Here is a 57,671-nt window from a genome sequence, read left to right on the forward strand (position 1 = left end):
CTAAAATAGAAATGGAGGCAGGCATGGAAAGCTAATTTGTGTAAACCTATTTTAGTACTTAACTTTAAAGTGTAAATCAACCCCAGTATTAACAACCAATAGTGTAAACTTTTTTCAGGACGGGTCAATAAAAGGGGTGTCCCATTCCGTCCCGTTTTTTTGCAAGTGGGACACTCCCTATTTTTTTTATAAGAGTTTAATAGTAAGTTAGTTATTGTGGTTTACAAAAAGTTTAACTTTAATTATAATTAACAATCAGTTATTTATAAAGTATTGATTAACAGTAATTTACCAATCCGTCTCGCGTAGTGTCATAAATAGTGGGACACCCGGTAATACACCGGGATTTGAATTAGTTGTTCTGGGGTTCTAATCCTGTAAATCCTGATTAAGCAATTACTCTACCATTGGCAACAAAATTGTAAATGTGCTTCCTTTGCCCTCAACACTTTCAACGGTTATTTGCCCGCTGTGGCTTTCAACAATGTCTTTTACAATACTTAGGCCTATCCCTGTAGATTGTTCGCCTTTTAGCCCGGTACGGCCTGCACCGCTAAAACGCTCAAAGAGGTTAGGCAGCATATCCTTAGGTATACCCAGGCCGTGGTCTTTAACCTTAATAACAATGTTGTTCTTTAAGCGGCTCAAAGCAAGTTCTACGGCATAGTTCTCTTTAGAGAACTTGAGCGCGTTACTGATGAGGTTATCTATCACCCTCGGGAACTTTTCAAGGCTTATCTGCGCGTAAATATCTTTAACATCGCTGGTAAATACTACGTTGCTGCTAATATTCTGTATTTTCCAGGTGTTTACAATGTTTTGCAGGCACTTGTTCATTTCAACCCGGGTAGTTTCAAACGAGTTTAGGTTCTCGTTACGGGCGGCATCCAGCAGGTCGTCAATAATGGTGCGGGCCTTTACGCACGACTGTCGCATCATGGTAAGGCTATCCTGTGTGTCCTCATCAATATCCTCCAGTTCCATCATCATGGCTAATGATTCTACGGCGGCAATGGGGTTGCGCAGATCGTGCGCTACGGTGCCTAAAACCTGGTTTTTAAACTGGTTGGCCTTGCTTATCTCTTCGTTCTTCTGGCGAATCTCAACTATCTGCCCGTAATAGCTGGCTTTGTAGCTAAAAAAATATCTGGAGGTTAAATAAAAACCCGCGAGCAAAATGGCCGAGATCATTTGGTTATAGGTCATTTCGGTAGCACTCACCTGCGCGTGAAAAAGCATCATGGTGAAAAGCATTTCTATTCCTAAAAGCAGCACGATGGTTTCGTAATACTCAAACACAAACAGCACACTTACGATACTCAGCGCTATAAGGTACAAGGTCAACGCGTTACTGGGGTCACTTGTGGAGATAAAGCTGGAGTACATACCACAGCAAATGATATACAGCGCGAAGATAAAAACAAACAGTGCCATGCCTGTGGTTGCATGTTTGGTACGGCGCATGTTAAGTATCAGCAAATGGCTTAAAAGATAAAAGAAAGGCGTTACAACAATAAATACCCAGTTGATCAGGTTAAACTCGGGGAAATTCTGCGCCTTGGTTAAACTCTCGGGGAAAACGTGGTATAGTATCCTAATAATGATAGCCAGCGTTAAGAAAATAAAGCTGGCGGTACGCACGCTCTGCAAATTCTGATAAGTATAATATGTACGGTAGGCACCGCTATACTTAGGAGCTAATTTGGTAAAAAAGTGCGTTTCCAAATGTTAGTGATTTAGGGGTTCACCAAAAATAAAAAAAATGCGACAAATGGTGTGTATTTTTATAAACCGCATTGCCAAAATGTCCGTTCAAAATAACATCAGATGCCATTAATTCATATAAATAGAAGTGGCAATTGTTTTGAGTAAGCTTACGAGTAAACTTAATTACCATGAATTTTAACAACTTTACCATAAAAGCCCAGGAAGCCGTACAAAAGGCTTCCGAAATTGCTACAGGCAACCAGCAACAAGCTATAGAGCCTGCGCATTTATTAAAAGGCCTGTTATTGGTTGACGAGAACGTTATAACCTACCTGTTAAAAAAACTAAACGTTAACCTAAACCGCCTTAACGAAACGCTCGACAGCCAGATAGCGTCGTACCCAAAAGTGAGCGGGAGTGATGTGTATTTGTCGTCGGCCGTAAATTCTGCCCTGCAAAAAGCAAATGGTTACCTTAAAGAATTTAAGGACGAGTTTGTATCTGTAGAACATATATTATTAGGTATTTTAAGCGGCAGCGATAAAACCGCCGGTGCTTTAAAGGATGCAGGCGTAAATGAAAAGGACCTAAAAAAGGCTATCACAAGTTTGCGCGGCGATAATAAAGTTACCGACCAAAACGCCGAGGCAACTTATAATGCTCTGAATAAATATGCCCGTAACTTAAACGATTATGCCGAAAGCGGAAAACTTGACCCGGTTATTGGCCGCGACGAAGAGATTCGCCGTGTGATACAGATATTAAGCCGCCGTACTAAAAACAACCCGATACTGGTTGGTGAGCCCGGTGTAGGTAAAACCGCTATTGCAGAAGGTATCGCTTTCCGTATCATTAAAGGCGATGTGCCCGAAAGCTTAAAAACCAAAACGGTTTATTCGCTGGATATGGGTGCCTTAATAGCCGGCGCCAAATACAAAGGCGAGTTTGAAGAACGCTTAAAAGCCGTCATCAAAGAAGTTATCCAGAGCGATGGCGAGATAGTATTGTTTATTGATGAGATCCACACCCTTGTAGGTGCAGGCGGCGGAGAGGGCGCTATGGATGCCGCTAACATCCTTAAACCGGCCCTTGCCCGTGGCGAACTGCGCTCGATAGGTGCAACCACGCTTAACGAGTACCAGAAGTATGTAGAAAAAGATAAAGCGTTGGAACGCCGTTTCCAAAAGGTAATGGTTGATGAACCTGATACTGCCGATGCTATTTCTATTTTGCGTGGGTTGAAGGAGCGTTACGAAGCCCACCACAAAGTGCGCATTAAAGATGAGGCTATCATTGCCGCTGTAGAAATGTCGCAACGCTATATCTCCGACAGGTTCTTGCCAGATAAAGCTATTGACCTGATGGATGAAGCAGCTTCTAAACTACGTTTGGAAATGGACTCGGTGCCGGAGGCTGTAGACGAGTTGGAGCGCCGCATAATGCAGCTTGAAATTGAGCGCGAAGCTATTAAACGAGAAAAGGATGACCACAAGGTAAAAGAGTTGAGCGAAGAAATTGCCAACCTGTCTGCAGATCGCGATTCGTTACGTGCCAAATGGCAGGGCGAAAAAGATATTGTTGACGGCATTAACCAGAAGGTTGAGCAGATTGAAAACTACAAGCTGGAAGCCGAGCAGGCCGAACGTGCAGGAGATTATGGTAAGGTGGCTGAATTGCGCTACGGAACCATTGTACAGGCACAACAGGAAGTTGACAAACTAAAAGCCGCACTTGCCGAAAATCAGGATGATAACCGTATGCTGAAAGAGGAGGTTACTGCCGATGACATTGCCGGAGTTGTAAGCCGCTGGACCGGCATCCCGGTAAGTAAAATGATACAGAGCGAGCGCGAGAAATTGCTTAACCTCGAAGCTGAGCTACACAAACGTGTGGCAGGGCAGGAGGAAGCTATAGAAGCCATCAGCGACGCTATCCGCCGTAGTCGCGCGGGCTTGCAGGACAAACGTAAGCCGATTGGTTCGTTCATATTTTTGGGTACTACAGGCGTCGGTAAAACCGAGCTTGCCAAAGCCCTTGCCGAATACCTGTTCAATGATGAGAATTCATTGGTACGTATAGATATGAGCGAGTACCAGGAACGGCACTCGGTTTCGAGGTTGATAGGCGCGCCTCCGGGCTATGTAGGTTACGACGAAGGCGGCCAGTTAACCGAAGCCGTACGCCGCAAACCTTATAGTGTGGTATTGCTGGATGAGATTGAAAAAGCGCATCCGGATGTATTTAACATTCTGTTGCAGGTGCTTGATGATGGCCATTTAACTGATAATAAAGGCCGGGTGGTGAACTTTAAGAACACCATTATTATCATGACGTCTAACATCGGGTCAAACATTATTCAGGAAAACTTTCAGGAGTTGGAAGATAATAACCGGGAGGAAGTTATCGCCAAAACCAAAAACGAATTGTTTAACCTGTTAAGGCAAACCATCCGTCCCGAGTTTTTGAACAGGATAGACGAGATCATCATGTTTACCCCACTAAGCAGGGACGAGATCACAGATATTGTAAAACTACAGTTTAAGCAGGTGCAACAAACTTTGGCAGAAATGGGCGTTACCATTGATGCTACAGAAGAAGCTTTAGACTGGCTGGCCCAACTGGGTTACGACCCTCAATTTGGTGCCCGTCCGCTGAAAAGGGTTATTCAAAAGAAAATACTGAACGAGTTATCCAAACAGATCCTGGCCGGGAAGGTGGATCGTGATAGCAAGATAAAGCTGGATATGTTTGATAACAACTTTGTGTTTATGAATGCGGGTGAGTGATTTGTTGATTAAGTGATGCATTCATACAAAAGGGCTACCTTAGGGCAGCCCTTTTGTCGTTTTGTAGATCTATGTCAAATTAAACTAAAATCATTCAATTCCTAATGGAATTAAAACAACGTTTAGCCTTTATGGTTATTCAGGTTGTAAACTAAATCACAGCAAATAAAACGCTACTACCATGAAAAATTTTGAAACTTTAGTGGATGCCACTAACGACCTTACAAAAAGAGGATACACCGCAAACTTAAGCCTTGAAGGCGATACCATAGACGATAAATCGCAGGATATACACATGACTGCCGATGACTTTGAAATAGACGAATTTTACCGTTTCGAGGGGCAAAGTAACCCGTCGGATATGTCGATAGTTTACGGTATCAGCTCACCAAAATATAACCTGAAGGGTATTCTGATAAACGCTTACGGTACCTATGCGGATGATAGTTCATCGGCTATTGCTGCCAAACTACACCACCACCAAGTAAGCGATAACTTACGCGGCGGAGACAGACCGACGGAGTAATTCAAAAGTTTAAAGTCAAAATTCAAAACCGCGATTGGCGACAGGTCTGATTTTTGAATTTTGACTTTTTAATTTTTACTTCTATCGCTGCAAGTAATTTCTTTCCCCTTGATTGTATGGCCGGGCCGCCATCGCGCATCATAAATTGCACCTGGTTAGTCAGTTCGTCTTTTATCCAATCGTACCGGTTGTGCAGATTAAACAGCACATCTGCTGCAAACACCTTTACAGCCACCTTTACTTTTGGATCTATTATCCAGTCGAAACATTTTTCCACTACATATTCCATATCAATTGCTGCAAGGCTGTTGCGGACGGCCAGGGGTGCATTTGGCATGGTCAAATGAAACAAGATGCGGGCATAATGTCTTTTACAACTTTCATTTTTAACTCCGGGAATTCGTTTTATAAAATACTCCAGATTATTGATATATAATTCCGGGTTGCCTGTCATCAGGGTATCCAGTAGCCAGGCCGCACGGAAACCTATTTTCTTATCGTTATGGAATGTAAGGTCTAAAACCTCATTGATGTTGTAATTTTCATCGCGCAGCTTTTTAGCCAACCTTTCAATAAAGCCTTTAGTGCGGTCGGCATTTAGTTCTTTAATAAGGTTATCGGTAACGGGCATGTATTGTAAAATTATAAAACTTTATGTTGCCATGCCTGCTTTTATTACAAATCAGGTTTGTTATGGCAGTAAAACATAAGGTTAAGCGGAACTCTAAAAAGTGGTCGGCAAAGGTTACTGAAACAAGCGACGCGCTTGACCTGAAGCAGGAAGTATTTAAATCTAAAAACTCCGAAAAGATAGCGGAATCGTTAAAGCATTCGGCAGACGAAAGTCACAGGCGTAAAGGCTCACCTTTCCAGAGCGCTATGTCTATGCTTAATTTTTATATTAACCGTGCAGGTAAAAATCTCACTAAAACGCAAAAGAAACCGTTAGAGCGCGCCAAGAATAAACTGCGCAAACTTTATGGGCGTCCATTAAAATAAACAGGCACATAGAGTGTTGTCTGTCGTACTAATAGGCCACTTTGCTATTGTGTGTTTACATAAATTTGAAAACTTTACACCAATTGTACACCATGGCATAGTAAAAATTATACATTTGCTTACCATTAATTAATCGTTATTACATGATTAAATTCAATCGATTTACACTTGACAATGGCCTGCGGGTTATTGTTCACGAAGATAGTACTACCCCAATGGCGGTTTTAAACATCCTATATGATGTTGGCGCACGCGACGAAAACCCCGAACAAACCGGCTTCGCGCATTTATTTGAGCACCTGATGTTCGGTGGCTCTGTAAACATCCCCAATTATGATGGCCCGTTACAAAGGGTAGGGGGCGAAAATAACGCTTTTACCAGCAACGATATTACCAATTACTACATCACCCTGCCATCGGCCAATTTGGAGACCGCTTTTTGGCTGGAGAGCGACCGCATGCTAAGCCTTGCCTTTAGCGAGAAAAGCCTTGAGGTGCAGCGCAATGTGGTGATAGAAGAATTTAAGCAGCGTTACCTTAACCAGCCTTATGGCGATGTTTGGTTAAAGCTGAGGCCAATGGTTTATAAAAGCCACCCGTACCAATGGGCAACCATAGGCAAAACCATTAAACATATTGAGGATGCTAAAATAGAGGATGTAAAAGCTTTTTTTAAAAAGCACTACAACCCGCAGAATGCCATAATGGTAGTAGGTGGCAATGTGAAAACCGATGAGATAAAAGCCATGGCCGAAAAATGGTTTGGCCCAATCCCCGCCGGCGAAAAGTATGTACGTAGCCTGCCGCAGGAGCAGCCACAGCACGAAGAGCGCCGCGAAACGGTAACCGGAAAAGTACCGCTCAACGATGTGTACATTGCCTTCCAGATGGAGGGGCGTACCCACGAAAGTTATTATGCTGTCGAGCTCATGTCTGATATCCTGTCGAGGGGTAATTCGTCCCGCTTGCATCGCAGCCTTATAAAAGATAAACAATTATTTAGCGAGGTACATGCCTACATAACCGGCAGCCTTGACAAGGGTATGTTTGTACTGGAAGGTAAACCGCTTGAACACGTGAGTATTGAACAGGCGGAAGCTGCGCTTTGGGCCGAAGTTGAACGTTTAAAAAACGAAGAAGTGCCGGCCGATGAATTGACCAAAGTGAAGAATAAAACGGAAAGCACGATGGTGTTCTCTGAAATGTCGCTTTTAGATAAAGCCATGAACCTTGCTTTTTATGAACTGATGGGTGATGCCGATAATTTTAACCACGAGCGTGAAAAGTTTTTAGCGGTGACCGCAGAACAGATAAAAGCTTATGCTAATCACATCTTCCGCAAAGAAAACTCATCGACGCTGGTCTACCTGGCAGAAAAATCGGATGTGCCGGAATCAGAACTGACAGCATTAGAGAACTAAAAAGATTTTTTAATGGAATCATTCTGAAAATGAATGACCCTATGCCCCAATCGCTTAATGATGCAACTTGATAGAAAAACACCCCCTCAGTTTAATGGGGTAGAAAATATAACCCTAATACGCCCCAAAGCTACAGAGCTTGATAATGGCGCTAAGATCTTCACCTTCAACTCCGGCGACCTTGACCTGGTTAGGATAGAATGGATCTTCAATAACCTGCGTTTTAATCCTGCCAAACCTTTGTTAAATGTGGCGGTTAACACCATGCTTACCGAAGGAACAAGCACCCTAACCGCCGCGCAGATAGCCGATAAGATAGATTTTTACGGCGCATTTTTGCAGGTTGATTTTAGTTATGACCATTCGCAGGTAACGCTTTATACGCTTACCAAGCATCTAAACTCTACGTTGCCGGTAATTAAGGACATCCTAACGGATTCTATCTTCCCGGAGAAGGAATTACAAACGTTTGTACGTAACCAGCAGCAAAAATTACAGGTAAGCCTGCAAAAGAATGATTTTGTTGCCCGCCGCGAATTTAATAAGGCCCTTTACGGAGAAACTATTTATGGCCTGGCCGCACAACCTGAGGACTTTCAGTCGCTAAAAAGGGAGGATCTGGTAGCGCAGTTTCATGAGATGTATCAGCCTGCCAATTGCAATATTATTATAGCCGGCAAGGCCGACCCGCAGATACTGGAAGCTGTTACCAAAACCTTTGAAGGCGCGTGGGGCGAAGTAACCGTTCCGGCCGATACTGCACAGCCTGAGTTGCAGCCATCGGCACAGCGTTTTATTTACAAAGAAAAGGCAGACGCCCTGCAATCGGCCATTCGTATAGGTACGCCGTTTGTGAACCGCACCCATCCGGATTTCCCTGCATTGCAGGTTTTGAATACCGTGTTAGGCGGATATTTTGGCTCGAGGCTAATGGCAAACATCCGCGAGGATAAGGGCTATACTTATGGTATTGGCTCAGGCATGTCATCGTTCAAACAAACAGGTTCGTTCTTCATAGCATCAGAAGTAGGCGCCGACGTTTGTAAAGCCGCGGTTTCTGAGATAGAGAAGGAAGTGAATCTTTTAAAGACCGACCTGATCCCTGAAGAAGAGCTTTCCCTCGTGCGCAACTTTATGCTCGGCTCGCTTTTAGGCAGCCTGGAAAATGTACTCTCACATGCCGATAAATTTAAAAACCTCTATTTTGCCGGCCTCGATTATGACTATTACGACCGCTACACGCAAACTGTAAAAAATATCACCGCCCAAGAACTAAAAACGCTTGCCAATAAGTATTTCGACTTTGAAAACTTTTATAAGGTGATTGTAGGAAAATATTAACGTGATTTGATAATGGGATAATTTGAAGATTTGAAAATGATACATCCAAAAGTCATTTTCAAATCATTCTCATTTTCAAATATTCAAATTCAATAAATTTTATTAGCTTTGCCCGGCAAATAATAACTCCAAATAATTATTTGCTATGCAGTTAGACCCATCCAAATTTGTCGCCGAAGGATTAACTTACGACGATGTATTATTACTCCCCGCTTATTCAGAAGTACTACCACGCGAAGTTAACACGAGCACTTTTTTAACAAAAAAGATCCGTTTAAACGTTCCTATCATTTCGGCCGCTATGGATACCGTAACCGAAGCAGGCCTGGCTATTGCCATTGCCCAGGCAGGTGGTATTGGTATGCTGCACAAAAACATGACCATTCAGCAACAGGCCGATGAGGTGCGTAAAGTAAAACGCTCTGAAAGCGGTATGATCCAGGAGCCGGTTACTTTATCAGAAGATGCTGTATTATCCGACGCCGTGAACATCATGCGCGAAAACAGCATTGGCGGCATTCCGGTTGTAGATGCCGATGGCAAACTGAAAGGTATCATCACCAACCGCGACCTGCGTTTCCAGAAAGACCTTACAGTAGCGGTTAGCGACATTATGACAAAAACAAACCTGATTGTTGCCCCTGAAGGTACAACCCTGCAGGATGCAGCCGCTATATTACAGGATAACAAGATTGAGAAACTACCCGTTGTAAATAAGGATGGTAAACTGGTAGGATTGATCACTTATAAAGACATACAGAAGGTAAAAAACTTCCCCAACGCTTGTAAAGACGAATTTGGTCGCCTGCGTGTTGGAGCCGCCGTTGGTGTTGCTGCCGATAATATAGACCGTGTTACCGCCCTGGTAAAAGCCGGTGTGGATGTTATTACAGTTGATACAGCCCACGGCCACTCTAAAGGGGTTATAGATATGGTGAAAGCCGTTAAACAACTTTACCCAGATCTGCAGGTTATTGCCGGTAACATAGCCACCGGTGATGCAGCCAAAGCCCTTGCCGAAGCAGGTGCCGATGCGGTTAAAGTGGGAATCGGGCCGGGTTCAATTTGTACCACACGTATCATAGCAGGTGTGGGCGTCCCTCAACTTTACGCTGTTTACGAATGTGCCAAAGCGCTTGAAGGAACAGGCATCCCGGTTATTGCGGATGGTGGAATTAAACAAACCGGTGATATGGTTAAGGCCATTGCGGCAGGTGCAAGCTCTATTATGGCAGGCTCGTTGTTTGCAGGCGTAGAGGAATCGCCGGGCGAAACCATTATTTACGAAGGCCGTAAATTTAAATCGTACCGCGGCATGGGTTCTATCGAGGCTATGGCTAAAGGTTCTAAAGACCGTTACTTCCAGGACGAGACTGACGTGGTAACCAAACTGGTGCCTGAGGGTATTGTTGGCCGCGTGCCATTTAAAGGTAACATGGCCGAGGTGGTTTACCAATACATTGGCGGTTTACGTGCCGGTATGCACTACTGCGGTGCCGCAACAATAGAGGACTTGCAAAAGGCCAAATTTGTACGCATCACCGCAGCCGGTATGCGCGAAAGCCATCCGCACGATATCACGATAACAAAAGAAGCACCTAACTATACACGTTAATTAATTAGTGATTGAGCGAATGATTGAATTAGTGATTTTTCTTATTGTTTAAATCACTAAATCAATAATTCAATAAATATGAAATCCATCTGCGTATTCTGTGGTGCCAACTTTAACGGCGACCCTGTATTAAAACAAGCCATTGAACTACTGGCCGATGTAATGGTAAACAAGAACATTAAACTTATTTACGGCGGAGGCAAGGTAGGCATAATGGGTTTACTGGCCGACGCGGTAATGGCGAGGGGAGGCGAAGTTATAGGCGTTATCCCGCAGTTTTTAATGGATAAAGAGGTTGGCCATACCGGCATTACAAAGCTACATGTGGTAGAGAACATGCACCAGCGTAAGCAACTGATGAATGATCTTTGCGACGGCATCATCATGCTTCCGGGTGGTTTTGGTACGCTCGAAGAGTTTTTTGAAGTGCTTACCTGGCTGCAGTTAGGTTTGCACAACCACCCGGTAGGTATCCTGAACATCGGCGGCTTTTACGATAATCTTTTAGCGCAGATGGATGTAATGGTTGAGCAGCGCTATCTTAAACCTGCTAACCGTAAACTGGTTATTACCTCAACCGATCCCATTGAGCTTATCGACCTGATGGAAAACCTCGACATTAAGCCCGATGAGGTTTGGTTTAGAGACAAAAATTTAACATAGCTAAAAGGCCTTATGGTGTTAGCGCAATTTATTATGCATGCATAATAAATTGCGCTAACGTAGGTTATTTCTAATTTATTTCCCTAAAATTACATAACCTATTATAAACCACATATGGATCTGGAATTCAATAAAAATGAGGATGTTAACAAACAGCTTGTTTACGAATTTAACACAAGGCTCAAAAAGATATACCTGGGCGGAGGCGAAAAGGCCGCTGCAAAACAAAAAGAAAAAGGCAAAATGCTTGCCCGCGAACGCGTTGCCTACCTTATAGATGATGACAAGCCCTGGCTGGAAATAGGCGCTTTTACAGCCGATGGCATGTATGCCGAGCATGGCGGCTGCCCGAGCGGCGGTGTGGTGTGCGGCATTGGTTATGTATGCGGCAGGCAATGTGTAATTGTAGCTAATGATGCTACGGTTAAGGCCGGTGCATGGTTCCCCATAACGGCCAAGAAAAACCTGCGTGCCCAGGAAATAGCCATGGAAAACCGCCTGCCTATTATCTATTTGGTAGATTCGGCAGGAGTGTACCTGCCTTTGCAGGATGAGATCTTTCCTGATAAAGAACACTTTGGACGCATCTTTAGAAACAATGCGCAGATGAGCAGCATGGGTATCATCCAGATAGCTGCTATCATGGGCTCATGTGTAGCAGGCGGGGCGTATTTACCCATCATGAGCGACGAGGCCATGATTGTAGAGGGTACAGGCTCTGTTTTCCTGGCGGGATCATACCTCGTAAAATCGGCCATTGGCGAGGATGTTGATAATGAAACCCTTGGGGGCGCTACCACGCAAAGCGAAATTTCGGGCGTAACAGACTATAAGCACCCAAATGATAAGGCCTGCCTTGATTCTATCCGCAACATCATGAATAAGGTGGGCGATTATAACAAGGCAGGTTTTGACCGAATCAAACCATCAGCACCAAAATTAAACGAAAAAGATATTTACGGCATCCTGCCTGATAACCGCGAGAAGGCATACGATATGTACGAGATCATCAAGCGGCTGGTAGATGATTCGGAATTTGAGGAGTATAAGGCCGGCTACGGGCAGTCGATAATTTGTGGCCTTGCCCGAATAGATGGCTGGGCAGTTGGCATTGTGGCTAACCAGCGCAAGGTTATCAAATCTAAAAAAGGGGAGATGCAGTTTGGCGGGGTAATCTATTCCGATTCGGCCGATAAGGCAACCCGGTTTATCATGAATTGTAATCAGAAAAAGATCCCGCTGGTTTTCCTGCAGGATGTTACCGGTTTTATGGTTGGCAGCAGGAGCGAGCACGGCGGCATTATAAAAGACGGCGCGAAAATGGTGAACGCTGTAGCCAACTCGGTAGTGCCAAAGTTTACCATTGTGATAGGTAACTCTTACGGCGCAGGTAATTACGCCATGTGTGGCAAGGCTTACGATCCGCGGTTGATCTACGCATGGCCATCAGCAAAGATCGCGGTGATGGGTGGCGCGCAGGCAGCAAAAGTATTGGTGCAAATGCAGGCGGCAGGGCTTAAAGCAAAAGGCGAAGAGGTAGATGACATAAAAGAAGCCGAATTCCTGAAACAAACCACCGACCGTTACAACGCCCAAACCACGCCATACTATGCCGCCGCGAGGCTTTGGGTAGATGGTATCATCGACCCGCTGGAAACCCGCAAAGTGATCTCCATCGGCATCGAAGCCGCTAACCACGCGCCCATAGAAAAGGCTTTTAATGTAGGGATAATACAAACGTAGGTATCCAATGTGTCATTGCGAGGAGCGATAGCGACGCGGCAATCTCGTTGCATACTTATTGGAGAGGCACAGCTACGAGATTGCCGCGCTATCGCTCGCAATGACATGGTTTTTTAAAAGTTTTTTCTATCTTCCAAAATGAAAAAACTCTTTCTGCCACTTGTCCTTTTTTCTGCCCTCACAGCATCCGCCCAAACCGTTAAACAAATTCATCAGCGGGCAATACTGGTAGATACACATAACGATGCTTTATCTAATCAGCTTATTACCAAGGTTGATCTGGGTAAGCTGCAAATTACCGGTAATTTCGACCTGCCAAGAGCTAAAAAAGCTGGGCTGGATGTACAGGTGTTTTCCGTTTGGTGCGGAGATCAATACGGTAACGGCACAGCTTATAAGTATGCTAATCGCGAAATAGATTCTCTAGACGCGCTTATTAAACGCTACCCTCAAAAAATTAAATTAGTGCGTACCGCTGCCGATCTGCAAAAAGCAGTAAAGCAAAATAAGCTTGCCGCTATGATAGGGGTGGAAGGGGGCCACATGATAGAAGACAGGCTCGATTATATCGACAGCTTGTACAGGCGGGGAATGGCCTATTTAACGCTCACCTGGAATAACAGCACCTCATGGTCAACATCCGCCCGCGATGAAACATTACACAGCGATTCGCTGCCGCATAAAGGCTTAACCGATTTTGGTAAACAGGTTGTGCAACGCTTAAACAAATTAGGCGTAATGATAGATCTTTCGCACCCAGGTGAGCAAACTTTTAACGATGTTATGGCACTTACTACCAAGCCCGTCATCGCTTCGCACAGCTGCGTTTATGCCCTTAACCCGCACCGCCGTAACTTAAAAGATTATCAGCTAAAAGCTATTGCTAAAAACGGCGGGGTTGTTTTCCTTAATTTTTATAGTGGTTTTATCGACAGCACGTATAACGATAAGCATGAAGCGTACCTGCTTAAGCATAAATCTGAATTAGATTCGCTTATCAAAATTTATAATGATTACGACTTGGCCAGCATTCGCCTGAATGTTATTAACAAAGAAGAATCTGACCAGTTTAGGCCGCCTTTAAGCATGCTTGTTAAGCATATCGATTACATGGTGAAGCTGATAGGTGCCGACCACGTAGGTATAGGCTCTGATTTTGATGGTGCCGAATCGTACCCACAGGGGTTAGACAGTGTTTTAGATTACCCCAAAATAACCGCCGAATTGGTCAAGTTACACTACAGCGAAAAGGATATTGATAAGATCTTAGGCGGTAATTTTATACGCGTGTTAAGGGCTAATGTTGGTAAATAGTCATGAAGGTATGGCAGTATGTTGACTATTACCTATTGGCACACTCATGTATAAATCTTAAATTCGCATCACATTAAAAGAAACAAATGTCACAAGATATTGAACACGTAAAATGCCTTATTATAGGTTCGGGCCCGGCGGGATATACCGCGGCGATTTATGCTTCGCGTGCCGACCTTCACCCTGTAATGTACACAGGCATGCTTGCCGGTGGGCAGCTTACCCAAACTACTGATGTGGAGAACTTCCCGGGCTACCCGAATGGTATTATGGGGCCGGAAATGATGGAAGATTTTCGTAAGCAAGCCGAGCGCCTGGGTACCGATATCCGTTTTGGTTACGTAAGTTCGGTTGACTTTAGCTCTTTACCGCACAAGGTTACGGTTGACGAAAGCAAAACCATATTGGCCGATACCGTTATTATTTCTACCGGCGCGTCTGCAAAATGGTTGGGCTTAGAGAGTGAGCAAAAATACAGCGGTTTTGGCGTATCTGCCTGTGCCGTATGCGATGGCTTCTTTTTTAAAGGGCAGGATGTTGCTATTGTTGGTGCCGGCGATACCGCTGCCGAAGAAGCAACCTACCTGGCTAAGTTAGCCCGTAAAGTTTATATGATCGTTCGCCGCGACGAGTTCCGTGCCTCAAAAGCCATGGTTCACCGTGTGCTGAACACCCCAAACATAGAAGTGCTTTATAATACCGAAACCATTGAGATACTTGGTGACGGCCAAAGCGTTAACGCGGTTAAAGTTTGCAATAACGTTACTAATGAAGATCGTACACTGGATGTTACCGGTTTCTTTGTAGCCATAGGCCACAAACCAAACACCGATATCTTCCGCGGAACCATCAATATGGACGAGACCGGGTACATCATTACCCGCCCCGGCTCAACAGAAACCAATGTAGAAGGTGTATTTTGCTGTGGCGACGCGCAAGACCATATTTACCGCCAGGCAGTTACCGCCGCCGGTACAGGTTGTATGGCTGCTATAGATGCCGAGCGTTACCTTGCTGCAAAAGAACATGTTGTAACGGCGTAAGTTCAAAGGCCTTACTAAAATATTTTAAGAAGCCATATTCCTGATAAGAATATGGCTTCTTTGTTTCTATTTGTGTAATTTTTAAGTGATTGTAGCATATTATTTTTAATTAATGCTAAATTACGGGCTCATTATTTACCTGTTTAGTTTACCTTATGAAGAAAAGTATATCTGCAGCAATGCTTGCTCTTTTATTGGCATCGGCTGTTTCAGTTAATGCCCAAAACGCCGATATAACCAAACCACTGGATATGAACCCTTATGCAGGTATCATCCCCGCCCCGGTATCTGTTAAGAAAACACCCGGCGAATTTATATTGAGCCAGGAAACCGTTATCCAGGCTGATAGCCCAAGCAATAAGGCCGTACAATTTTTCTCTAAATTTTTGGCCGATAATATGGCCTATAATAAACAGGTGGGTTTGCGTAACGCCCGTGTTAGTACAACGTCTATATATTTAACATCAACCAATACCGAAGGCCTGCCTGCCGAAGGTTACCGTTTAACCATCACACCACAACAAGTTACTGTTGCAGGTAAGGGTGCCGGTTTATTTTATGGCATCCAAACGTTAATGCAGCTTATGCCGTTAGAGAGGTCGGCCACCGCGAAACTACCAGCCGTTACTATTGAGGATTATCCCCGTTTTGGTTACAGGGGGCTAATGCTTGATGTTTGTCGCCATTTTTATTCGGTAGAATTTGTGAAGCGGTATATAGACCTGATGGCCGCCTATAAACTTAATACGTTCCACTGGCATTTAACTGATGACCAGGGATGGCGCATTGAGATCAAAAAATACCCAAGGCTTACTACCGTAGGCAGCCGCCGCGCGCAAAGCGTTATAGGTAACTTTAAAGACCGCACTCCGCTGCAATATGATGGCGTGCCGGTTTCAGGCTTTTACACTCAGGACCAGATTCGCGATGTAATTAAATACGCTGCCGACAGGTATATTACCATTGTGCCTGAGATTGAAATGCCCGGCCATGCCTTAGCTGCCTTAACTGCATACCCTGAACTAAGCTGCGACCCAAGCCAAACTTATACAGTTGCCGAAAAATGGGGCGTATTCAACAATATCTTTTGCCCGTCAGAAAAAACATTCGGCTTTTTGCAGGATGTTTTGACAGAGGTAATAGACCTGTTCCCGAGCAAATACATCCACATTGGCGGTGATGAAGCGCCGAAGGAGGTATGGAAAAAAACTAAATTTTGCCAGGACCTTATTAAACGTTTAAAGCTTAAAGATGAGCACGGTTTGCAAAGCTACTTCATTCAACGTATGGAAAAATTTGTGAACAGCAAAGGCCGCAGCATTATAGGTTGGGACGAGATATTGGAAGGCGGTTTGGCGCCAAACGCCACTGTAATGAGCTGGAGGGGTGAAGAGGGTGGTATTGAAGCGGCAAAACAACACCATGATGTGATTATGACCCCAAGCAGCCAGGCACTGTATTTTGACCATGCCCAGGGCAAAATAAACCAGGAACCTGTTGGCATTGGTGGCAGCGCGCCTATCCAAAAAACTTATGCTTATAACCCAACCCCGGCGGCTTTAACACCCGATCAGCAAAAGTATATTAAAGGCGTACAGGCAAACCTTTGGACTGAGTACATCACCACCGAAAATAAGGTTGAATACATGATCATGCCAAGGCTGATGGCGCTATCTGAAGTGGCATGGACACCAATGGCCAACAAAAATTACAAAGATTTTTCAGAAACCCGTTTGCCCGAACATTTGGCCTGGTTAGATAAAAACGGATATAATTACCGTGTACCCCCGGCTATTGGCAATACAGATACGGTGATGATTGCATCTACCATGACGGTTAATCTTAAATCGCCGGTAAAGGGTGCCAAAATATATTACACTATTGATGGTTACACCCCACGCGAAACAGAATTGCTCTACACTGCTCCAATGACCTACCCTGTGCCATTGAACGAGTACCGCGATCTGAAAACTATTGTGGTAACGCCATCCGGCAAACGCAGTGTTATTACCGCAGCAAAGGTAATTAATAAAGCGCCGTTACCGGCCGTTCAGTACACCGGCAATACGCCCGGCTTAAAATACCAGGCATCGGCAGGCACTTATGTAAATACTACTCAAATTAACCCTGCCGCGGTTATTGATACCGGCATAGCAAAAAGTTTTAGCACCGCGTTAAGCGCTTTCAAAAAAGCGTTCAACAAATATGGCGTGGTATTTAATGGTTACTTTAAGGCCGATGTTGATGGTAATTATAGTTTCTCTACAGCATCATCAAATGGCTCGGTTTTATTGATAGATGATGTGCCAATTGTAGACAACGACGGGCGCACCGGCCCGGTTGAGCAGCAAGGCGCTATTCCTTTGCAGAAAGGATATCATAAAATTACCATTAAATATGTAGACGCAAACTCGTCCGGAAGTGGACTAAGGGTTTACATGACCATCCCTGGCAAACCTAAAGGAGAGGTATCGCCGGACATGATGTTTAATTAATTGCTATATTCACGCATGAATTTTAGGAATTGTTTATTCATGGCGGCGGTTTCCCTAATGATCGCGTCATGTGGCAACGAGGAAAAAAAGCCCGCTACAGCAACCAACGCTGTGGCAAAGCCCGCTGTTATGGCGCCCTTTAGGTTCCATAAAGCTATAGAGGTATCGCCGGGGCAAACGTATGATGTGGTTAGCTGGGGCAGGGGATCGAGCCAGGTAGGTTCGTTTGCCATACTGCATTCCGATTCGGCAGGGATGAAATATACCACTACCACCGGGGACCTGGATGGCACTATAACCGATGTTTATAACGCTGATATGGACACCGACGGTAACCCGGAAATACTGATCCAATCGAAGGGCAAAGATACGGTTAACTACGCCAAGATTTACGCCTTTGAGTTTAATAACAATAATGCCGATAAGCTCGATTTTCCAAAATTAACCCGTTCGCAAAAGAAGGGTTACCGTGGTAACGATAATTTTTATATTAAAGATGGCAAGCTGATCCGCGAGTTCCCGATATATGATGGAAACGACTCTACAGCTAAACCAACAGGCGCCAAACGCCAATTAGAATATGGCCTCAGCAGAAATAACTTTACAGTTACGCAGCTAAGCAAAGATTCTACCGATACCAAACCGGAACCTGTTGTTAAACAAGCCGAGCCCGAGAGAAAGCAAACGGTGAGCAAGAGCAAAAAGCGCAGGCAAACCGAAACAAAACATAAACGCCGCAGGCGCAGATAATAACAAAAACGTTTAGTAACAGGTGGTTTAGATTAATTACTAAATCACCTGTTTTATTTTAAGTCAGTATGATATTAGAAGAGTTTTTACACCGCCTGAAAGTTGAATACCATACTTTGGACAAACTTACGCAGGAAACATATTACCAGCGCCTGTCCTCATTATTTGTAGTAATGGAGCTGGACGGTGATAATCTGAACGAGGAGCATGACCTCGGCATAGGCCCAATCCTCGACAGGATGAACGACATTAACGAGGAGGAACTTCAACAGAATATGTCGCAAGAGGATTTACAAGCCCTTATATTGAAGATGAAGGCGGGGTTGGCTATTTTGATCAATAAGATTGAGGAATAGGTAGGCCAGCCATTGCCATCATGTCTTTGGCATTGAAAATGGCATGTGTCCCAATGTCATTGTTGAAGTAAAACCAGGCCTCTTTAATCTTTTTATTTGCTTTTACTTTGTCAATAACCCCCTGCAGATATTCTTTTGAATAAAGTGATTGATAAAGTTGCTCCATGCCATGGAAGCGATAGTAAACCACCGGGGTGTTTTGAATAACCTCATACGGCAGGGAAGGGTGGCTCATACCGCAAAAGGTGATGTTATGATTTTCCAGCGTTTTAATAATATCATCCTGCCACCAGCTTACATGCCGTGGTTCCAGCACATTGTTAAAGGCTGGGTTCAGGGCTTTTAATATCTTCCCCAATTTTTCTTCTGTATAATTGTAACTGGGGGGCATTTGAAAAAGCACCGGGCCAAGCTTATCGCGCAAACCATCGATAATGGTGCTATAAAAGCTGTTTAATAGTTCAGTTGTATCATTAAACTTTTTAAAATGCGTAATAGCCCTCGGTGCCTTTACCGCGAACCTAAAATTAGCCGGGCTTTTATCATACCATGTTTGCAGGAAAGACAGCTGCGGGAAACGATAAAAAGTAACGTTAAGTTCGAGCGTGCTAAAATGCTTGCAGTAAAAATCGAACCATTTGGTCATGGCAAGCTTTTCTGGATAAAAAGTACCCCGCCAATGTTTGTAATGAAAGCCCGAACATCCAATGTGCCAATCCATAAAATAATAATAATCGCAACAGCTAATTGTTTGCATAAAAAAGGCCTTAACTAACGTTAAAGCCTTTAGATGTGTAAGTATGATGTTTTATAAGCCATCAAAAACATAAGGCTTTTTAACAAGCGGTTTACGTGGCATCATATCTTTTTCGATACTTGTTTGGTACACAAATGACGCAATAATGATAGCAGCCTGTTTTAGGTCGTCTATCTGCAGGTGGTCGTAATTATCCTGGTTGCTGTGGTGGGTCTTGGTTTCGTAGTCTATAGGGTCTTGTATGAACTGAAAGCCGGGGATGCCAGCCCAGTCGAACGATAAATGATCTGTGGAGCCGGTGTTTTTATCGCTTACCGTTTTAGCGCCAAGGTCGGCAAATGGCTCAAGCCATTTCTGGAAAATTGGCATCACCGCTTTGTTACTTTGGGTAAATATCCCGCGGATCTTACCCGTGCCATTGTCGAGATTATAGTAGGCCGAAACCTTCGATTGCTCAGGCTTTAACTTATAATCAGTGCCCATAAAATGATTTTTGACGTAATTGTACGAGCCATAAATGCCCTGCTCTTCGCCATCCCACAAAGCAATACGGATAGTGCGTTTCGGTTTAAGGCCTAAAGAATCTATAAGTCTCATCGCCTCCATCATTACAATACAACCTGCCGCGTTATCAGTAGCGCCCGTGGCAGATTGCCACGAATCGAGGTGCCCGCCAAGCATTACAAGCTGTGATTTTAATTTAGGATCGGTTCCCGGGATCTCGCCAACAACGTTATAACCTTTAATATCATCGGTGTATGTTTTAGCCTTTATATTTAGGGCAAGCTCTACCTTTTGGCCACTTTGTACAAGGCGTTTAATTTTCTGCCCGTCCTCATACGCCATGCTTACTCCCGGAATGGCGGCCGGTGCGTTAAGTTTAAACTCCGAGTATCCCTGCACAAACACGGTTCCGTTATTATTTCTGGCCGATCCGCTTATAAGCGCCAATGCCCCTGAGCTTTTCAGCAGTACATCTACACGGTTAATTATCTTATAATAACCTTTTGCCTGGTTCATTTGGTCGGCAGTAACCATATACATGTCCTTCATGTTTGCCAGTTCTTCGTCTGTTAAGCGATTGGCCAAAGGTTTAAAATTATTGTCTTTACTCTGGCCGCTGCTCCCGGCTATCAGGATGAATTTGTTTTTAAAATCACCAAGGTGCTGCGCAATATAGGTGGTATCCATTGCCTGTGCGGGTGTAATTATGGTTACCTCTCCCTGCTGCACGCCATTAGTACTTGCGCTCCATGGGGTAGGATAGGCCATTACGGGCTGCACATATGGGGTTTTCATGATGATGCTAAAATCCTGCAGCTCCCATTGTTTTCCAAAATCGCCCCAGGGTTCAAGTTTGGCGTTTGCCAATCCCCACTTGGTCATGGTTTCTGCCGCCCAGTTGGCGGCGCGTTTATAACCCGGCGAACCGGTGAGCCTCGGGCCGGATACATCAGTTAAGTAATGCGCTATCTTAGGTATTTGCGAGCTGTTCATCTCGGCATGGCGGATGCGGCCAAAAACAGCGGTATCCGGCGATTGCGCGAATGCCGGAACACTGCCGAGCAAGCCCGCAGCTAAGGTTAATTTTAGTGTTAAGTGTTTCATTGTTAATGTTTAAAGTTGTAGCCTAAATTACGGGATAATATTTTAGGGCGCAAATTTGCCTGCCGCATAATTAACTCACCCGATCATCGCTTCGCTCGACCACCCTCTCTCCGTAAGCGGAAAGAGGGAACGGATTTTTTCACCCTTTTTGCGCAGAAGAGAGGGGCGACCAGCGCAGCGGTGTCGGGGTGAGTAAAATTACGACGAGATGAATGTCCACATCCATTTTATAATTATCCCTACCCGCTTCTGCCCAATAATTTGCACATTTGTGTAATGCACTTTTTATATCCTGGTTTTTTATTTGCATTGCTAACGCTGGCCATCCCGGTAGTTATTCATCTGTTTAATTTCAGGCGGTACAAAAAGGTATTATTTAGCAATGTGCAGTTCTTAAAAGAGGTGCAGGAGCAGCAGGCCAGCCGCCGTAATTTAAAAGAGCGTTTAATACTGGCTTCAAGATTATTGGCGCTGTTGTTTTTAGTGCTGGCATTCGCCCGGCCCTATATTCCGGGTAAAGACGAAGCAAACACGGGTAAGCAACAGGTTGTGAGTGTTTTTGTAGATAACTCATACTCCATGCAAACCCTTAGCCGGGAAGGGAGCCTGCTTGACGAGGCCAAACAAAAAGCAAAGCAAATAGCGGCCGCTTATAACATTAACGACCGTTTCCAGTTACTCACCCAGGATTTTGAAGGTAAACACCAGCGCCTGCTTACCCGCAGCGAGTTTAACGACGCTGTAGATGCCTTAAAGATAAGCCCACAAAGCAGGCAGCTTAACCAGGTATTGGCAAGGCAAAAAAGCTTGCTTGATATGCAAGCTGGTGCTTCAAAGGCGGTATATTTCTTGTCGGATTTTCAAAAAAACATTGAGGGCAAGTCCCCTGTTGCGGATACCGGTTTCCCGGTTAACCTGGTGCAGTTAAAAGCCAATCCGCTGCCCAACGTGGCGGTCGATTCGGTTTGGATGCTGAATGCCACACACCGCCCGGGCGAAAGCGAGAAGCTGGTAGTTAGGCTGCGTAACTACGCGGATAAAGCAGCTGAAAAAATCCCGCTGAAACTCATCATAAACGGTGTGCAAAAAGCCATAGGCAGTTTTACGATTAAAGAGCGATCGGCGCAAACAGATACGCTGTCTTTTTCGGGATTACAAGCCGGTTGGCAGCGCGGCGAGATCCAATTGCAGGATAACCCCGTTACCTTCGATAATACATTTTACTTTACTTTTAACATAGACAAGCAGTTGCCTGTATTGCTCATAAACGGAGGTGCGCCAAATAAATACTTAAGCGCAGTTTTTGCAGCTGACGCATTTTTTGCCCCAAAGCAGGTGCCCGATGGCAATGTAGATTACGCCGGTTTAAGTGCTTATCCTATAATTGTGTTAAGCGATGTTGAAACGGTATCGGCCGGGTTAGCACAGCAATTAAAAACCTATGTAAACAAGGGCGGCACGCTGATGGTATTCCCATCCGTAGGTGCAGATCTTAATAGTTATAAAGCTTTTTTGCAGCCAATTGGTGCGGCTTACCCAACCGACCTTGTAGAAATACCTACCAGGGTAACAAGTATAAATCTGCAAAGCCAGATCTTTAAAAGCATTTTTGAATCCTCACCACAAAATCCCGACCTGCCTGTTGTATATAAATATTATGCGCTGGATAATGGCACACGCCCGGGCGAATTCCTGATGAAGTTAAAAGACGGCTCTACCATGTGGCAGGGCTCTGCATTGGGCAGGGGTAAGCTGTATGTTGCAGCCTTAGCGTTAGATGAAAGTTACAGCAACCTGCCCGTGCACGCGCTGTTTGTTCCGGTGATGTTCAGGATAGCTTTATTAAGCGGGCACGACCAGCCGCTCTTTTACACAGCGGGTAATAATGAGTCTATTGAAACCGTGCCGCTGCAATCAACTGAAAAGCAATTGGTAAAGCTTGTTAAAGATAAGCAAACCATTATTCCCGAAGTAAAACAACAGGAGGGGAGTACCATGCTATATCTGCCCGACCAATTGACCGAAACGGGGATTTATGGCCTGAAGAAACAGGACAGCACCGCGGCTGTTTTGGCCTTTAACGATAACCGCAGCGAAAGCGACCTGAGTTATTTAACACCCGAGGAATTGGAAAAACTATTCGCTGAGAACGCCGCTTTGCTAAACGCGAATAAGTTAAATGCAGATTTGCTTACAGGAGCTGCAAATTCGGGCCTTCAATTATGGAAACTTTGTATAATTTTGGCGCTGATATTTCTGGCTGCCGAAACATTATTTATACGGTACTATAAAACCGGTAAAACAACTATAACGCCGGCGCCTGATATCAACTAACCCATCATAAAACAGCGCAAATGAATTTGCTAATCAAATCCGCCACTGTTGTAGACCCCGCTTCGCCCTTTCATAACAAGGTTGCCGATATTTTGATCGAAAAAGGAATCATTACCCAGATTGCTAAATCAATAGATAGTGATGTAAAATCTGTTGATGCAAAGGGCTATTACGTATCTCCCGGTTTCCTTGACCTGAACTGTAACGTAGGCGAGCTTGGTTTAGAGGTAAAAGAAGACCTGCAAACAGGTACAGCAGCAGCAGCAGCAGGCGGTTTTACAGGTATAGCTCTAATGCCAAACACACAGCCGCCTGTACATTCAAAAGCCGAGGTAGAGTACCTGCTTAACCGTGCGAAAGGTAACCTGGTGGATATATATCCGCTGGGAGCGATCTCGCACAAACGCGATGGCAAGGATATGGCCGAGATGTTTGATATGTATAAAAGCGGCGCAAAAGCCTTTACAGATGGTAACCGCCCCGTGCAGGACGCCGGCCTGATGGAACGCGCCCTGCTTTATGTACAAAACTTTGGAGCCAAGGTTATCTCTTATCCCGAAGACACTTCAATAGCCGGGAAGGCAAAGGTGAATGAAGGAGTAGTAAGCACCATGCTGGGCATGAAAGGCATCCCTGCGCTTGCTGAAGAACTGATGATAGCCCGCGACCTTTACCTGGCGGAGGACACTAATTCCGAAATTCATTTTACCACCATATCTACAGAGCATGCTGTAGAACTCATCCGCGAAGCAAAACGCAAGGGTGTTAAGGTCACCTGTGATGTAGCAGCGCATAATCTTGTGCTTACCGATGAAGCCTTAATGGGCTTCGACAGCCTTTATAAAGTAAAGCCACCACTACGCACCCAAAAGGATGTTGACGCGCTTATAGCCGGCTTAAAAGACGGCACAATTGACGCCATTGTAAGCCAGCACACCCCGCACGAAATAGAGTTTAAAGATGTGGAGTTTGAGGTTGCCGAATACGGCATCATTGGACTGCAAACGGCATTCTCGCTGGCTTTACAGGCAGGATTAACTGCAGAACAGATAGTGCAAAAATTATCCGTTAATCCACGTAAAATATTAAACATTGATGTACCAACCCTTACCGAGGGAGCTGTAGCGAACCTGGTTGTATTTGCAACTGATGGTGAATGGGAATACAACCGTGCAGTAAACCGTTCAAAAAGTTACAATTCGCCGTTTTTAAGCACGAACTTAAAAGGTAAAGTATTGTTATCCTGTAATAACAACCAAATCTCTAAAAACTAAAATAACAAACCATGACCGACCCAAAAGTAAGCTCAGCAATTACAGGCGCTTTAGAGGCTTTTACACAATATGGTGGCTTTGATGCCGCCGCCCTTTCCGCGAAATTTGAGGCGGTGTTTTCATCAGACGATGATTTTTTAACCAAAGTTGACCAGCTTGACGCTGTATTTGACGACGAACCGCAATTAGAGGAACTTCGCGAGGTTTTCTTTGATCTTTTAATGATCAACTTTTTTAGCGAGGATGTTAAAAAACTGGAAGACGATTACCTGGAAACCCCTGAGTGGGAAGATATTGAAGAACAAACGCTCGACCGTGGTACCGAACTTTTAAACCTGCTGTTATACCTGAACGAGTGTGAAGATGAAGGCATTGAACCTGAACTGGAAGATTACCTGAAAGAGTTTTTGTTGGTAGACGAGGACGAGTTTCAGGACGAGTACCGTATTTACGAGCCGGTTATAGCCCACCAGATACTTATTGAAAGCCCGGTAAGCGAAGTGGCCAAGGTAGCTAATTCCATCGCCGAAGATTCGGAAGTTAAAGAGCTGTTTTACCCGATGATCTGCTTTTTCCAAAACCCGGAAGCAATCGATGAAGATAAAGCTACTATTGCAGATAATGCTGTAAATAAACCATTTGATATGGCAGTTGTAGAAATTTTGTATAGCTTTAAATAAATTAAACTAATAATATTAAACCTTTATCCAGTTAATTATGGAAACTAAAGCTCCAAACCCTACATCCATTGCCACCAAATGGGCACTATTTTATGTGTTGGTATCAATTGTAATCACTTACGCATTTCAATTTCTTAATATCGATCAAAACTCAGCTGCAAAATACATTGGTTATATCCCTTTTATTGCTTTTTGTGTTTTAGCCCAAAAAGAGTATAAAGATCAATTAGGTGGCTTTATAACATTTGGGCAAGCGTTTAATCCTGGTTTTAGATATTCACTTTTTGGAGGATTGCTGCTCGCTATTTTTATTTATGTGTACCTGGGTATATTGAGCCCCGAAGTGCTTACCAAAGCGATGGAGCAACAGCAAGCAGTTATGGCCGAAAAAGGTATGTCGCAAGATCAAATTGACAAAGGTATAGAAATGGGGAGTAAATATGGTGCTATTTTTGGAGCTATTGCAACCGCCATCAGTACTTTGGTATTTGGTTGTATAGTAGCCTTAATTGGCGCTGCCATTCTAAAAAAGGAGCCAACACTGCGTGACATTGAAGAGAGGAATGCTGCAGCAGGTACAAAAGCTGGAGATGATTATGTTGACCCAGCTGTATAATTAATCCCTTGATATTGAAAGCCCGGTTGCAAAACAGCCGGGCTTTTTTGTTGGCTGATATTCTTACTCTCGTCGCCGAAGCCGTCCCTTTGAAATGTCTTTAAGATGTAACGTTCACTAACGGGCGATTAAGGTAACATGAGACATACAACAAGAAAGCCGCTTCAATTCTGAAGCGGCTTTCTGTTAGCTATCAGTACAAAGAATTACTTCTTCATCACCTGTTTTACAATATCATTACCAAAGGCGAATACCATTAGCGAGATCAATAGCACAAAACCAACTATCTGCGCGCGTTCCAGGAATTTGTCGCTAAGTGGTTTACCTTTTATCATTTCAATTAACAGGAATACGGTATGACCACCATCTAATCCGGGTATAGGTAACAGGTTGGTTAACGCTAAAACCATTGATAGGAAGCCCACAAGGCTCCAAAAGCGGATCCAGTCTACATGGCTGCCAAACATTACGGCGATGCCTATTGGGCTCGATATTGCCTTACGCGCCTTAACCTGACCGGTAAATATCTTACCTATACCTTTGGCATTATCGGTAAACATGCCCCATGCTTTGGTTGCACCAACAGGTAACGAGCCAAACAAACCATATTTAATGGTAGTATCTTGTGGTAATTGGGCTTTGGGTTTAAAACCTAATACCCCTTCATTATTAATTTGCGCCGAAATTTGTTGTAATGAATCGCCACGTTTGATAGTAAGTTCTACTTTATTATTTTTATTTGCCCGCAATTGAGCCTGCATTTCATCAAAATAGGTGACAGCTTTACCATTGACAGTAAGTATACTATCTCCTTTTTTCAAACCTGCCTGTTCAGCACCACTTTTTCGAGCAATCGTATCAATTGCGAATTTTACACGCGGAATACGATTAATAAATTCTTCAATACCGTAGTCAGACAAATCGTTAAGAATGGTAGGAGGAACCTTAATATCTATATTCTCGTTTCCACGCTGTACATTCAAAACAGTTTTGTCCAGCAACACTTTAGAACTAACGAGGTCTTCGAACCTAACAATTGGTTTGCCATTAACAGAGTTGATCTTGTCACCGGCTTTCAGGCCCATTTTAGTACCAATTTTACCCGGTACTATTCCGTATTTGATATTAGCGTTAGGTGTATAAGTTTCGCCGTAGCGGATGGTTAATACCCAAAATATGAAAATACCAACTATAATGTTTACGATTATACCGCCAAGCATTACAATTAAACGCTGCCAGGCCGGTTTAGAACGGAACTCCCATGGCTGCGGCGGACCGGCGAGCTGATCGGTATCCATAGATTCATCTATCATACCGGCAATCTTAACATAGCCGCCCAAAGGCAGCCAGCCAATACCGTACTCAACACCTTTGTAGTTGAATTTAAAAAGGCTTACGCCCCAGGCATCAAAAAACAAGTAAAATTTCTCAACCTTTATCCCGAAAGCCCGGGCTGCTAAAAAGTGCCCAAACTCGTGTAGTATCACTAAAATTGAAAGACCAAGTATTAATTGGCCGGCCATTATCAAAACGCTCATTCGTTGTGTTTATATAGTATAATTATACTGCCTTTAACGGCATTTTTCGTATTAAATTTTGCGCAAATATGCGTGTTTCTTTATCAGTATTCAAATAGTCGTTTAACGATGGCGATTGTATATAATTAATTTGCTGCATGCAGGTTTCAATTACATCGCTCATGGTTAAAAAGCCTGTTTCATTATTTAAAAAAGCAGCAACCGCTACCTCGTTGGCCGCGTTTATAATGCATGGCATATTACCACCGCGTTCCAAAGCGTCAAAAGACAGTTTCAAATTCCGAAAGGTAGCTATATCCGGTTGTTCGAACGTCAAATTTGGGTAATCAATAAAATTAAAGCGCTTAAAGTTTGTTTTAACGCGTTGAGGGTAGGTTAGGGCGTACTGTATAGGCAGCTTCATGTCCGGCAAACCCATTTGCGCCTTTATAGATCCGTCCTCAAATTGCACCAGCGAGTGTACTATCGACTGCGGATGAACTATAACATCTATCTGGTTTGCTTGCAGATCGAACAACCACTTGGCCTCAATTACTTCCAGCCCTTTATTCATTAATGATGCCGAATCGATAGTGATCTTGGCGCCCATAACCCAGTTGGGGTGCTTTAGCGCATGCTCGCGGGTTACGTTGGCCAAAAACTCTGCATTCTTACCACGAAACGGGCCGCCGGAAGCGGTGAGGATTATCTTTTCTATTTTATTATCCTGTTCCCCCGCAAGGCATTGAAAAATGGCTGAGTGTTCGCTATCTACGGGTAAAATGTTTACACCGTGTTGTTTGGCCAGGCTGGTAACAATCTCACCCGCAACAACCAAGGTTTCTTTATTTGCTAACGCGATATCTTTACCTGCTTTAATAGCGTTAATGGTTGGCTCCAAACCCGCAAAGCCTACCATAGCGGTAAGCACCACATCAATATCCGGATGGGTAACAGTTTCTTTAATGGCCTCGTATCCGCCTAAAACTTTAATGGGTAAATGTGCAAGCGCTTCTTTTACCTCGGCGTATTTTGTTTCGTCGCAAATAATGGCGTACTCGGGTACAAACGCTATAGCCTGCTCTATAAGCAAGTAGGCATTTGAGTGCGCGGTAAGCATAAAAGCGCTGAACAGCTGACTGTTATCGCGGATAACCTCAAGCGTTTGTGTGCCTATACTCCCTGTAGAGCCAAGGATGGCTATGTTTTTTATATCGTTGTTCAATTATATTTCTTAAACCGTAATTGCTTCGTATGTTGCAATGCCGATGGTGTTATTATTAACTTGATATATAACTCACTAATTCATCCGCTATTTTCCTATCATTAGATAAACGCGGAACTTTATTTTGGCCGCCAAGTTTACCTTGGCTGCGCATATAATTTATAAAAGTATCCTTTTTTAAACTTCTGACTATTAAAGATTGCAATATGTTACCCTCAATCAGGTCGAAATAGTAAATATTTTTTTGCTGCAGGGCCTTATCAATCTTTAAGGCAAAGGCTTGCAGGTCTTTAGGCTCTTTACCAAACTCAATAAACCACTCATGGTAAGGCAATGTGCCGTCTGCCGGAGCAACCTGCGGAGCAACCGTAAATTCTATTACATCAACACCCTCATCGGCGGCTACACTCATTAGGGCCTGCTCAACTTCTTCGCCAATTACATGCTCGCCAAAGGCGGAGATATAATGTTTAATGCGGCCGCTAACTACAATTTTATACGGGTTTTTAGATACGAACTTCACCGTATCGCCCAAACTGTATCCCCACAAGCCCGCGCTGGTATTCATGATAAGAGCGTAATTTTTATCAAGCTCTACGTCTTTTAAATTGATGCGTGTAGGGTTATCATTAAAGTACTCCTCGGATGGGATAAATTCATAGAAAATACCTGCATCCACCATCAGCAGCAACCCTTTTTCTTTTTGCGAATCCTGAAAAGCAATAAACCCTTCAGACGCCGGGTAGGTTTCGATACTGTCTATTTTAAAGCCAATACTTTCTTCCATGCGGGCACGGTATGGCTCGTAGTTTACGCCGCCGTGTACATACAACTTAAAGTAAGGAAATATATCTTTGATCTTTTTCCCGCCCGAAACAGCCGACAATCTGTCGAAATACATCTGGCACCAGGGTGGAATGCCTGATATAAGGCGCATATCCTCTTTGGCTGTTTCCTGCACTATGGCATCAACTTTTTCCTCCCAGTCGTCTATACAATTGGTTTCGTAAGATGGCAGGCGGTTCTTTTGCAGGTACGCAGGCACATGGTGCGCTACAATGCCCGAGAGCCGGCCGGTTTGTACACCATGTTTTTCATCTAACACAGGGCTGCCCTGTAAAAATATCATTTTACCGTTTACAAAATCGGCATTGCCCGTTTCGTGAATGTAGCTAAGCAACGCGTTGCGCGCGGCTTTAATATGCTGGGGCATGCTCTCTTTAGAAATAGGTATGTATTTAACCCCAGACGTAGTGCCCGAGGTTTTAGCCAAATAGGCGGGTTTGCCCGGCCACATTACATCAATTTCGCCGTTTACTACACGGTCAATGTACGGTCGTAGTTCTTCATAATCTCGTACAGGTACGTATTTTTTAAAATCTTCGTAGCTTTCAATTGCATCAAAATGATGATCGGTACCAAAGATGGTATTTTTAGCCTCATGGATTAGATCGGTAAATGTTTTTTGCTGAAGCGCCAGTGCATTTTGGCGAACGTTATTTAACTGCCTGTTTACATACCAGGCAAATACCTTGCTTAATGCTGCTTTTAAACCCATAATTAATTGGTTTCGGCAATGTCATCATCTACATCCTGATGGCTATAGATAAGTTTACGGTAAGTTACCGCCAGAACAATGTTTACAAAAGGGTAGGTGAATAATATAGTAACCGAAATGATAGGATAGTATTGAGCTAATATAGCAGGTAACGCGATAAATAAAATAATGACACCAAGTATCAATATAACTTTTAACAGGTAACCACGGGTTAGCTCAAAACTTTGCTTAATAGACTCTATAGGGCCGGATGCATCATCAACAACAAAGGTGTTGAAAAACATGGCACGCAGGGCAAGGTATAAACCGCCAAGAGCAGATAACACCTTTACCACGTCCTGTAATATCGGATATGGGTCAAGATAGTCAACCAATATGGTTAAGTTGGTAACAATAAACGCTATTATGAATACTACGGCAAGGTAACTCCATATCATTTTAACCTTTGGTATAACCTGGCTAAACTCAAAATCGTAGTATTCGCTATCTATCAGGGTAAATATTAGTTTATATAAACCAAGTGTAGTGTAGGCCTGCAACCATATCAATATAAATGACACGATCATAGAACCGGTAAAGTCTGTTGGAGAGTAAACGAAGCCTATAAGCAGGCCTAATACCGAAAGCAGGAAAAACGCTATTACCGAGTAAACAATAATGGTTACAAAATTCTTTTTAAAAATATCCCACGAAGTTTTTATAGTCTCCGCGACAGAAAAAGGGTGGTACATACTACGTTTTAAGAGCTTTTTAATATAACGCGCTTCCAAAAATCTTGCATAAATCCTAACCCGTAGGCAGTAAGTTGAGTGAAGGCAGCTATAATGCTCAAAAATGCGATTTTTGCTGATTTATTTTTGATAAGCGAGTGAAAAAATATTAACAAAATGTAAACACCTAACATTATATTTAAAAGCATTGCAAAGGGCCAATGCAGCAAGTTGGCAACAATGATAAATATAAATCCAAGTGTGGCAAACGCCGGGAAAAAATGTACCAGTTTAAGCTGCGACGGAAAGAATTTGTAGATATTAATACGCGCACGCCCAAAAAAGTGGATCTGTTTATAAAACTTCAAAAAATCGGTACGGCGCTTATGATAAACAATGGCATCTGGTATCAGCCCGATCTTATAGCCTAAAGAGTGGATACGGATACTGTATTCGATATCTTCGCCCAGGCGGGTGATGATAAAGCCGCCTGCATTTTCCCAAACCTTGCGCGAAATACCCATATTGAAACTGCGCGGATGAAACTGCCCGATGCCTTTTTTATTTCCGCGAATACCACCGGTAGTGAAAGGGGAGGTCATGGAGTAACTAATGGCCTTTTGCAGCGGTGTAAACGATTCATGGGCGCCGTCCGGCCCGCCATAGGCGTCCAGCCAGTTTTTGTTAAGCGAATCGTTTACAATTTGCAGGTAATCTGCAGGGATCAAGCAATCCGAATCAAATACAACAAAATAATCGCCTTTAGCCCGTTCAAAACCAAAGTTACGAGTAAAACCCTGTCCCTCGTTGGCTTTTTCAAAGTAACGGATATCAAGCTTGCCTTCATACCCTTTTACAATATCTTCGGCACGGTCAACAGATCCATCCTCAATAACCAAAACCTCAAACTGTTTATAGGTTTGCAGCGTTAAGGAAGCCAGTAATTCGGCAATTTCCTGCGGGCGGTTGTATAAAGGTATGATGATGGAGAAAAACATTCGGGTTAATTAGATGATTTGACAATTTGAAGATTTTACAATGCCGGTAATATTCAAATCGGCACATTTTCAAATTATCAAATTGTTTCTTCAATTTGGTAATTGTTCCTGTCGTTCGAGTTGCGCGAAACCAGTTCGGCAACAAAGCCTGTAAGGAAGAGTTGCGAACCAAGTATGATGGCTACCAGCGCTATATAAAATAACGGGTTAGCGGTAACATCGCGGTAGGGCAGATGGTGTGCTATGAGGTATAGCTTTTCTGATAACATCCATATAGCTATAATTATACCTGTAAAAAAACTTAGCGTTCCCATAGCGCCAAAAAAGTGCATGGGGCGCTTGCCAAATTTGCCTACAAAAAATATCGAAAGGAGGTCTAAAAAACCATTAATAAACCTTGTCCACCCAAACTTCGTTTTCCCGTATTTACGGGCACGGTGTTCAACCACCTGCTCTCCAATTTTGGTAAAGCCCGCCCATTTAGCAATAACCGGAATGTAGCGGTGCATTTCGCCATACACCTCAATATTCTTCACTACAGTTTTACGATAAGCCTTGAGGCCGCAATTAAAATCGTGCAGGTTATCTATTCCGCTCATTTTGCGGGTAGCGGCATTAAATAATTTAGTAGGGATAGTTTTAGTTAAGGGGTCATAACGCTTTGCTTTCCAGCCGGATATAAGGTCGTACCTGTCCTCTGTTATGCGGCGGTAAAGCACTGGTATCTCATCGGGGCTGTCCTGCAAGTCGGCATCCATAGTTATTACCACATCCCCTTTAGCAGCCTCAAAACCAATGTTCAGCGCGGCAGATTTACCATAGTTGCGCCTGAATTTAACAGCCTTTATGAAAGGGTCGCTTTCTTTAAGCTTTACGATCATGTCCCATGATCCATCCTTGCTGCCATCATCAACCAGTATTATCTCGTAAGTGTAATTATTATCGTCCATTACCCTGCTTATCCAGGAGGTTAGTTCGGGTAACGATTCTACTTCGTTGTAAAGTGGTACTACTACTGATATATCCATTTAGTGCATGAAACCTTTTTCGCAGGTATCTGCAAAAATATAAAAATTAAGGATTGATTTATGCGCAAATGCAACAGGTGAAATTATGTTATATTAGCAGTGCTTAATCCTTATCATGACAAAAAAACTATTTACCTTGCTTGTATTAATTGTGGCAAGCATATCGTCTTTTTCGCAAAATGTTAAAGAACAGGAACTCCTTGATTCTGAAGTGTATTATATGATTAGTGATACCCGTATCGCGAAAGATTCTGCAGAAGCCAAATTTGTAAGGCTTTACAATCGTATCGACTCTGTATATTATAATGTAGAGGAATTTTACATGAATAAGAAACCTAAGCTTGTAGCAAAAACCTCTGTGTATAGTGTTGATTTCAGAAAAGGCTTGCAGGGTTATTGTATGGAATATTATAATAATGGTAAACGAAAAAGTATTAAAAATTACGAAAAAGGACAATTAGTGGGGGAAGCTATTGAGTATTATCCTAACGGAGTCGTGTACAACATTACCGATAATGACAAAAATGGCATTTACTTAAAATCTTTTTCGGATTCTACCGGAAAAGTATTGACTGAAAATGGTAATGGGTTTGGCAAAAAATTAAATTTGACCGAGGCGATCGAGTTGTATTGGAAGGAAATATTGTTAACGGAAAAGAAGATGGCATTTGGAAAAAGCACATTTCTGATACTACGTTTACAATTGTTTATAAAAAGGGAGAAATCATTTCAGGGAAAGAATATATAAATATGAACGATCCATTTGCTCATATCACAAAAGCACCTGAGTTCCCCGGCGGGGATGAGAAATTTTTCAAATTTCTTGCTTTTACAATAAAATTCCCATCTGCAGACAGGGAACAAAAAAATTCAGGCAGAGTAATTCTAACATTCGCTATCGATAAAGACGGCAGTGTTACAGATGAAAAGATAGTTAGAGGCGTTAGCAAAACTATTGATGCCGAAGTTATAAGGGCTATAAAACGGTCGCCTAAGTGGCAGCCTGGTGCAAGGGATGGGCACCCGTTTAAAAGCACTGTAAGTGTTCCGGTAAGTTTTAATACTTACGCAGGCAGCAGTATTTTGTTAGGAAGCCCCCAATACTAAACCAACCCCAACACCTTACTTGTTCTCTCCCTTGTAGAAGTAGCTAAAGTTTCATCATTAACAAGAGATTGCCCGTAAGATGGGATCATTTTTTGGAATATTGCCTGCCATTCGGGTGTTTTAGCTTTGTCTTTAAAGCAGCGGCTTATCAGGTCTACCATGATAGGTACTGATGTTGATGCCCCCGGTGATGCACCTAACAGGGCAGATATGCTGCCATCGGCACTGGTTACTACCTCGGTACCAAACTCTAATACACCGGTGCGTTTCGCGTCTTTTTTAATGATCTGCACGCGTTGGCCGGCAATATCCAATGTCCAGTCCTGGCCTTTGGCCGCAGGGAAGTACTCCTGCAAAGCTTTAAGCCTGTCGGCAGGGGATTGCAGCACCTGGCTTATCAAGTATTTGGTTAAAGCCATGTTGTCGCGGCCAACGGCCAGCAATGGCAAAATGTTATTGAATTTAATAGACGTGAACAGGTCAAGCAGTGAGCCTTTCTTTAGGAAACGGGTAGAAAAACCGGCGTAGGGGCCAAAAAGGAGCGAACGCTTACCATCTATCATCCGGGTATCTAAATGCGGTACAGACATTGGCGGCGAACCTACTGATGCCTTACCGTAAACCTTAGCGTCGTGTTTTTTAATGATCTCGGGGTTATTGCAAACCAGCCATTGCCCGCTTACCGGGAAGCCGCCAAAGCCTTTGCTCTCGGGTATGCCCGATTTTTGCAGTAAATGTAAAGCCCCGCCACCTGCGCCTACAAAAACAAACTTAGCGTTTAGCTTGCGCCTGTTTCCGTTAATACGGTCGCTTACTTTAATTTGCCAGGTGTTATCTTTGTTGCGTTTAATATCAGTAACATCATGGTTAAGGCTTACGTTAACACCGGGCTTTTGCTGTAGTTTAGCGATAAGGCTGCGGGTAAGTGAGCCAAAGTTAACATCGGTGCCAATATCCATGTAAGTGGCCGATACCTTATGGCCTCTGTCGCGGCCATCCATTATTAATGGTGCCCATTTTTCTATTTGTGCATGGTCTTCAGAATATTCCATACCCTTAAAAAAGTGATGCTGTACTAAAGCGTCGCGGCGCTTTTTTAGGTAATCTACATTGTCTTCACCCCAAACAAAACTCATATGCGGAATTTTGCTAATGAAGCTTTGCGGCGAATCTATATAACCTGCCTCAACCAAAAACGACCAAAACTCTTTGCTGATCTCAAATTGCTCGGCAATTTTAATAGCCTTTACAATCTCAATAGAACCATCTTTACGCTGGGGGGTATAATTTAACTCGCAAAAGGCAGAGTGCCCTGTGCCGGCATTATTCATCGCGTCAGAACTTTCGGCGGCAACGGTATCAAGTCGTTCAAATATCTCTATCGTTATATCGGGCTGTAGCTGTTTAAGCATTACCCCAAGTGTTGCGCTCATAATGCCCGCGCCAACTAAAACTACATCAACCGTTGTGTTAGAAACTTTGCCGTTATTCATGTTATTATTGAATGCTAAAGATACATTCAAATTAATTATTTGACTGGTTATACCTTTTGTAAACTAATTAAATGATATAAAGTTTACACTCATTGCAATGGAGTCGCGAACATTGCGGTGTAGCACTATATGATATTCAGAAGGCAATTTTACTAAAATTTATATAAAAAGCCACATGATAGGGGAGGCTTTTTATAAAACCCTGTAACACTTAAACATAACACAAATTGCAGGCGGCCTTGTTGTAGCTGTATCATAAAACATATTAATATGAATAAGTTAACCCTGTATTTTATGCTGCCTGCAATAATACTGTTATCGGTATCGTGCCAAAACAACAAACCCCAACCAACATCAACCGATGGTAAAACGGCGGTGACCGTAAACGGGAAAAAAGACAGTGTATTAAATAACCCTGCCAAGAATTATGGTAACGCTACTGTTGCCGAGCCCTGCGTAAAATGCGTAATAAAAATTGTGCAGGCTACCGCCCATTATAAAATGATAGTAGCCAACAAAGATGCGGGCAAAATAAGTTACGTGGTAAATTGGGATAGCAGCGATAGATCTACCGGCAGTACCCATGCAAAGGATACAACAATTAACAGCCTAAAGATAGATGTGATAGAAAACAATGCAGAGAAAAATAAATTAGCCACATTTAAGTATGATAACAACTTAACTAAGCTGCAATTTGTGAGCGATGATGCGGTTATTGATGAGAAAATATCTGATAGCGACTTAAAACTGATCCGAAATAAATGTTTTTGGGGTGTAGCTTCAAATAAATAACTAAAATTTATAAAAAGGCGGCGTAATCAATATTTTGGTTACGCCGCTTTTATTTTATAAGGTAATATTATGCAAGCATAATTAATTGACTGAGATAAAAGTGTATGATTTAACGGATTTATGAATTTTTTAAGTAATTTATTGTTAATTTTTATAAAATTTATAAACATTGCTATGAAAATTATAAAAATAATTTAAATTCGCACTCACAAACTATGACTGATCTTATAGGTAACTAATATTAATACTTAAAAAATTACAAATTAATCATTAAAATGGCAACTAAACTTGAGTACATCTGGCTTGATGGCTACAAACCAACCCAAAGCCTGCGTAGTAAAACAAAAATTGTTAAATCTTTTAGCGGTAAAGTAGAAGATTTAGATAACTGGAGCTTTGATGGTTCATCAACTGAGCAGGCACCGGGTGGTTCATCAGATTGTATTTTAAAGCCGGTATTTACTTGCCCCGATCCGCAACGCAAGAATGCATACCTTGTAATGTGCGAAGTTTTAGATTCAAAAGGACAGCCGCATGAGTCAAACGGCCGTGCGCTTATCCAGGATGATGATAACGATTTTTGGTTTGGTTTTGAGCAGGAGTATTTCCTTTGGGATCCTGAAACCGATAAACCGCTTGGTTTCCCTAAAGGTGGTTACCCTGCGCCACAAGGCCCATACTACTGCTCGGTAGGTGCTAAAAACGCTTACGGCCGCGATATTGTTGAAGAGCACTTAGATGCTTGTTTAGAAGCTGGCTTAAACGTTGAAGGTATTAACGCCGAAGTTGCTGCCGGCCAATGGGAGTTCCAGATATTTGCTAAAGGCGCTAAAGAAGCCGGTGACCAAATTTGGGTTGCACGTTATTTATTAGAGCGTATTGGCGAAAGCTACGGTGTTGCTATTAACTGGCACTGTAAACCACTTGGCCAGTTAGACTGGAACGGTTCTGGTATGCACGCTAACTTCTCTAACACTTTATTGCGTACCGCAAACAGCGAAGAGAAATTTAAAGCAGTTTGTGAGGCATTCCGCCCTGCAGTTGCCGAGTGTATCGCTGTATACGGTGCTGATAACGATCAACGCCTGACCGGTAAACACGAAACCGCTTCAATTCACGACTTTAGCTACGGTGTATCTGACCGTGGTGCATCAATACGTATCCCGTTATACGCGGTAGATCATAACTGGAGTGGTTACCTGGAAGACCGTCGCCCTAACTCGGCTGCAGATCCATACAAAGTAGCTGCTGTTATTATTAAAACTGTTAAATCAGCAAAAATTTAATACCCTTACTAAATCGCAAGATCCCCCGTGTTTAACTACCGGGGGATTTTTTTTGCGCTTTATAATCCAAATAATTGCCCGATGCTATAATTGGCAAACCATCAATGGGTAAATTGTAAAGGTATATCCATGCGGTAACCAACCCGCTATCGGTTTCTATAGTCCCCGGTTCACGGGTATATAAATTGGGTTGTTCCTGCCCGGGGCCAACGCCTTCGTAATCGTCAATTATCTTTAGGTTTTCGTGGGGATGGTGAAGTCTTACGATGGTACCATGAACAAAGGCTGTCGCGGCGCTGTTTAAAACAAGGCCGGGATACTCTCCAATATCATAAAGTGTGCCCCTGATCTTGCCCGATGAAATTACCGTACAGTTTCGGTGCAGATAATCGGCAAATGGGTTGCCGGGTTGCAGCAGGGTACCGTAGATAAATAAGAGGTCAGTCATTGAGTTAAAGGTAAATAATATTGGCTATTTACTCACCCCGACTACGCTTCGCTGGTCGACCCCCTCTGCTTCGCAAAGAGGGTGAGAGGATTTTAGCCCTCTTTCCGCCGTAGGCGAAGAGAGGGCAGTCGAGCGAAGCAATGACGGGTGAGTAGAATTGCCGATTTACATATTATCCATTACATGTAATTTATCTTGCTTAAATTGGCATTTTATACTACTTAGCATGAATACTGAACAGGTTATCACCTATATCAAAGAAAATAATATCCCGAAAGTTAAATTCGCATTTGCCGATATTGACGGCATTTTGCGCGGCAAGGTCATAAGCACACAAAAGTTTTTAGAAGGGTTGCAGGGAGGATATGGCTTTTGCGATGTGGTATTTGGATGGGATAGCAGCGATGTTACTTATGATAATGTTGAGCTTACCGGTTGGCACAGTGGCTACCCCGATAAGCAGTGCTATATTGACCTTGCAACAATGCGCAATGTGCCCTGGGAAGAAAATATCCCTTTTTTTTTAGCGGACTTTACCGGGCCTAATGGCCACGCTTTACCGGCTTGCCCGCGTAGTTTGTTAAAACAAATTGTTAAGCAATGCGATGATTTAGGTTACCACGCCGAATTTGCACAGGAATTTGAATGGTTCAATTTTAAGGAAACTCCCCAATCATTACAACAAAAAGGGTTTGCTAACCTGGAACCTTTATCGCCGGGAATGTTTGGCTACTCTACGCTGCGCACATCTCAAAACAGCGCTTTTTACTACGACCTGTTTAATTTACTTACCCAATTTAATATCCCTATAGAAGGCATCCATACTGAAACCGGCCCGGGAGTGTACGAAGCGGCTATAACTCATAGCGAAACTTTAGACGCCGCTGATAAGGCAGTGCTATTTAAAACGGCAGTGAAAGAAATAGCCTACAAGCATGGCATCACCGCTACCTTTATGGCTAAATGGAACCAGGAACTACCCGGCTGCAGCGGCCACATCCATCAAAGCCTCTGGAATAAAGATCAAACCGAAAACCTGTTCTTTGATGTCGACGACACAAACAAAATGAGTGAACTGCATAAGCAGTACCTTGCCGGCCAGCTTTATTGTATGCCTCACTTGCTGCCCATGTATGCGCCAACTATCAATAGCTATAAACGCCTTGTGGAAGGTGCCTGGGCGCCAACCACTATAACCTGGGGGGTAGATAACCGCACAACAGCGCTAAGGGTTATAGGCACTTCTAAAGCCACAGCCCGCTTAGAAACCCGAATTCCGGGGTCTGATACCAATCCCTACCTGGCCATAGCCGCCGCATTGGCCTCCGGTTTATACGGAATCAAAAACAAAATGAAGCTGGATATTGCTGCAACGGTGGGTAATGGCTATCAAAACAAAGCCAACGGCAGCCTGCATGCAAATCTGTTTGACGCTGCAACAGCTATGCAAAACTCATCTGTAGCAAAAGAGCTTTTCGGCGAAGGCTTTGTGCAGCACTTTACCCAAACCCGCCTCTGGGAACACAGGCAATATGCTAAAAGTGTAAGTGATTGGGAGTTGAGGCGCTACTTCGAAATCATATGACCGGGATTATTGAGATTTTGCTGATTTATTAGATTTTATATGCAGGAACAATTATTACACGAAGATCTGACGCGAAAAATAATTGGTTGCGCAATGAAAGTGCATACCGCGTTGGGTGCTGGCTTCTATGAAGCAATCTATCAGCGTTCGTTAGAAATTGAAATGAATTTTCAAGGTTTAGGTTTTGAACGGGAAAAGGATATGCCAATCTTTTACCGTGATGTTAAAGTAGGATCGAGACGTGTAGACTTTTTTGTAGGTGATTTAGTTATGGTGGAACTTAAGGCCATAGCGCAGATAGAGGACTCGCACATCAATCAGGCTTTAAATTATTTAGAAGCGTACAATAAACAAATTGGCTTGCTTATAAATTTTGGCGGAAAGTCTTTGACTTTTAAGCGCCTTTTAAATAAGAAGTACAAGCAATGATATATATTTGATGTTCGATAATCGATATCAAGACAAGACAATCAAAATCCAATAAATCGCAATAATCACGCAAATCCCGGTCATGGACTTTCATCTCATTATAAAATCTGCATGGGCAGACTACGATAAATCTAAAACCATCAGGGATATTGAGGATATCAGCGCGATGGTTTCTACCAATCACGTGTACCGCATTACCTTTGATGATGAAGATATTATTATAGCCAAGCTTTCCTTCTTTGGTAAGTTTGAGCATTTTAAAGAGGATCATCGTATCATTCAGTCGCTGTCAAACAACCTGCTATATCCTTTCGAGAACCTGCTGTCTAAATCGTTATTGAAAAATAACAGGGTATATGTCTATCGCTATAAACAGGGTAAAAATGATGCCTGGGTAGTTTTTTATAACCCAACACGTATGATGGACAGGTTGCCGCGCCGCCTGGACGAAGACATGATCAAAAAGCTTGGCTCGCAGTTGGGTAAGTTCCATAAGGCTTGTTCGCGAATTAAAAATGTGCTGCCAAAATCATCCAAAACCCTGCGTACCGATATTTACGATTTGCAGCGACAGTTGGAAAAGGACGAGCGCAAGTTTGGTACCCGCATGCAGGTAGATTTGCTTAAATACCATTGTGAACAGTTTTTAAAGAACAGGTCGCGCTATAACATGAGCTCGTTCGAGATCATCCCGGTATTTATAGACTGGAACATTGGCAATTTTTCGGTAACACCCGACCTAGACCTATACTCGCGCTGGGATTACGACTGGTTTAGGATGAGTTACCGCCTGCTTGATTTTTACTTTTTTAGCCGTGTGGTATCAGATGCCGGCGACCGCACCGTTTTTAGTTACGTGATTGGGCCAATGATGGAGGATAGGTTTATCATCTTTCTGAAAGAGTACCATAAAGTAAACCCCGTTACGGCCGATGAGATCCGTTTTCTGAAAGAGGCCTATCGTTTCTTTATTCTGAACTATGTTATAAAAGATGGCAAATACTTTTTTAGCGAGCAATACGCCAAGAAGCTACAGGCAGAGGCTATGGAGATTTACCTGCCTTCTGTTGACCGTGATTTTGACGCCGAAGTAATCATAAAGGCGTTGAGCTTATAATTAAGAAAGCTTTGCTACCCAATAAATTTAAGCAGCGCTTCTTTTAAGCGGTTAATATCAATGTACAGGTTTTCTTGTATAGGGTCTACGCCTGTATCGGCGCTTACGCCTGTTAAGTATGAATAATCTAAGCCCTGCGCCGTGGAAAGAATGCGGTAACTGGTATCGTGGTAATACTCGGGGAAAAGTTCCAGTACTTTGGCATTCCGGTTGGCGAAGTAAAGATTGGCAAGCCCCGCCCCATGTACGCCAACAATATGCGCGGCATTTGCAAAAGCTTCAATTTGCTTGGCAACGCTCATTTCCTCCAGGTAGTAAATTTCAAAGCCTAATTGGGTAAAAAGCGCGTTAACCTCATCGCGGTTCTCAAAAGTACGGTAACGTGCCTTATCACGCGAAGCGTAGATCTTGGTGCCTTTAAAATCGCCCTTTTCTAATAAGCTAATCTTTTCGCGGTATAAATTCACTAACCATGTTGGCTGCCACTGTTTCTGAAACGCTTCCACACCTCGGTAATGTACATACGCCCAGTTATTTATAAGATCGGGCACTACCATGGTTTCTACTTGTAATAAAAGGTTAGCATTTGTAGGGATTACCCTATCCTTATCTATTCCTATAAGTTCCAGCATCTCGGCCTGGAATGGCAGGTGATTGGAAATAATATAATACTCCGGTTTAAATTTCGATCGTTCTAATAGATAAACTCTGGATAAGCATTCCGTTAAAAAATGATAATAGTTATTCTCTAAACCCGATAGTGATAAATGAACAGCACTGCCTTGTATCTTCCTTTTTTTTGTGCGGTAAAATACCTTTTTGCTTTCGCCTATTTTGGGGTTAGCTTTTTGTGAGGTATGTTCAACAATCACATTTTTTTCTGAGGAATAAACCTCTTCGCTATTAGTAAAGCAAAAAGCGTTTTTAAAGCTCCTAACGTAAAAGGGTGGTATCGAAGCCTTACGATCCATAAAGCTGCTATGGGGTTGGCCAAAAATATCTTTGATGGCTGGCATCAAAAAAGTTTCGGCCGGGAAAATGAGCTGCTCATCTGTAGCTTCGGTAGCTGCATGGGTGGGCTTAACAACCCCAAAACGCTTGTTCTTTAGTTTTTTTAAATAAGCTGTAAATTTATTCATAGAAGGCAGATGCTCGTAAACAGCAAAACTAACAAGATTATATTGACGTTGTAAAACAATTACAATACTTAATTTAAGTATTTTCTTAAAAATTAAGCATATTGTGCCGTCAAACAACCAATAACAAAGATGCATCGGATAGAAAATTTTAAATCGATAATTGACCGTTACGAGATTATATTTTTTGATGCCTTTGGCGTGCTTAAAACCCACAGCGGCCTTGTGCCGGGTATAGAACGTACATTCGAATACTTAAAAGCACAAAATAAAGAATACTATATTGTTACTAATGATGCCTCGCGCAGCCCGGAGCAATTGGCACAATCATACCACGATAAAGGCCTGTACGCCGTTACATCCGACAGGATCATATCATCGGGCCAGTTAACTAAAGAATACCTTGAACTTAAAGTGAACGATGGCTACGTTGCCTACCTGGGTACCGAAGAATCTGCACATTATATTGAAAGCGCCGGCCTCAAAACCCTGCCGGTGAGGGATGTTACTAATACCAACATAGATAAGGTAAATGCCCTAATATTTATGGATGACGAAGGTTTTAACTGGTTTGAAGATCTGAATAAAACCGTAAACCTGTTGCGTAAACGCACCATACCCGCTATTGTTGCCAATACTGATTATGCTTACCCCGTATCTAAAACCGATGTTGGTATAGCTATTGGCGGGCTCGCGCAGATGATAGAAACTATTGTGGGCAAAAAATTTATCCGCTTTGGTAAGCCCGATTCGCAAATGTTTATGTTTGCTTACGATCTCATCCGCGAGTACCGCAGCATAAGCAAAAAGCAGATTGTAATGGTAGGCGATACCTTACAAACAGATATAATAGGCGGCAATAAATTTGGGTTGGATACCGTACTTGTATTAACAGGGAACACCCAGGCCAGCGATTACGAGAACCGCGTACAGGCCACGGGCATTGTACCTACTTATATTTGCGATAGCGCGGTATTGGGGCCCGATGCATTAGCTTTATAAACTGATAAATGCTTTTTTAAGATCTACACTTATGAAAAAAGTTTTAAATGTACTGATGACGGTTTTGCTGATGCAGGCGATGCCGGTATTAGGTCAGCAAAAAACATTTACTAATCCTTTAAAGCCTTCGGGGCCCGATCCATGGGTGATATATAGAAACGGGTATTACTATTACACTAATTCATCGCAGGATAGCCTAATACTATGGAAAACCAGGAGCATGGCCGATCTGAGATCTGCCGAAAAGAAAACGGTTTGGAAACCACCCGTTGGCACACTTTATTCAAAAGAGCTTTGGGCGCCCGAACTGCATTTTTTAAATGGCAAATGGTATATGTATTTTGCGGCTGATGATGGCGATAATAACCATCACCGCATGTATGTACTAGAAAATGCATCTGCCGACCCGCTTAAGGGAGAGTGGACATTCAAAGGCAAAGTAGGTGACGATACCGATAAATGGGCTATAGATGGCTCTATATTTACGCATAAAGGCCAGCTTTATATGATATGGGCAGGGTGGGAAGGCGACTATAACGGCCAGCAGGATATTTACATTGCCAAACTGAAGAACCCATGGACGATAGAAGGAAAGCGCGCCAGGATCTCGAGCCCGTTATTTGATTGGGAGAAATATGGCGACCTGGGTAAAAATAGCAATCCGCCTCATGTTAATGTAAACGAAGGCCCAGAGGTACTCAAGCATGGCAACAAGTTGTTCCTTATTTATTCGGCAAGTGGTTGCTGGACAGATTTTTACGCGCTTGGAATGCTCACCGCGTCGGCCAATAGCGATTTGATGGACGTGCGGTCATGGAAAAAATCTGCGAAACCTGTTTTCCAAAGTTCTGTTAAAAATGGTGTGTATGCACCGGGCCATAACTCGTTCTTTAAATCGCCGGATGGTACCGAGGACTGGATAATATACCACGCTAACTCAAAACCCGGGCAGGGATGCGGGAATTTCCGCTCGCCAAGGATGCAAAAGTTTACATGGAACAAAGATGGTTCGCCAAATTTTGGTGTGCCTGTTAAAGAAGGCGCCGTATTGGCCATCCCATCACAAAACAAAAAATAAAACCAATAATTATAAACATTATGCGAAATACATTTAATAAACCAACTTTGGCGCTTGCCCTTGCCGGGAGCATGTTATTTGCTGCCTGCGATCAATCTGCTAAAAAAACAACATCAACCATGACCGACAGTACCACATCTACACCTAAATTACCATCCGCATCTGCTTTCGAGAAGACCATAAACGGTAAGCAAACCCACCTGTACATCCTAAAAAATAAAAATGGGGTAGAAGCTGCTGTTACAAACTATGGGGGCCGCATTGTAAGCTTATTAGTACCGGATAAAGATGGTAAAATGACTGACGTGGTATTAGGCTTTGAGAACGTAGATGGCTTTATAAACTCAAAAGAACCATATTACGGCGCAACAATTGGCCGTTATGGCAACCGCATTGCCAAAGGCAAGTTTAAGCTTGATGGTAAGGAATATACATTAGCTACAAATAATGGCCCCAATACATTGCATGGCGGCCACCCGGGTTTCCAGGAAGTGGTTTGGGATGCTAAGCAAACAGACAGTGCTACATTAGAGTTAAGCTACCTTGCAAAAGATATGGAAGGCGGTTTCCCCGGTAACCTTAACGTTAAAGTTACTTACCAGATAACTGATGATAATGCCATGAAGGTGAGCTACTCGGCCACTACAGATAAAAATACGGTAGTGAACTTAACCAATCACGCTTTCTTTAACCTGAATGGCGAAGGCAGCGGTACTATTTTAGACCACACAGTTCAAATAGCTGCTGATAATTATACACCGGTAGACGGCACCCTTATCCCAACGGGTAAAATAGAGGCGGTTGCCGGCACACCTTTCGATTTTACAAAAGCCACCAAAATAGGTGAGCGCATTAATACCGAAAATGAACAGTTAAAAGATGGCAAGGGTTACGATCATAACTTTGTTTTGAGTAAACACGATATTACTACACCAATAGCAACCGTTGTTGGCGATAAAAGCGGCATTAAAATGGAGGTGTTTACAGAAGAGCCTGCACTGCAATTTTACAGCGGCAACTTCATGCAAAGCCAAAACGTGATGAAAGGCGGCAAAAAAGACGACTTCCGCACCTCGTTCGCTTTAGAAACTCAGCATTATCCGGATTCGCCAAACCAGCCTACCTTTCCCTCAACGGAGTTGAAACCGGGGCAGACTTATAAAACCCAGTCAATTTATAAATTCTCGGTTGTAAAATAGACCGTCAAAGAGGCGCTGCAAAGCGCCTCTTTCGCGTTTAAATAACCACGGGCGAAAGGTGAAAGTTAGGCTACTTCTTATACGCCTTTAACAGTTCTTCAACCAAGATCCCGTTGATAGTCATTCCTTTGATGTCGCAATCGCTTATTGCTACATTGGTTAAATTACAGTTGGTAATAGTACTTCCTTCTAAAAAACAATTCTCAAACCTTAAAGGGCGTTGTTTGGCTTTAGGGTCATGATGGGGGTGCCCCGCCGGCGGCAAACCAATATCATGTATATAAGCGCCACCTAACTGCGCTTCGCTTATCTCCAGGTCGCTTAAATTTGCGTCAGATATTTTAGCGTTTGTTACAGATACGTCGTTCATGGTCAGTCCATTCAGGCAAGCCATCCGTATGGTGGAGTTTTCTAACATTGCCTCGTAAACGTTTAGCTGTTTTTGGCAGTTTATAATTTCTACTAATTCCATGGCGTTGATTTATGATTGTCAATACAAAGTTCGCGAAGCAGGTGGCTATAAGTGAGGTGTTATCGCGGCGTATTTGGGGCGTTTTGCGACCTTTTAGGATCCATTAGTATGTTAACGATATTAGTCGTTCTGTAACCGATATATTATAAACAATTAAATTAAAGAGTTGGTGACACAACTGTGTCAGTATATTTAAGTCTAATTATTTGTTTATGAATAATTTACAAATTAACACCCTGGTTGTGTAAACGTGAACGTGAACATTTTACGTCATTTTTAAGTCTGTTATTCGCCCCAGGCTGTAATAACTAACCTGCGTGTGCCGCCATGGTTGCGGTGCTCACATAAATAGATGCCCTGCCAGGTACCCAGGGCCAGCCTGCCGTTTCTTATGGGTATCTGCACCGAGCATCCAAGCATAGCGGCTTTTAAATGCGCCGGCATATCGTCGGGGCCTTCATCATCGTGGCGGTAGTCGGGATCGTTCTCAGGCACCGCTTTGTTAAAATACATTTCAAAATCCTGCCTTACGGTAGGGTCGGCATTTTCGTTAATACTCAACGATGCCGAAGTATGCTGAATGAACACCTGGCACATACCGGCTTTAAGCTGGGAAAGTTCTGGTATGGCGTTTAAAACTTCATAGGTGATGATGTGGAAACCCCGGCGTTTTTGAGGTATATCCAGTGTTTGCTGAAACATTTTCATAAGAAGCAATAATATAACTAATTATACAACCCGAGGAGCAACAAGTTCTTGCAACAAGGCTTTTTAGTACTACATATGTAGTATTTTGATATAAAAATGCAGTATATCGGTTCAATGTGAAGTATCTTTCAATATAAAAACGGATATGAAGCGTTTCCCCCTAATCATTATCTTCCTTGTTTTTTGCACGATGGCTGCATCGGCACAAAGCATCCGCCAGTTGCTCGATTCGGCACGGCATAACAAGCAAAAAGATTTTTCAAAAGTTATAGCATTCTCCACCAAAGCATATGATAAAGCTAAAGCCGAAAAGCAAATTAAACTTGAAGCCGAGAGCGCGTTTTTACGCGGCATGGGTAATTACCTTTCGGGTAAATATGATGATTGCCTGCGCTGGTATTTCGAGTCGGAACGCTTATATACTACCTTAAAAGATACTGCGGGATTGGCGGAATTATATTCGGACATGACCATCTTTTACCTGCGCGTAAAAAAGTTTAAAGAGGCTGATGAGGTAAGTAAAAAAGCCATACAATACACCAAAACCACCGGCGATAAAAAAATGCTGCCCACCGCGGTGAATAACCGTGGACTCATGTTTTTAGATGATAATAAACTGGATAGCGCCATTGCTTATTTTAACGAAAGCTATAGGCTTTATAAGAATATTAACGATAAGGTTGGCATGTCGTACGCGCTTGATTACAAGGCGTCGGCACTGTCAGGTAAAAACGAGTTGGACGCAGCGTTAAAGGCATTGGAAGAAAGTAAGCAACTGAGGGCCGGCGTGGGGGATAAAATAGGCGAGGTGCTGGCCATAACCAACATGGGCGAAATTTATCTTAAACAAAACCGCTTTAAAGAAGCCACACAAAATTTTTTGCAAACCATAAAAGATGCCAAAGCTTTAAAATACGTAGAACTGGAACTTTACGGCTACGAAATTTTAGGGCAAACCTACGCCGCCCAGGGTATGTTTGACAAAGCCTACGCTTACCAGAAGCAATATCTGGAGCTAAAAGATAAAGCGATGGATGCCAAGCACAATAAAGATATTGAGGAGCTGCAAACCAAGTATCAAAGCGAAAAGAAGGAACAGCAAAACAAACTGCTTACCGCGCAGTATAAAGAACAAAAAGCCGAGTTAAGCCGTAACCAGATAGGTATATATGCGCTTATAGCCACAATTTTATTGCTGGCAGTTATATTTTATTTAGTTTATAACCGGTACCGACTTAAAGAACAGGCGCGTTTTCGCGAAGCGATGCTTGAAGAGGAACACCTGCGTACCCAGGCTATTATGGATGCCGAAGAAAACGAACGTCAGCGCCTTGCCCGCGAACTTCATGATGGTATTGGCCAGCTTTTGTGCAGCGCACGCCGCCAGCTGGAGTTTTCGCAGTTAGATACGAGCCCAGAGGATGATGGCGGGGCTGCCCTGCAAATGCTGGATGATTCTATAAAAGAAGTGCGCGACCTCTCGCACAGTATGATGCCGCCATATATTCTGAATAAAAACCTGAGAGAGGCTATAGAAGAATTTATTGGCCGGCTAAATAACAAGCACCTGGTGAATATCAATACAGAATGGGTGAATGCCGACGCTATTGATATTGATAAAACCACTACACTAATGATATACCGTAGTGTGCAGGAAATTATCTCTAATGTGTTTAAGCATGCCAAAGCAAAAAACATCCATATTGAGCTGGTAAACCACGATACCGAACTTACCTTAATGATTGTTGACGACGGGGTAGGCTTTGATAAAGATAAGCTGTTTAAAACCAGTAAAGGCCTGGGCCTGAAAAACATTGAATCGCGCATAGCCTACATTGGCGGATCTTTGGACATCGACACAAAGCCGGGCAAAGGTGTAACCTACATAATTGAGTTGCCTATATTAAGCGCTGCCTCATAATACTTTTGTAACTTATTGAATGATAAGGTATCTAAGTAGTATGACAAAGAAAGAAACATTTAGTATAGATGGCAAGGACCTTGTAAATAAAATAAAGGAGCTTATTGAAGAAGGCAATATTAACCGCATTACAATAAGCGACAAGCATGGCAAGGAGTTAATGAGTTTCCCGCTGAATGTTGGTTTGTTTGCGGTTGTTATTGCACCTGTGCTGGCAGCGGTTGGCGCTATGGCCATATTTGTTGGCGAATGCAGCCTTACGGTTGAAAGGGATGTAGATGAAGAAGAGATTAAATAACACATTGTTAATGATTATTTAAACTGATAATTGCTTTATTCGCATTAAGTATTGGGGCAGAAATTTAAAATATCTGAAACAACTTTTTAAAGCATTTGTCATAACAATATAATCTTAAAGCAATATGGTAATCTTAAAAGTGGGTACAGAAAACGAACCGGAAAAACATGTTGAAATTGTGAGCGAAAGAGGTGTTTGGGGTAGTGGGGCATATAAAATATTTGCCGCGAAATTCCTGAGCAGGTTATCGCACAAGGATGTTCCAAATGAGCCAACTGACAGTAACGACCCTAATTTTTTAGGCGAGATCAGCATAGACCAGGAAGAAGAAAAATGGGAGTACAAAGGCACTAAGTTAAAGATCCCTGAACTTAAAAAAATTGTTGACTTTATTTTTGACTACAAAGCGCCCGACGCGGTGTATTAGCAGTTAATTAGCAGATATATAGCGGGCATCTATTACGATTTTTCGTATGGTAGATGCCCGCTTTTTTTACATCCAGACAAAAGGATCGCCGCAATTAATATGTGTGATCTTAACACCGCTTAGCTTGGGCTGCAGCCATTCTACAAGATAATCCATACCGGGGTCTTCACTAAAATTATGGCCCAGTATGATCAACGCTATTTTTGAGCCCAGCAATCTCGCGTCGCGGATGTATTCGGCGGTTTCCCATTCAGATAGCTCGCCCACAATTAATACATCCGGTTTATCGCGTTCGGCAAAATCAACCTGCATTTTACCCCCGGGTGCCCCGGGCAAATAAGTAATACGGCTGCAAGGCTGTTTCAGATCGCCAATAACGCGCAAATGCGCAATACTCAATGACGTTTTAACATGCTGTACTAAGGCCCCTAAATTTGTTGGAGGGATTGAAAGGGTAGGGCTATCACCTTTAAAGTAGGGCAGCCAGTTTAATTTTTTTATAGAGCCATACTCAACAGCGTCGGGCTTTAAACGGTGGATGTAATCATGAAAGCGCCAAACAGTTATATTGTATTTTTTTAGCAATGCCTGTTTTTGTTGTACTACGCTATTATTATTCACCCAGTTAGGGTCGTCTGAATGATTGTAAAAGGTAGGCTCGTGTGCTATAATGAAGTTGGCGCCAAGTTTTGCCGCCTGTTTTATCACATCAATCGTAGCAAACATAGTAGTGACTATCCCGGTAACTATGGCATCGCCGCTTCCGGATTTTAATGTATCCACTGTGTTTGGAACAGGCGAAAAGCCGCCCTCTTTCAATATCAGATCTATAACCTGCTGCACGGTATACCGGGCCGCCAATACATTGCCTGCAAACGCCGGGCTTACATATGTTAATGCCAGCCCACCGGCGCAAATGGCCGATGTGCTGATGAACCTTCTACGGGTTATAGAGTTGCTCGCGGGCTTTTTCATGATGATGGATTTTTATATTGCAATATATCAAATATGCCTTATTAGTTTATATTTGTTAAACTACAACCTTATACCATGTCGCAATCAAATATCAAAACACCGGGTGTTTATATCAACGAGTTAAATGCCTTTCCAAATTCTGTTGTACCTGTAGCTACCGCTGTTCCTGCATTAATTGGTTACACACCGCAAGCTATGTACGAGGGGAAATCATACACCAATGTTCCGGTAAAAATAACCTCTTTTGCAGAGTTTAAGGCGTTTTACTGCCTGCCGGACCCGCCCGCGCCGTCCAGTCCTGCAAAGCAATATAGCTCTCAATATTACCTTGTTCCGCAAAAAAGCCAGCCGCAAACCGGCGATTATATGCTCATAAACGGTATTTTTTACAGTATCGAACCCGATCCAAATACCGTTTACTACCTATACAATAGCGTAAGGTTATTCTATGAAAATGGGGGTGGTGATGCTTATATTGTTTCGGTTGGTGGTTATGGGGCACCATCGGGGACTTCTAAACCTGTTGGCGGCCAAATTATAAACCCCAATGTACAATTAAGCGACTTACTGGGCGGTCTTCAATTATTGCAAAACGAGCAGGAACCTACTATGTACATATGCCCGGATGCTACCCTGTTATCAATAGATGATAATGGCAAACTAATGCAGGCAATGATGAGTCAAAACGCGGATATGCAAACAGCAATATCTGTTTTTGACATTATCGGTGGCCGCAACCCCGATCCTGTTTTGTACACTAACGACATTCAAACTTTTAGAAACAACACAGGCCAGATTGGTTTAAGCTATGGCACGGCCTACTATCCGTTCTTGGGTACAACTGTTGTTCAGCCTAATGAGATAGATTACACCAACCTTTTTGGAGGCGATGTTAAACAACTTATACCTATATTATGCCCTCCAAATAACCCCGATCAGTCGACATTAACTGTATTAAATCATATCATATCACCCGGTAATAACCCATTATCCGTATCGCAGTATAATAACGCATTACTTATTTCAAGTAAGTTATATAACGTTATCATGAAGCATGTACTTGCCGATGTAAATATTTTACCGCCAAGCGGTGCTATGGCCGGAGTGATAACTGTTACAGACAACAATGTAGGCCCTTGGGAAGCACCCGCCAACACAAGTATTGTTGGGGCGGCATCTTTGCCGATCAGGTTGTCCGACACACAGCAGGCAAACTTGAATGTGGATGCCATTTCAGGTAAATCCATTAATGCCATCAGGTTTTTTAAAGGGATTGGTATTTTGGTTTGGGGCGCGCGTACTTTAGATGGCAACAGCCAGGATTGGAGATACATATCTGTAAGGCGAACAATGATCTTTTTAGAGCAATCGTGCAAACTGGCGGCACAGGCCTATGTTTTTCAGCCGAATGATAAAAATACCTGGGAAGCAGTTAAAGCTATGATAAGCAGCTTTTTAACAAGCATCTGGAAACAAGGTGGTTTACAGGGCGCGTCGGCATCAGATGCATTTTCTGTTGAATGCGGCCTGGGCACTACCATGACGGGTGATGATATCCTAAATGGCTTTATGAATGTTATGATTAAAGTTGCAGTGGTGCGCCCTGCAGAATATATAGTGTTAACATTTCAACAACAAATGGCCATATCAAGTTAGTGGCCTGTATTTTGCGGATAAATATTTATGGAAGATGCAATCAATGTTTTAACAATAACAGGCCCGCAAGATGGTAACAACCTTTCTGTAGCGGGGGGCATATACCGTATATTAATTAGCGGTAAGCAAACCAATGGCGAATATGCCATGATAGAAATGTCGGTACCCGCGGGTGGTGGGCCGGGCCCGCATGCGCATGCCAATTTTCAGGAATCATTTTATGTAATAGAAGGTGAGGTGGAAGTTAAAACCGAAGAAAAAACTTTTACTGCTACCAAAGGCGCGTTTGTGAACATCCCGTTAGGCGGCATGGTGCATTGCTTTAAAAATAAATCGGGTAACCTGGCTAAATTGCTTTGCACCGTTGTGCCTGCCGGGCTCGAAGAAATGTTTCTTGAACTGGGCAAGCCTGTAAAAACGGGTGAATTTATTCCGCCACAACCCATGGACGAGGAAACTTTAAAACAGTTTACCGCCATTGCCGAAAAACATGGACAAAAGCTGTATCCGCCCGATTATTTAGGGTAGAATTATTTGACGTCTTATTAATGTTACTTTATTTCAACAACTTTAAAATCCTCGAAGGTGACATCAAAATGCTGTTTACCCGGCGCTGCAGCCACCATACCTATCATCGCCTTTACATTGGGAGGGAAGTAGGCGAGGCGTAGCATATCAAATTTTACACCATCAAACGAATACTTTATCTCTACATAATCGCCTTTGCGCAGTAATTTTAACCATACAGATTTAGGGCTGTCGTGTCTTGGCACTACTGACCAGTCTGAAACTTCACGGGTAACAACCGCGCTCACGTTTTGCACCCCATTAACATATTCAATACCTGTTTTAATCCAGTTTTTTTCATCTGTTCGTACCATTAAGCCTGCCTGGTGAAAAAGCTCATGGTATTGCCCGCTAATTTTTACACTTGCTTCAAAGTTGCCTGCCTGTTCTGTATAAAAGAAAGGGCCATTATCTCTTTTAAAGCCGTAGTGCGTCACCTGCCAGTAATCTGTACCGGGGTCAACGGTCATTTTTAGGGTGTTACCTTCAACGATCGATTTTACGGGTTTACTATACCACTTCATAGCGGTTAATGATTGTGAAAAAGCAACTGAGCAAAAAAGAGAGAATGCAATTATGAGGGAATATACTTTCATAGTCAAAGGTATAAAATTATAAATAATATGGTGTTCTATCCCAATTGTCATCCCAAAATGATCTTTTAAAATAACAGAACGAACGTTCCGTTATTGATATATATTTGCGGAACGATTATTCCAATTAACAAAATTAATCGCTCACAAAAATGAAAAAGTTAGAAAACAAAGTAGCAGTAGTAACCGGGGCCTCTAAAGGTATTGGCGCAGGTATAGCAAAAAGCCTTGCGGCAGAGGGCGCATCGGTAGTAGTAAATTACTCATCATCAAAAGAAGGTGCCGATAAAGTTGTTGACGAGATTGTAGCAGCTGGTGGTAAAGCCATCGCGCTTAAAGCAAGCGTTTCCATCAAAGACGAGGTAACCCGTTTGTTTGAAGAAACCACAAAAGTGTTTGGCCCAATAGATATACTGGTAAACAATGCCGGTGTTTACGAATTTGGCCAGATAGACCAGATCAACGAAGATCATTTCCACAAACAGTTTGATACCAACGTACTGGGTTTATTGTTAACCACACAAGCCGCGGTTGCAAACTTTAATACAAATGGCGGCAGTATTATAAATATCGGGTCGGTTGTAAGTGCTATCACTCCGGCAGGCAGTGCTGTTTACAGTGCGACTAAAGGTGCTGTAGATGCTATTACCCATGTTTTGGCTAAAGAGCTTGGCGCTAAAAACATCAGGGTAAACTCTATTAACCCGGGTATGGTAGAAACCGAAGGTACACATGCCGCCGGTTTTATTGGCAGCGATTTCCACCACGAAGCGGTAAAAACCACGCCACTGGGCCGTATTGGTCAGCCGGAAGATATCGCTTTAATAGCTGTTTTCCTGGCCTCAGAAGATTCGCGCTGGTTAACAAACGAAACCCTGCTTGCAGGTGGTGGTGTAAGATAATAAGCGTTTTAAATAAGTATTTTAAAATGAATAGCTTTGCTTAATATTAAGCAAGGCTATTTCTGTTATGGCAAGAACGAAAGATTTTGATGAAGATGAGGTGCTTAAAAAGGCTGTTGACCTTTTTTGGCTGAAGGGGTACAATGCTACATCTATGCAGGACCTGGTAGACGGGTTGGGCATTAGCCGGTCCAGCTTGTATGATACCTATGGCGATAAGCACTCTTTGTTTCTAAAGGCGCTGGAGAGCTACCAATGCACCAGTACCGCAAAATTTGTACAGATTATTGAAAGTGATAAACCGGCAAAGGAAACTATAAAAGCCTTGTTAAACTTTATTGCAGGTAACTTATTAAACGATAAAAGTCAGAAAGGCTGCTTTATGGTAAATGCCGAGGTTGAGGTAGCCTTGCACGACAAGGAAGTGAACGACATGATCCAGAAGAACGACGAAAACCTGGAAGACGCCTTTTTCCGGGTAATTAAAAAAGGGCAGGAGAGCGGCGAAATATCTAACCCGCAAAACGCCCGTGCCTTGGCGCGTTTCGTGTATAATACGGTAAAAGGCATCCAGGTAACCGCTAAATCAACCAATGACAGGGCTGTATTTGATGATATTATCAGTTCGGCGTTAATGGTGTTGGTATAGAGGAGGGAAATCAGGAAGCTTTCTTAAATTAATATACTCCTTATACGTGGGGTATAACTTCATTCACTTTACTTAAGTAACCTAAAAAAAAACATCGGTAAAGCTATTATTGGGGCGCCATCACTGCTTATGCCTACTTAGTGTATCGAAATTGATGTTGCTATTTGTAATTTGAAAAATACTTTGTAATTATGCCTTACCAATTTTTCAAACCATTTACCGTCCATTTTATGCTTCCAGATAAGGAATATCAAATGTGGCCCGATGCGGAACTTTTAGAACTGCTAAGGCATGACGACCGTAAGGCGTTTGAAACTCTGTATCATAAATATTCGGGCAAGGCATACCATGTTGCCTACAATCTTTTTAGGGACAGCGACGTTTGTGAAGACCTTGTTCAGGAATTGTTTATTGACCTTTGGGCAAAGCGTAACTCCTTACGTATTACATCGCTGGAGTGGTATTTAAAAGTTGCTATAAAAAACCGTGTGTTAATGTACATCCGCACACAAAAGGCCACGCTTGATCTGTCTGCTATTGCTACGCTTACCCAAAAGTATAGTACCGATAGTAAATTAATACAAAACGATATTAGCCATTTACTTGAGGAGGGGGTAGAGCGCCTGCCCGAGAAATGCCGTCAGATCTTTACCCTTAGCCGTAAAGAATATCTTTCTAATAAGGAGATAGCTTCGCGTTTAAATATTTCTACCAAAACGGTTGAGAACCAAATTACCATTGCCCTACGCTACCTACGCGTTAGTTTAAATGATTATTTGCCTTTAGTGGTTGCAGCCATATTAACCTATTATTTTTAATATATTTCCTGTTTAAATTAACAGCAAGTAAGTAAGGCATAAGCAAAGTGAAAGCCGGGATATATGAGAGGTAATTTGCTATTGCAAGTGGCCCTTTAATTGAGTTGGGAAGCAAATTCAGAAACGCCCCCAGGCAACAAAAAAACACATATACATAAGTACTTGGTTTTGATAAGTGATTTACAATACGTAAAGCAAGTATAAAAGCGGCTGTGCTTAAATAAATCAGTAATACCTCTATCATGCGTATTACTAAAAACACTTCGGAAACCGTTTTGAGCCATCCGGGTTTGGCAGGCGCCCCGGGTACCGAATAGGTAGAAAATACATGTGTAAGGAAATAACCCCAATAAGCCATATTGGCTATAAATAGCGGTAAAGCAACACTAATCATAATAGTGCCATATCCTGCCAAAGTTTTCCCCGGTGTATTTGCCAACAAAGCATTCAGGCGCAAAAAGCCAATTGTTACCATTGTTCCGCTAATGATAAGGATGCTATAGCGAACAATTTGTTCTAAAGCTAAATTCGCCCATGCAGCAGGTGTTTCAGGTGGAGGACCCATGCCACCAAAAATGGCGATCAACATCCATGGAATTATAAAAAACCAGGTAATATTCGTAAACACGTGATCTTTATTCGTTAACTGATCCGTTGCAATAGTCATCATTATTCCGTTCAAAAACCAGATCGGCAAGTATATTTTAAAACTTACATGCCCAACAATAAAAGCAAGTGCTGTGACCATTACCGGAACCAGTAATAGGTAAATAATACAAACTTGTTTTATAAATGATTTCAGCGGGTTATTTTTTTTCTAATTTAAGCAAAGGTCTCAATTTCACAATAGCCTTTTGTCAGCATATTTAACACAAAAAAATATTATAATTATTTTCATTTTGCTTAGGGGGTAGCCTGGGTAATTGCATCTTACACATATAAACCATGAGAAAGTTTACTTTTCTGAGAAAAAAGATCCAGGCTAAAGACCGTGCTTTGCAGGAAAAACTTGTGACCAGATATTTTGACGATGTTCAGCTTGGCAACGAGCCCGCAGCCGGCAAAGGCACAGGTTTTAACAGCGAGGAAGTATATAACCGCATCATTAGTAACATTGATGCTATGCCGGTTAAACGCGCGGGCAGTGGTAAAAAATGGATGGTTGCCGCGTCGTTATTCGCAGTGGCTTCACTCTCGGTATTGTTTTTTGAATATCGCCTGCAAATACTTGATGTGGTTTCGCCCATTGCACAAAAGCAATTTACCGCGGCAAATGGCCAGGTAGCCAGTTTAACACTGCAAGACGGCACCAAAATTTGGCTGAATGGCGGTAGTAAGTTAACCTATCCGGCAGAGTTTCGCGGCAGCACAAGAGAGATCGCTTTAACAGGTGAGGCTTTTCTTGAAGTAGAGCACGATGCCAAAAAAGCCTTCATTGTACATACAGGCAGTATTAAAACACAGGTATTGGGTACCAGTTTTAATGTGAAGGCCTATCCCGAAGATGCTTTTGTAAAAGTTGCTGTTACTACCGGTAAGGTTGGTGTTGTAGCTACCGGCAAGGCGGGTGTTATACAACCATTAGCTAAAACAGTATTTCTTACACCTGCGCAAGAAGTAGTAATGAATAAAAAAGACCTCAGCGCTGTTACCACTAAGAGTGTTGATGTGGAAAACATTACCGGATGGAAAAACGGTGATTTTATTGTAAAGAACATGCCTTTGCCCGAAGTGCTTAATGCTATCTACCACCGTTACAACGTAACAGTTAAAGCCGATGCTAACCTTGTTAAATGCTCAATATCAGCCAATTTTACCAACGTGTCATTACAAAACATCATCAAGATTATATCTAAGCTGGTGAGGGGTAAGGCAACGGCAGACGGACCGGGATACCGGCTAAAAGGTAAAGGCTGCTAATTTTAAAAGAAGAATAAAAACCAATTATA

General features: G+C 42.8%; 54 protein-coding genes. 36 read left to right on the top strand and 18 right to left on the bottom strand.

The genetic code is table 11. The features are described from left to right. Nucleotides 1-396 precede the first annotated feature (396 nt). Nucleotides 397-1,725 carry an ATP-binding protein gene (locus ACFQZI_RS20385; RefSeq protein WP_377145808.1) on the bottom strand — a complete coding sequence of 443 codons (1,329 nt, stop codon included), beginning with the start codon at nucleotides 1,723-1,725 and terminating at the stop codon, nucleotides 397-399. A gap of 170 nt (nucleotides 1,726-1,895) precedes the next feature. On the opposite strand from ACFQZI_RS20385, the gene clpB reads away from it, so the two are divergent. Together clpB and ACFQZI_RS20395 are read left to right on the top strand one after the other, a co-directional pair. Then, on the top strand, nucleotides 1,896-4,493 hold the full coding sequence (clpB, locus tag ACFQZI_RS20390; RefSeq protein WP_377145809.1) for an ATP-dependent chaperone ClpB: 2,598 nt from the start codon (nucleotides 1,896-1,898) through the stop codon (nucleotides 4,491-4,493). A 181-nt stretch (nucleotides 4,494-4,674) separates the two neighbouring features. Then, nucleotides 4,675-5,019: a phosphoribosylpyrophosphate synthetase gene (locus tag ACFQZI_RS20395; RefSeq protein ID WP_377145811.1), complete on the top strand. Its 345-nt coding sequence runs from the start codon at nucleotides 4,675-4,677 to the stop codon at nucleotides 5,017-5,019. Nucleotides 5,020-5,041: 22 nt separating this feature from the next. On the opposite strand, the gene ACFQZI_RS20400 is transcribed toward ACFQZI_RS20395, so the two are convergent. Continuing rightward, entirely contained in the window at nucleotides 5,042-5,650 is a 609-nt protein-coding gene (locus tag ACFQZI_RS20400; RefSeq protein ID WP_377145812.1) for a hypothetical protein, read from the bottom strand. Between the two features lie 62 nt (nucleotides 5,651-5,712). Here ACFQZI_RS20400 and ACFQZI_RS20405 point away from each other — a divergent pair, with 62 nt between their 5' ends. The 11 genes from ACFQZI_RS20405 to ACFQZI_RS20455 all read left to right on the top strand — a co-directional run bounded on the left by ACFQZI_RS20405 (nucleotide 5,713) and on the right by ACFQZI_RS20455 (nucleotide 18,759). Next, nucleotides 5,713-6,018 (top strand): DUF3175 domain-containing protein, encoded by a 306-nt coding sequence (locus ACFQZI_RS20405; protein WP_377145814.1) that lies wholly within the window; start codon nucleotides 5,713-5,715, stop codon nucleotides 6,016-6,018. Between the two features lie 143 nt (nucleotides 6,019-6,161). Next, nucleotides 6,162-7,439, top strand: a complete 1,278-nt coding sequence (locus ACFQZI_RS20410) for a M16 family metallopeptidase (protein ID WP_377145816.1) — start codon at nucleotides 6,162-6,164, stop codon at nucleotides 7,437-7,439. 57 nt (nucleotides 7,440-7,496) lie between these two features. Beyond that, nucleotides 7,497-8,780: a M16 family metallopeptidase gene (locus ACFQZI_RS20415; protein WP_377145818.1), complete on the top strand. Its 1,284-nt coding sequence runs from the start codon at nucleotides 7,497-7,499 to the stop codon at nucleotides 8,778-8,780. Between the two features lie 145 nt (nucleotides 8,781-8,925). Then, nucleotides 8,926-10,395, top strand: coding sequence for an IMP dehydrogenase (gene guaB / locus ACFQZI_RS20420; RefSeq protein ID WP_377145820.1), 1,470 nt, complete (start codon nucleotides 8,926-8,928; stop codon nucleotides 10,393-10,395). 78 nt (nucleotides 10,396-10,473) lie between these two features. Then, nucleotides 10,474-11,058 (top strand): LOG family protein, encoded by a 585-nt coding sequence (locus tag ACFQZI_RS20425; RefSeq protein WP_377145822.1) that lies wholly within the window; start codon nucleotides 10,474-10,476, stop codon nucleotides 11,056-11,058. Between the two features lie 114 nt (nucleotides 11,059-11,172). Further along, complete coding sequence (locus tag ACFQZI_RS20430) at nucleotides 11,173-12,801, top strand: acyl-CoA carboxylase subunit beta (protein WP_377145824.1); 1,629 nt, start codon at nucleotides 11,173-11,175, stop codon at nucleotides 12,799-12,801. 138 nt (nucleotides 12,802-12,939) lie between these two features. Beyond that, nucleotides 12,940-14,115 carry a dipeptidase gene (locus ACFQZI_RS20435; RefSeq protein ID WP_377145826.1) on the top strand — a complete coding sequence of 392 codons (1,176 nt, stop codon included), beginning with the start codon at nucleotides 12,940-12,942 and terminating at the stop codon, nucleotides 14,113-14,115. An 86-nt stretch (nucleotides 14,116-14,201) separates the two neighbouring features. Continuing rightward, nucleotides 14,202-15,158, top strand: a complete 957-nt coding sequence (gene trxB, locus ACFQZI_RS20440) for a thioredoxin-disulfide reductase (protein ID WP_377145828.1) — start codon at nucleotides 14,202-14,204, stop codon at nucleotides 15,156-15,158. A gap of 155 nt (nucleotides 15,159-15,313) precedes the next feature. Then, nucleotides 15,314-17,653 (top strand): family 20 glycosylhydrolase, encoded by a 2,340-nt coding sequence (locus ACFQZI_RS20445; protein ID WP_377145830.1) that lies wholly within the window; start codon nucleotides 15,314-15,316, stop codon nucleotides 17,651-17,653. A gap of 39 nt (nucleotides 17,654-17,692) precedes the next feature. After that, on the top strand, nucleotides 17,693-18,403 hold the full coding sequence (locus ACFQZI_RS20450) for a hypothetical protein (RefSeq protein ID WP_377145832.1): 711 nt from the start codon (nucleotides 17,693-17,695) through the stop codon (nucleotides 18,401-18,403). A 68-nt stretch (nucleotides 18,404-18,471) separates the two neighbouring features. Continuing rightward, nucleotides 18,472-18,759: a hypothetical protein gene (locus ACFQZI_RS20455; RefSeq protein WP_377145834.1), complete on the top strand. Its 288-nt coding sequence runs from the start codon at nucleotides 18,472-18,474 to the stop codon at nucleotides 18,757-18,759. On the opposite strand, the gene ACFQZI_RS20460 is transcribed toward ACFQZI_RS20455, so the two are convergent. After that, nucleotides 18,740-19,480, bottom strand: a complete 741-nt coding sequence (locus ACFQZI_RS20460) for a DUF72 domain-containing protein (RefSeq protein ID WP_377145836.1) — start codon at nucleotides 19,478-19,480, stop codon at nucleotides 18,740-18,742. The two genes, ACFQZI_RS20455 and ACFQZI_RS20460, sit on opposite strands and share 20 nt — an antisense overlap. Nucleotides 19,481-19,567: 87 nt before the next feature. Continuing rightward, nucleotides 19,568-21,124 (bottom strand): M20/M25/M40 family metallo-hydrolase, encoded by a 1,557-nt coding sequence (locus ACFQZI_RS20465; RefSeq protein WP_377145838.1) that lies wholly within the window; start codon nucleotides 21,122-21,124, stop codon nucleotides 19,568-19,570. 276 nt (nucleotides 21,125-21,400) lie between these two features. Here ACFQZI_RS20465 and ACFQZI_RS20470 point away from each other — a divergent pair, with 276 nt between their 5' ends. Genes ACFQZI_RS20470 through ACFQZI_RS20485 form a run of 4 tightly spaced genes read left to right on the top strand, consistent with a single transcriptional unit; the run spans nucleotide 21,401 to nucleotide 26,028 of the window. Further along, a complete protein-coding gene (locus ACFQZI_RS20470; protein ID WP_377145840.1) occupies nucleotides 21,401-23,458 on the top strand; it encodes a BatA domain-containing protein in 2,058 nt (685 codons plus the stop codon). A 20-nt stretch (nucleotides 23,459-23,478) separates the two neighbouring features. After that, on the top strand, nucleotides 23,479-24,732 hold the full coding sequence (locus ACFQZI_RS20475) for a dihydroorotase (RefSeq protein ID WP_377145842.1): 1,254 nt from the start codon (nucleotides 23,479-23,481) through the stop codon (nucleotides 24,730-24,732). A gap of 11 nt (nucleotides 24,733-24,743) precedes the next feature. Continuing rightward, on the top strand, nucleotides 24,744-25,412 hold the full coding sequence (locus ACFQZI_RS20480; protein WP_377145844.1) for a hypothetical protein: 669 nt from the start codon (nucleotides 24,744-24,746) through the stop codon (nucleotides 25,410-25,412). A 37-nt stretch (nucleotides 25,413-25,449) separates the two neighbouring features. Further along, nucleotides 25,450-26,028, top strand: coding sequence for a DUF4199 domain-containing protein (locus ACFQZI_RS20485; protein WP_377145845.1), 579 nt, complete (start codon nucleotides 25,450-25,452; stop codon nucleotides 26,026-26,028). Nucleotides 26,029-26,234: 206 nt separating this feature from the next. On the opposite strand, the gene rseP is transcribed toward ACFQZI_RS20485, so the two are convergent. The 6 genes from rseP to ACFQZI_RS20515 all read right to left on the bottom strand — a co-directional run bounded on the left by rseP (nucleotide 26,235) and on the right by ACFQZI_RS20515 (nucleotide 33,064). Next, entirely contained in the window at nucleotides 26,235-27,566 is a 1,332-nt protein-coding gene (gene rseP / locus ACFQZI_RS20490) for an RIP metalloprotease RseP (RefSeq protein WP_377145846.1), read from the bottom strand. Between the two features lie 22 nt (nucleotides 27,567-27,588). Beyond that, nucleotides 27,589-28,770, bottom strand: coding sequence for a 1-deoxy-D-xylulose-5-phosphate reductoisomerase (locus ACFQZI_RS20495; RefSeq protein ID WP_377145848.1), 1,182 nt, complete (start codon nucleotides 28,768-28,770; stop codon nucleotides 27,589-27,591). A 55-nt stretch (nucleotides 28,771-28,825) separates the two neighbouring features. Next, nucleotides 28,826-30,328, bottom strand: coding sequence for a GH3 auxin-responsive promoter family protein (locus tag ACFQZI_RS20500; RefSeq protein WP_377145849.1), 1,503 nt, complete (start codon nucleotides 30,326-30,328; stop codon nucleotides 28,826-28,828). Nucleotides 30,329-30,330: 2 nt separating this feature from the next. After that, a complete protein-coding gene (locus ACFQZI_RS20505) occupies nucleotides 30,331-31,059 on the bottom strand; it encodes a hypothetical protein (protein WP_377145850.1) in 729 nt (242 codons plus the stop codon). A gap of 8 nt (nucleotides 31,060-31,067) precedes the next feature. Then, nucleotides 31,068-32,036 carry a glycosyltransferase gene (locus ACFQZI_RS20510; protein ID WP_377145852.1) on the bottom strand — a complete coding sequence of 323 codons (969 nt, stop codon included), beginning with the start codon at nucleotides 32,034-32,036 and terminating at the stop codon, nucleotides 31,068-31,070. Between the two features lie 77 nt (nucleotides 32,037-32,113). Next, the gene (locus tag ACFQZI_RS20515) at nucleotides 32,114-33,064 is read right to left on the bottom strand and encodes a glycosyltransferase family 2 protein (protein ID WP_377145854.1); all 951 of its coding nucleotides are present in this window, start codon (nucleotides 33,062-33,064) and stop codon (nucleotides 32,114-32,116) included. Between the two features lie 115 nt (nucleotides 33,065-33,179). Between ACFQZI_RS20515 and ACFQZI_RS20520 the strand changes: the two genes are divergently transcribed. Then, nucleotides 33,180-33,812: a hypothetical protein gene (locus ACFQZI_RS20520; protein ID WP_377145855.1), complete on the top strand. Its 633-nt coding sequence runs from the start codon at nucleotides 33,180-33,182 to the stop codon at nucleotides 33,810-33,812. 2 nt (nucleotides 33,813-33,814) lie between these two features. After that, entirely contained in the window at nucleotides 33,815-34,171 is a 357-nt protein-coding gene (locus ACFQZI_RS20525; protein WP_377145857.1) for an energy transducer TonB, read from the top strand. On the opposite strand, the gene ACFQZI_RS20530 is transcribed toward ACFQZI_RS20525, so the two are convergent. Next, entirely contained in the window at nucleotides 34,168-35,694 is a 1,527-nt protein-coding gene (locus ACFQZI_RS20530; protein WP_377145859.1) for a malate:quinone oxidoreductase, read from the bottom strand. The two genes, ACFQZI_RS20525 and ACFQZI_RS20530, sit on opposite strands and share 4 nt — an antisense overlap. 240 nt (nucleotides 35,695-35,934) lie before the next feature. Here ACFQZI_RS20530 and ACFQZI_RS20535 point away from each other — a divergent pair, with 240 nt between their 5' ends. Both ACFQZI_RS20535 and ACFQZI_RS20540 read left to right on the top strand, forming a co-directional pair. Further along, nucleotides 35,935-36,456: a hypothetical protein gene (locus ACFQZI_RS20535; RefSeq protein WP_377145860.1), complete on the top strand. Its 522-nt coding sequence runs from the start codon at nucleotides 35,935-35,937 to the stop codon at nucleotides 36,454-36,456. Nucleotides 36,457-36,731: 275 nt separating this feature from the next. Continuing rightward, nucleotides 36,732-37,742, top strand: coding sequence for a glutamine synthetase beta-grasp domain-containing protein (locus tag ACFQZI_RS20540; RefSeq protein ID WP_377145862.1), 1,011 nt, complete (start codon nucleotides 36,732-36,734; stop codon nucleotides 37,740-37,742). Between the two features lie 31 nt (nucleotides 37,743-37,773). On the opposite strand, the gene ACFQZI_RS20545 is transcribed toward ACFQZI_RS20540, so the two are convergent. After that, nucleotides 37,774-38,190 (bottom strand): gamma-glutamylcyclotransferase family protein, encoded by a 417-nt coding sequence (locus ACFQZI_RS20545; protein ID WP_377145863.1) that lies wholly within the window; start codon nucleotides 38,188-38,190, stop codon nucleotides 37,774-37,776. A 226-nt stretch (nucleotides 38,191-38,416) separates the two neighbouring features. Here ACFQZI_RS20545 and ACFQZI_RS20550 point away from each other — a divergent pair, with 226 nt between their 5' ends. The 3 genes from ACFQZI_RS20550 to ACFQZI_RS20560 all read left to right on the top strand — a co-directional run bounded on the left by ACFQZI_RS20550 (nucleotide 38,417) and on the right by ACFQZI_RS20560 (nucleotide 41,321). Further along, the gene (locus ACFQZI_RS20550) at nucleotides 38,417-39,775 is read left to right on the top strand and encodes a glutamine synthetase family protein (protein WP_377145864.1); all 1,359 of its coding nucleotides are present in this window, start codon (nucleotides 38,417-38,419) and stop codon (nucleotides 39,773-39,775) included. 39 nt (nucleotides 39,776-39,814) lie between these two features. After that, nucleotides 39,815-40,204, top strand: a complete 390-nt coding sequence (locus ACFQZI_RS20555) for a GxxExxY protein (RefSeq protein ID WP_377145866.1) — start codon at nucleotides 39,815-39,817, stop codon at nucleotides 40,202-40,204. Between the two features lie 82 nt (nucleotides 40,205-40,286). Continuing rightward, nucleotides 40,287-41,321 carry a hypothetical protein gene (locus tag ACFQZI_RS20560; protein ID WP_377145868.1) on the top strand — a complete coding sequence of 345 codons (1,035 nt, stop codon included), beginning with the start codon at nucleotides 40,287-40,289 and terminating at the stop codon, nucleotides 41,319-41,321. A 14-nt stretch (nucleotides 41,322-41,335) separates the two neighbouring features. On the opposite strand, the gene ACFQZI_RS20565 is transcribed toward ACFQZI_RS20560, so the two are convergent. After that, entirely contained in the window at nucleotides 41,336-42,460 is a 1,125-nt protein-coding gene (locus ACFQZI_RS20565) for a glycosyltransferase family 61 protein (protein WP_377145870.1), read from the bottom strand. A 129-nt stretch (nucleotides 42,461-42,589) separates the two neighbouring features. Between ACFQZI_RS20565 and ACFQZI_RS20570 the strand changes: the two genes are divergently transcribed. From ACFQZI_RS20570 to ACFQZI_RS20580, 3 genes are read left to right on the top strand one after another with little or no spacing between them, the layout of a single operon-like run. Next, a complete protein-coding gene (locus ACFQZI_RS20570) occupies nucleotides 42,590-43,459 on the top strand; it encodes an HAD-IIA family hydrolase (protein WP_377145871.1) in 870 nt (289 codons plus the stop codon). Nucleotides 43,460-43,490: 31 nt separating this feature from the next. Beyond that, complete coding sequence (locus ACFQZI_RS20575) at nucleotides 43,491-44,537, top strand: glycoside hydrolase family 43 protein (RefSeq protein ID WP_377145872.1); 1,047 nt, start codon at nucleotides 43,491-43,493, stop codon at nucleotides 44,535-44,537. A gap of 20 nt (nucleotides 44,538-44,557) precedes the next feature. Next, complete coding sequence (locus tag ACFQZI_RS20580) at nucleotides 44,558-45,736, top strand: aldose epimerase family protein (RefSeq protein WP_377145874.1); 1,179 nt, start codon at nucleotides 44,558-44,560, stop codon at nucleotides 45,734-45,736. Between the two features lie 70 nt (nucleotides 45,737-45,806). On the opposite strand, the gene ACFQZI_RS20585 is transcribed toward ACFQZI_RS20580, so the two are convergent. Both ACFQZI_RS20585 and ACFQZI_RS20590 read right to left on the bottom strand, forming a co-directional pair. Then, entirely contained in the window at nucleotides 45,807-46,208 is a 402-nt protein-coding gene (locus ACFQZI_RS20585; RefSeq protein WP_377145877.1) for a pentapeptide repeat-containing protein, read from the bottom strand. Between the two features lie 285 nt (nucleotides 46,209-46,493). After that, a complete protein-coding gene (locus ACFQZI_RS20590) occupies nucleotides 46,494-46,916 on the bottom strand; it encodes a secondary thiamine-phosphate synthase enzyme YjbQ (protein ID WP_449288978.1) in 423 nt (140 codons plus the stop codon). Nucleotides 46,917-47,061: 145 nt separating this feature from the next. Here ACFQZI_RS20590 and ACFQZI_RS20595 point away from each other — a divergent pair, with 145 nt between their 5' ends. The 3 genes from ACFQZI_RS20595 to ACFQZI_RS20605 all read left to right on the top strand — a co-directional run bounded on the left by ACFQZI_RS20595 (nucleotide 47,062) and on the right by ACFQZI_RS20605 (nucleotide 49,562). Next, nucleotides 47,062-48,837 carry a tetratricopeptide repeat-containing sensor histidine kinase gene (locus ACFQZI_RS20595; protein WP_377145881.1) on the top strand — a complete coding sequence of 592 codons (1,776 nt, stop codon included), beginning with the start codon at nucleotides 47,062-47,064 and terminating at the stop codon, nucleotides 48,835-48,837. Between the two features lie 40 nt (nucleotides 48,838-48,877). After that, complete coding sequence (locus ACFQZI_RS20600) at nucleotides 48,878-49,135, top strand: DUF4342 domain-containing protein (RefSeq protein WP_377145883.1); 258 nt, start codon at nucleotides 48,878-48,880, stop codon at nucleotides 49,133-49,135. Between the two features lie 124 nt (nucleotides 49,136-49,259). Beyond that, a complete protein-coding gene (locus ACFQZI_RS20605) occupies nucleotides 49,260-49,562 on the top strand; it encodes a hypothetical protein (protein WP_377145885.1) in 303 nt (100 codons plus the stop codon). A 66-nt stretch (nucleotides 49,563-49,628) separates the two neighbouring features. Here the strand turns inward: ACFQZI_RS20605 and ACFQZI_RS20610 are convergent, their stop codons facing one another. Next, nucleotides 49,629-50,537 (bottom strand): Nif3-like dinuclear metal center hexameric protein, encoded by a 909-nt coding sequence (locus tag ACFQZI_RS20610; protein ID WP_377145887.1) that lies wholly within the window; start codon nucleotides 50,535-50,537, stop codon nucleotides 49,629-49,631. Between the two features lie 75 nt (nucleotides 50,538-50,612). On the opposite strand from ACFQZI_RS20610, the gene ACFQZI_RS20615 reads away from it, so the two are divergent. Both ACFQZI_RS20615 and ACFQZI_RS20620 read left to right on the top strand, forming a co-directional pair. Next, nucleotides 50,613-52,193 carry a phage tail sheath family protein gene (locus tag ACFQZI_RS20615; protein ID WP_377145889.1) on the top strand — a complete coding sequence of 527 codons (1,581 nt, stop codon included), beginning with the start codon at nucleotides 50,613-50,615 and terminating at the stop codon, nucleotides 52,191-52,193. A 27-nt stretch (nucleotides 52,194-52,220) separates the two neighbouring features. Further along, nucleotides 52,221-52,721, top strand: a complete 501-nt coding sequence (locus ACFQZI_RS20620; RefSeq protein WP_377145891.1) for a cupin domain-containing protein — start codon at nucleotides 52,221-52,223, stop codon at nucleotides 52,719-52,721. Between the two features lie 23 nt (nucleotides 52,722-52,744). Here the strand turns inward: ACFQZI_RS20620 and ACFQZI_RS20625 are convergent, their stop codons facing one another. After that, nucleotides 52,745-53,284: a DUF1349 domain-containing protein gene (locus ACFQZI_RS20625; RefSeq protein ID WP_377145893.1), complete on the bottom strand. Its 540-nt coding sequence runs from the start codon at nucleotides 53,282-53,284 to the stop codon at nucleotides 52,745-52,747. 221 nt (nucleotides 53,285-53,505) lie between these two features. On the opposite strand from ACFQZI_RS20625, the gene ACFQZI_RS20630 reads away from it, so the two are divergent. The 3 genes from ACFQZI_RS20630 to ACFQZI_RS20640 all read left to right on the top strand — a co-directional run bounded on the left by ACFQZI_RS20630 (nucleotide 53,506) and on the right by ACFQZI_RS20640 (nucleotide 55,722). Next, on the top strand, nucleotides 53,506-54,255 hold the full coding sequence (locus ACFQZI_RS20630) for an SDR family NAD(P)-dependent oxidoreductase (protein ID WP_377145895.1): 750 nt from the start codon (nucleotides 53,506-53,508) through the stop codon (nucleotides 54,253-54,255). A 67-nt stretch (nucleotides 54,256-54,322) separates the two neighbouring features. Next, nucleotides 54,323-54,904 (top strand): TetR/AcrR family transcriptional regulator, encoded by a 582-nt coding sequence (locus tag ACFQZI_RS20635; protein ID WP_377145897.1) that lies wholly within the window; start codon nucleotides 54,323-54,325, stop codon nucleotides 54,902-54,904. Nucleotides 54,905-55,134: 230 nt separating this feature from the next. Then, nucleotides 55,135-55,722 (top strand): RNA polymerase sigma-70 factor, encoded by a 588-nt coding sequence (locus ACFQZI_RS20640; RefSeq protein WP_377145899.1) that lies wholly within the window; start codon nucleotides 55,135-55,137, stop codon nucleotides 55,720-55,722. Here the strand turns inward: ACFQZI_RS20640 and ACFQZI_RS20645 are convergent. Continuing rightward, nucleotides 55,664-56,392, bottom strand: coding sequence for a hypothetical protein (locus ACFQZI_RS20645; protein WP_377145901.1), 729 nt, complete (start codon nucleotides 56,390-56,392; stop codon nucleotides 55,664-55,666). The two genes, ACFQZI_RS20640 and ACFQZI_RS20645, sit on opposite strands and share 59 nt — an antisense overlap. 275 nt (nucleotides 56,393-56,667) lie before the next feature. On the opposite strand from ACFQZI_RS20645, the gene ACFQZI_RS20650 reads away from it, so the two are divergent. Next, nucleotides 56,668-57,642 carry a FecR family protein gene (locus tag ACFQZI_RS20650; RefSeq protein WP_377145903.1) on the top strand — a complete coding sequence of 325 codons (975 nt, stop codon included), beginning with the start codon at nucleotides 56,668-56,670 and terminating at the stop codon, nucleotides 57,640-57,642. Nucleotides 57,643-57,671: the final 29 nt, after the last annotated feature.

It is taken from the genome of Mucilaginibacter lutimaris, assembly GCF_042676625.1.
In the GTDB taxonomy this organism is placed as follows: Bacteria; Bacteroidota; Bacteroidia; order Sphingobacteriales; family Sphingobacteriaceae; genus Mucilaginibacter; species Mucilaginibacter lutimaris.

Bases quoted from the DNA above. Each gene is read 5' to 3' on its own strand.
- ACFQZI_RS20535 (WP_377145860.1), top strand. From the start codon at position 35,935: ATGAATAAGTTAACCCTGTATTTTATGCTGCCTGCAATAATACTGTTA.
- ACFQZI_RS20395 (WP_377145811.1), top strand. From the start codon at position 4,675: ATGAAAAATTTTGAAACTTTAGTGGATGCCACTAACGACCTTACAAAA.
- ACFQZI_RS20585 (WP_377145877.1), bottom strand. From the start codon at position 46,208: ATGGAATTAGTAGAAATTATAAACTGCCAAAAACAGCTAAACGTTTAC.
- ACFQZI_RS20470 (WP_377145840.1), top strand. From the start codon at position 21,401: ATGCACTTTTTATATCCTGGTTTTTTATTTGCATTGCTAACGCTGGCC.
- ACFQZI_RS20560 (WP_377145868.1), top strand. From the start codon at position 40,287: ATGGACTTTCATCTCATTATAAAATCTGCATGGGCAGACTACGATAAA.
- ACFQZI_RS20510 (WP_377145852.1), bottom strand. From the start codon at position 32,036: ATGTTTTTCTCCATCATCATACCTTTATACAACCGCCCGCAGGAAATT.
- ACFQZI_RS20590 (WP_449288978.1), bottom strand. From the start codon at position 46,916: ATGAAAATGTTTCAGCAAACACTGGATATACCTCAAAAACGCCGGGGT.
- ACFQZI_RS20410 (WP_377145816.1), top strand. From the start codon at position 6,162: ATGATTAAATTCAATCGATTTACACTTGACAATGGCCTGCGGGTTATT.
- ACFQZI_RS20570 (WP_377145871.1), top strand. From the start codon at position 42,590: ATGCATCGGATAGAAAATTTTAAATCGATAATTGACCGTTACGAGATT.
- ACFQZI_RS20515 (WP_377145854.1), bottom strand. From the start codon at position 33,064: ATGGATATATCAGTAGTAGTACCACTTTACAACGAAGTAGAATCGTTA.
- ACFQZI_RS20400 (WP_377145812.1), bottom strand. From the start codon at position 5,650: ATGCCCGTTACCGATAACCTTATTAAAGAACTAAATGCCGACCGCACT.
- ACFQZI_RS20450 (WP_377145832.1), top strand. From the start codon at position 17,693: ATGGCGGCGGTTTCCCTAATGATCGCGTCATGTGGCAACGAGGAAAAA.
- ACFQZI_RS20605 (WP_377145885.1), top strand. From the start codon at position 49,260: ATGGTAATCTTAAAAGTGGGTACAGAAAACGAACCGGAAAAACATGTT.
- guaB (WP_377145820.1), top strand. From the start codon at position 8,926: ATGCAGTTAGACCCATCCAAATTTGTCGCCGAAGGATTAACTTACGAC.
- ACFQZI_RS20545 (WP_377145863.1), bottom strand. From the start codon at position 38,190: ATGACTGACCTCTTATTTATCTACGGTACCCTGCTGCAACCCGGCAAC.
- ACFQZI_RS20650 (WP_377145903.1), top strand. From the start codon at position 56,668: ATGAGAAAGTTTACTTTTCTGAGAAAAAAGATCCAGGCTAAAGACCGT.
- ACFQZI_RS20580 (WP_377145874.1), top strand. From the start codon at position 44,558: ATGCGAAATACATTTAATAAACCAACTTTGGCGCTTGCCCTTGCCGGG.
- ACFQZI_RS20630 (WP_377145895.1), top strand. From the start codon at position 53,506: ATGAAAAAGTTAGAAAACAAAGTAGCAGTAGTAACCGGGGCCTCTAAA.
- ACFQZI_RS20555 (WP_377145866.1), top strand. From the start codon at position 39,815: ATGCAGGAACAATTATTACACGAAGATCTGACGCGAAAAATAATTGGT.
- ACFQZI_RS20635 (WP_377145897.1), top strand. From the start codon at position 54,323: ATGGCAAGAACGAAAGATTTTGATGAAGATGAGGTGCTTAAAAAGGCT.
- ACFQZI_RS20610 (WP_377145887.1), bottom strand. From the start codon at position 50,537: ATGAAAAAGCCCGCGAGCAACTCTATAACCCGTAGAAGGTTCATCAGC.
- ACFQZI_RS20615 (WP_377145889.1), top strand. From the start codon at position 50,613: ATGTCGCAATCAAATATCAAAACACCGGGTGTTTATATCAACGAGTTA.
- ACFQZI_RS20435 (WP_377145826.1), top strand. From the start codon at position 12,940: ATGAAAAAACTCTTTCTGCCACTTGTCCTTTTTTCTGCCCTCACAGCA.
- ACFQZI_RS20475 (WP_377145842.1), top strand. From the start codon at position 23,479: ATGAATTTGCTAATCAAATCCGCCACTGTTGTAGACCCCGCTTCGCCC.
- ACFQZI_RS20485 (WP_377145845.1), top strand. From the start codon at position 25,450: ATGGAAACTAAAGCTCCAAACCCTACATCCATTGCCACCAAATGGGCA.
- ACFQZI_RS20600 (WP_377145883.1), top strand. From the start codon at position 48,878: ATGACAAAGAAAGAAACATTTAGTATAGATGGCAAGGACCTTGTAAAT.
- ACFQZI_RS20625 (WP_377145893.1), bottom strand. From the start codon at position 53,284: ATGAAGTGGTATAGTAAACCCGTAAAATCGATCGTTGAAGGTAACACC.
- rseP (WP_377145846.1), bottom strand. From the start codon at position 27,566: ATGAGCGTTTTGATAATGGCCGGCCAATTAATACTTGGTCTTTCAATT.
- ACFQZI_RS20565 (WP_377145870.1), bottom strand. From the start codon at position 42,460: ATGAATAAATTTACAGCTTATTTAAAAAAACTAAAGAACAAGCGTTTT.
- ACFQZI_RS20550 (WP_377145864.1), top strand. From the start codon at position 38,417: ATGAATACTGAACAGGTTATCACCTATATCAAAGAAAATAATATCCCG.
- ACFQZI_RS20460 (WP_377145836.1), bottom strand. From the start codon at position 19,480: ATGGATTGGCACATTGGATGTTCGGGCTTTCATTACAAACATTGGCGG.
- ACFQZI_RS20575 (WP_377145872.1), top strand. From the start codon at position 43,491: ATGAAAAAAGTTTTAAATGTACTGATGACGGTTTTGCTGATGCAGGCG.
- ACFQZI_RS20620 (WP_377145891.1), top strand. From the start codon at position 52,221: ATGGAAGATGCAATCAATGTTTTAACAATAACAGGCCCGCAAGATGGT.
- clpB (WP_377145809.1), top strand. From the start codon at position 1,896: ATGAATTTTAACAACTTTACCATAAAAGCCCAGGAAGCCGTACAAAAG.
- ACFQZI_RS20415 (WP_377145818.1), top strand. From the start codon at position 7,497: ATGATGCAACTTGATAGAAAAACACCCCCTCAGTTTAATGGGGTAGAA.
- ACFQZI_RS20455 (WP_377145834.1), top strand. From the start codon at position 18,472: ATGATATTAGAAGAGTTTTTACACCGCCTGAAAGTTGAATACCATACT.
- ACFQZI_RS20540 (WP_377145862.1), top strand. From the start codon at position 36,732: ATGGCAACTAAACTTGAGTACATCTGGCTTGATGGCTACAAACCAACC.
- ACFQZI_RS20645 (WP_377145901.1), bottom strand. From the start codon at position 56,392: ATGATGACTATTGCAACGGATCAGTTAACGAATAAAGATCACGTGTTT.
- ACFQZI_RS20500 (WP_377145849.1), bottom strand. From the start codon at position 30,328: ATGGGTTTAAAAGCAGCATTAAGCAAGGTATTTGCCTGGTATGTAAAC.
- ACFQZI_RS20520 (WP_377145855.1), top strand. From the start codon at position 33,180: ATGACAAAAAAACTATTTACCTTGCTTGTATTAATTGTGGCAAGCATA.
- ACFQZI_RS20480 (WP_377145844.1), top strand. From the start codon at position 24,744: ATGACCGACCCAAAAGTAAGCTCAGCAATTACAGGCGCTTTAGAGGCT.
- ACFQZI_RS20640 (WP_377145899.1), top strand. From the start codon at position 55,135: ATGCTTCCAGATAAGGAATATCAAATGTGGCCCGATGCGGAACTTTTA.
- ACFQZI_RS20505 (WP_377145850.1), bottom strand. From the start codon at position 31,059: ATGTACCACCCTTTTTCTGTCGCGGAGACTATAAAAACTTCGTGGGAT.
- ACFQZI_RS20445 (WP_377145830.1), top strand. From the start codon at position 15,314: ATGAAGAAAAGTATATCTGCAGCAATGCTTGCTCTTTTATTGGCATCG.
- ACFQZI_RS20405 (WP_377145814.1), top strand. From the start codon at position 5,713: ATGGCAGTAAAACATAAGGTTAAGCGGAACTCTAAAAAGTGGTCGGCA.
- ACFQZI_RS20425 (WP_377145822.1), top strand. From the start codon at position 10,474: ATGAAATCCATCTGCGTATTCTGTGGTGCCAACTTTAACGGCGACCCT.
- ACFQZI_RS20465 (WP_377145838.1), bottom strand. From the start codon at position 21,124: ATGAAACACTTAACACTAAAATTAACCTTAGCTGCGGGCTTGCTCGGC.
- ACFQZI_RS20525 (WP_377145857.1), top strand. From the start codon at position 33,815: ATGAACGATCCATTTGCTCATATCACAAAAGCACCTGAGTTCCCCGGC.
- trxB (WP_377145828.1), top strand. From the start codon at position 14,202: ATGTCACAAGATATTGAACACGTAAAATGCCTTATTATAGGTTCGGGC.
- ACFQZI_RS20430 (WP_377145824.1), top strand. From the start codon at position 11,173: ATGGATCTGGAATTCAATAAAAATGAGGATGTTAACAAACAGCTTGTT.
- ACFQZI_RS20595 (WP_377145881.1), top strand. From the start codon at position 47,062: ATGAAGCGTTTCCCCCTAATCATTATCTTCCTTGTTTTTTGCACGATG.